We start from the raw sequence: 57,671 nt of genomic DNA on the forward strand, positions 1-57,671 counted from the left end.
AAGAGGTGGTGTCATTTGATGTGCGCCCATGGTTTGAACAACTGGATATGGCACGTCAACTCACACCTTCGCGAACGCAAGGGCTGGAAGCTATGATACGCACAGTCAGAATAAAAGCCGGGCTGTTAATGTAACTGCACATCAACTGCGTTTACCTGCCTTAATAAAAATTTAAATACAGAACAATCTTAATTCAAAGAAATTGTCCTGATATCTGATTCTTTATTCCTAAAAAATTGGCGTGCCCCCAATATTAAAACTTTTTCAAATAACCAACCGCCCTGAGGAACAACAAAAGAAGTGGGGATATTAATGCAAAAGTTTTATGTATAAATAACAGCTGTAAATATTGACAGTGAAAAAGTCTGAGATGAGGAGAATGTGTTGTGTGCGGAGTTTTGCCAGTTGACTGGTTTTGGGGGGGGCGGGTAGTGCGTTGTTGCTGAAGCGCCATGGTGGCATGAAAACGAGAAAAACAGTAGAAATCGGTTTATGTGGCACTGGGGAAGAGTAAAGAAGGAAAAATAACAAAAGAGAGATGTGGCTGAAAGATAACGAACTGGCTTACAAATAAAAATGCCGCACAGAGTGCGGCACTTTTATTACACGGACTCTTACTTACGGTAAGAGTGAGCCATGTTGTCCAGACGCTGGTTAGCGCGAGCTGCGTCATCTTTAGCAGCCTGAACGTCGGAACGCATTGCGTTCACGTCGTTGCTCAGTTGGTCAACTTTAGCGTTCAGAGTCTGAACGTCAGAAGACAGCTGATCGATTTTAGCATTGCTGGAGCAACCAGCCAGCAGAGTAGAACCCAGGATTACCGCGCCCAGTACCAGTTTAGTACGATTCATTATAAATACCCTCTAGATTGAGTTAATCTCCATGTAGCGCTACAAGTATTACACAAACTTTTTTAGTATGAGAATATTTTTTTGATGGGAATACACCTATTTTTGATCGTTCGCTCAAAGAAGCATCGAATGTACACTTCCAGTTAAAATTTTACAGATTAATTCTGTTCTTTTCATCGGATTAAACTTCCATTAATGGAAATTAAATAGCGAAGACCTATTAGTGTTTTTTTATGTTTGCTGAAAAAAATAAAAAAGGCGCCAAAGGCGCCTTTAACAAAGCATCAACCACGTAAATAAATTTAAAGTACGTGTACAGAAGAGGTATTGGTGGTGCCACTCGGAACCAGAGCACCAGAAACCATAACCACTACGTCACCTTTACGTGCTAAACCACTTGCCAGTGCAGCTTCTTTCCCCTGACGGTAGAAATCGTCAGTAGAGGCGATTTCAGTCACCTGCTGAGCAATAACACCTTTGCTGAGAACTAACTGGCGAGCAGTTTGCGCGTTAGTTGTCAGAGCCAAAATGGTTGCGTTCGGGAAGTATTTACGAACGGATTTTGCTGATTTACCGCCCTGGGTTGCAACAACAACCAGAGGAGCATCCAACTTCTCTGCAGTTTCAACCGCGCCACGGCAAACTGCTTCGGTGATACGCAGTTTACGGCTGTCGTGGTTATCATCAAGACGGCTGCTCATCACACGGTCAGTACGTTCGCAAATAGTCGCCATGATAGATACCGCTTCCAGTGGATATTTCCCTTTAGCGGATTCGCCAGAAAGCATAACGGCATCAGTACCGTCGAGGATGGCGTTAGCCACGTCACCCGCTTCTGCACGAGTTGGACGCGGGTTTTTGATCATGGAATCCAGCATTTGCGTTGCAGTGATGACCACTTTACGCGAGCGGATACATTTTTCGATCATCATTTTCTGAGCGAAAATAACTTCTTCTACCGGAATTTCTACACCCAGATCGCCACGAGCAACCATGATGCCATCAGATGAATCAAGGATATCGTCAAAATTGTTCAGGCCTTCCTGGTTTTCAATTTTGGAGATGATTTGGATGTTGTCACCACCGTGAGCTTTCAGGTGAGCACGGATTTCTTCGACATCAGAGCGTTTGCGGATGAAGGAAGCGGCAACAAAGTCAACACCTTGTTCACAACCAAAGATAAGGTCTTGTTTGTCTTTTTCAGCAAGAGCTGGCAAGGCAATGGAAACGCCTGGCAGGTTAACCCCTTTATTTTCGCCAAGGTCACCATTATTCAGTACATTACAAACAACACGGTTACCTTCAATAGCGGTAACTTCCATACCAATCAGGCCGTCGTCCACCAGAACCGTATTACCTACGGACAGGTCAGTAGTAAAACCGTCATAGGTCACAGCAACAATTTCGCTGTTACCAATAACAGTTTTGTCGGTTGTAAAGGTGAAGGTCTGCCCGGCTTTCAGAGAAACATCATTACCGCCTTCCAGTTTCATGGTGCGGATTTCTGGGCCTTTGGTGTCCAGCAGAATAGCAGCCTGTTTACCCGTTTTGGCCACGACATTACGCATATTCTTGATACGCTGGCCGTGTTCTTCATAATCTCCGTGAGAGAAGTTTAAACGCATTACGTTCATGCCCGCTTCGAGCATTTTAGTCAGCATTTCTTCAGATTCGGTTTTTGGGCCGATAGTACAAACGATTTTGGTCTTTTTCATGACAATCTTATCTGTAAGTTGAGAAGGTTGAGGAATTGTTCTCCAGCCGCCGAGTGATGGTGGCCAGATCGGAAATCAGAATTACAGTGTTGCGATGCCACCCGACTTTTAAGGATAGGTGACGAAAGAAAAGCGTGCAGAATTAAGTATGCTTGAGTTTCAGGCTGTGGAGGCGAGTAAGGGCAATTTTGCAGAAAGAAACTGTCCAATTTGCTGAAACCATTCAAAACCAACGATAGGCGCTATTATAATCCTAAATCACAGAAGAATGAAAATAAAAACAGCGTTTCATAAGCAATTCAGGCACTGTCACAATGATTTGTTATCATATGGTTAGTTTTGTTTTATGGGCTATGAGAAGAAAAGGGAACACAGGCTGAAAGGTGCTCAGCAGAAGGGGGGAAGACTATTTTTTCAAGTCTCTGACAGAAAGAATATTCAAAATAGCTGTTTTATACATTTACTTACCCGAAATGGCTATTTCTTACTTTTTATAACAAAAAATGCCTGTAATTGGACCAGAAAAACACAGAACTATAGCGGATGTAGTTAAGCAGGGTGGATAAAACGGTTACGAGATGGAATGGGAATTAATGGGATTAAGTAGAGAGTAATACGAGAATGGTGCGTCCGAGTGGACTCGAACCACCGACCCCCACCATGTCAAGGTGGTGCTCTAACCAACTGAGCTACGGACGCACTAAAGTAAGAATGGTGCGTTCAATTGGACTCGAACCAACGACCCCCACCATGTCAAGGTGGTGCTCTAACCAACTGAGCTATGAACGCATCACAGTGCCTTACAGCGGGACGCATATTAACGGCAGTGCCGTTTGGTGACAAGAGAAAAATAACAATTTTCTTTTGTCATTCACGCAATTGCTGGACAAGTGTTCAGAACGATGCAAAAACAGCCACCATTATGCGGCGGCTGTTTGATTAGTGTGCAGCGCGGCGCAGGATACGTTCAGCCGGTTGTTTTTGCAGGAAACGCATCCTGATCATCATCAATATGGCTGCAGATGTTAACCCAAGGATAAAGCCTGTCCAGAAACCTGCTGGCCCCATTGGCTCAACAATCACGTCAGTCAGTGCCAGTAAGTAGCCAGAAGGCAACCCGATAACCCAGTATGCCGTAAACGTAATAAAGAAGATGGAGCGGGTATCTTTATAGCCCCTTAAAATGCCACTGCCGATGACCTGAATTGAGTCAGAAATCTGGTAAACCGCAGCTAACAGCATAAGGTGTGCGGCAAGTGTCACAACAGCTGGGTTTTCATTGTACAGCACGGCAATGTGAAACCGGAAAACGACAGTAAAGATAGCCGTAACCGTAGCCATACATACACCAAGAAGAAGCCCGGACAGTGCGGATATTTTTGCATCAGCCGTAGAGCGTTCCCCAAGACGAAAACCAACACGAATTGTGACTGCTGCGCCAAGAGACATAGGCAAAACAAACATCAGTGAACTGAAGTTTAAGGCAATCTGGTGCCCGGCAACGTCAACAATACCCAGTGGTGCCACCAGCAGAGCAACCACAGCAAATAAGGTTACCTCAAAGAACAAGGCCAGTGCGATAGGCAAACCAAGCTGTACAAGACGCCATATTACCTTCCAGTCCGGGCCGCTGGAAATATCAACTGCGTAAATATCGCGCAGACTGCGTGCGCGATGTGACCACCACAGCATACAACCAAACATGACCCAGAACACCATCGCAGAGGCAATGCCGCAACCTACACCACCCAGTTCAGGAAAACCAAAATGCCCATAAATGAACAGGTAATTCACGGGAATGTTGACCAGCAGGCCAATAAAACCCATCACCATGCCTGGTTTGGTTTTTGCCAGGCCTTCACATTGGTTACGGACAACCTGGAAAAAGAGGTAACCGGGCGCACCCCATAGCAATGCACGTAAATAACCCACGGATTTATCTGCCATCGCAGGGTCAATGTCTTTCATTGCATGAATGATATAGCCTGCGTTCCACAACACAGCCATAATTAACACGGAGACGATACCGGCAAGCCAGAACCCCTGGCGTACCTGAATGGCGACTTTTTCGCGGCGACCTGAGCCATTTAGTTGCGCAACGACTGGCGTCAGCGCCAGTAACAGACCATGACCAAACAGAATTGCGGGAAACCAGATTGATGTCCCTATCGCAACTGCTGCCATATCCGTGGCACTGTAACCACCGGCCATTACGGTATCCACAAAGCCCATCGCTGTTTGGGCGATTTGCGCAAGAATGACCGGAATAGCCAGAGCTAATAACTGACGCGCTTCTGTTAGATACTTCTGCACGAATACACCTATATCTTTTTGTTTTTGGGAAGAATTAAAAGCCACCTCTCATGGCAGCAGGGGGATAAGACCGAGGAAAACGCCAGACTATTGTAGCGGGAGTTTATTATTACGCCAGTGAAAAATATAGAGCAGTCAATGGTGGGCTGGCATGCACCAGGACCTCCTGTTATTGTGCTTCTTATTTTGTAAAATTCATGCGGGGTTAAACCGCTACGGGAGGGAATATGTTTACGGGTATTGTGCAGGGGACTGCCACTGTAGTGGCTATCGATGAAAAAGAAAATTTTCGTACACATGTTGTTGAACTACCTGAAACCATGCTGCCCGGGCTCACAGAAGGAGCCTCTGTTGCCCATAATGGCTGCTGCCTGACAGTAACACAGATAGATGCAAATCGCGTCAGCTTCGATTTAATGAAAGAAACACTGCGTATTACCAATCTCGGCGACGTAACAATTGGTTCGCATGTGAATGTTGAACGAGCGGCGAAGTTCAGTGATGAAATAGGCGGTCATTTAATGTCTGGCCATATTATGACTACCGCTGAAGTGGCAAAAATTATCACGTCTGAAAATAATCGCCAAATTTGGTTCAAAATTCAGGATGCATCCCTGATGAAGTACATTTTGCATAAAGGCTACATTGGTATCGATGGTATCAGTTTGACAGTGGGTGAGGTCACGGCCACTAAGTTTTGTGTGCATTTAATTCCAGAAACACTACAACGCACTACTCTTGGAACACGTAAACTGGGGCAACGCGTTAATATTGAAATCGACCCACAAACCCAGGCCATTGTTGATACTGTAGAACGAGTTCTGGCGAGCCGGGAAGCGAGTGTTGCAACTCTTAACCAGGCCTGACAGAAAAACAGGGCTGAAAATAACACTACGCTCGCGTACTACTGTCTTGTGAGACTGAAATATAGCTGAGCAGTGTTGAATGCCTATAAAAAAACCACCAATTGGTGGTTTTTTTATGGCAGTGAATGAATCATCGCGGCACACGCAGGCCATTTTCAATACCGCGGCTGAAGACAACCTGCCACAACTGAATGTCTCGTGCGCGAAATGCGCCTGCACAGGCATTCAGATAATAGGTAAACATCCGTTTAAACCGATCCGAATAGTTATCGGCTATTTCAGGCCAGTATTCCAGAAAACGCTGATACCAGGCCATCAGTGTTTTATCGTAATCTGAACCGAAATTATGCCAGTCTTCCATAACGAAATAGGGCTCACTGGCCTGAGCAATATGTTTTACTGAAGGCAGGCAACCATTGGGGAAAATGTACTTATCTATCCATGGATCAACATTATTGTCTGTTCTGTTGGAGCCAATGGTATGTAAGAGAAAGATCCCTTCAGGTTTAAGACAACGATTGGCAACGGAGAAATAGGTTGAATAATTCTTGGGCCCGACATGCTCAAACATGCCAACAGATACAATACGATCAAACTGCATCGTCAGGTCACGGTAATCCTGCAGCAGAATAGTGACATCCAGCCCTTCACAACGAGCCTGTGCCAGTTTTTGCTGCTCAGCAGAAATAGTAACGCCGTAAACAGATACACCGTAATTTTTTGCTGCAAAGGCTGCAAGCCCGCCCCAGCCACAGCCAATATCCAACAAAGTCATGCCCGGCTTTAGCTGTAATTTCTCGCAAATCATGTGCAACTTATCCTGTTGTGCAGTTTCCAGGTCAGTGGCTTTTTTCCAATAGCCACAGGAATACTGCATAAAAGGATCGAGCATTCTGGTAAAAAGGTCATTACCCAGATCGTAATGTTCTTTACCAACAATCCAGGCACGTTTGCGGTTTTGCAGATTAAATAAGCGGGCGGACAGAATGCGTAGCGTATCTTTAAAATGATGTGGAACCTGGTTTTCCAGGCCATTCCTGAGAACTTTAGTGAAGAACAAATCCAGACGGTCGCAATCCCACCAACCATCCATATAGCTTTCACCTAAGCCTAAAGAACCTTGTTGCAACACTCGCTTAAAAAAATCAGGGTTTTTTACATGGATGTCCGCAGGACTATTTCCATTAATCGCGACGTCCGCGCGTGAGAGCAACTCACTGACAATACGGAACCATTCACTATCTTTTATCGCGGCTTCTTCTATACACGATGTACTCATAGTTTCTCCATCACCTGACTGTGAGCAGACACTAAAAAAGCGTAGTCGCTAATTTGACATTGTGAGTTGTCTCACAGCAAAAAAACATAAGCCCGGAACCGGACAAGTTATAAAAGCAGGTGGTCGCCTGACGACAGGCCATCTGAAAAGCGGAAGTCAGAACTCCCGAAAAAAGATTACAGACCCAGGAGCCTGGGCCTGCGAAACAGTATATGCCGCGAAAAAATGTGATTCAATAAAAAATTCTTAGCAAGCTAATTACAAAAAAATGACATTATCGCTAACGTGAGGAGTGGGCGGTCTTAAGGGATTGAGCCACTGCTGAAGCCTGCATTTGATAGCCTACCCATACCGGGAGCAGTGTGCTGAGCATAATACTTGTTGTTGCTATTAATGGTGTATCGACCATCATTGAAACTAACAAACTTGCCAGGAAACATAGCCCCAACTGCAGAGCATTTTGTAACGCTGCGGCACGCCCGGCCGCCCATGGAAAGGGCTGTAAGGCTTGAGCTACCACGATGGGGTAAATCGCACCATTTGCCAATGCCATCAGGCAGAAAGGGGCTAACAGGCTAAACAGCGAAGGCGATGTTGTGAGCGAAACGCCAAAAACAGTAGCAATGCTGACGGCAAAAATTACCAATAACCAAGGCAACATCTGCTGCCCTTGCCACTTTTTCAATGCACTACGGCAACCGAACCCACCGAGTAAAAAAGCCAGTGTTTGCGGCACGTAGCTCATACCAATAGCTTCTGGCCCATACCCCATTTGGTGAAGAATAAAAGGTGAGCCTGTGAGCCAGGCAAAAAAGCTGGCAGAGCAGGCCGCATAAATAATGACATTACCGCAATACCCTTTATGGCGCAGCAAAGATGCGTAACGGGTCACTTTCGGTTGTTCTTTACGCATTGGTTGCTGCGTGGAGGTGAAATGCCAAATGGGTAAAATCAGTAACAGCGTGATGATTAATAGACAAGCGAAGATCGCTTGCCAGTCAAAATGACGCAGCACCCAGCTACCGGCAAGGGGAGCCAGTGCGGGAGAGAGGGCAACAAGCGGCATAATGGTGGCAAAAACACGGTTAGCATGTTGGCCAGTAAAACGGTCGGTAACCAGCGCCTGCCAGCTGACTGTTGCGCAACATACCCCTACGGCCTGGATAAATCGCAATACCAGAAATACGGTGGGTGAAGCGACAAAAAACATCCCGGCACAACTCAGTGCAAATATTACCAATCCGCAGAGCAGAACAGGGCGACGGCCAAAATGGTCAGAAAGCGGGCCCCAAATTAATTGGGCCAGTGCGAAGCCTGCCAGAAATACGCTCAAACTGGCGCTGATAGCTGACGGGCTTGTCTGCAGTGATGACTGAATGGCACTAAAGGCTGGCAGGTACATATCGGTAGCTAAAAAACCCAGCATGCTGAGCCCGGCAAGCCAGATAATAAAAAGTCGCGAAACGCTCATGGTCAATCCTGATAAAACAAAATTCGTGGCGTGAGTGTAAAAAGTGCATCGAGCGTTGTGAAACGCTAAAATTTGGCCAGTCCTTTCAAAAATTTTGCAGGCAAGTTATGTGGTCAGAATATGCGCTTGAAGTGGTGGATGCCGTAGCACGTAATGGCAGCTTTACAGGTGCGGCACATGAGTTACATCGCGTGCCTTCGGCAATCAGTTATACAGTGCGTCAACTGGAGTCCTGGCTGGCTGTTGAACTTTTTGAACGTCGCCATAAAGATGTTGAGTTAACGCCCGCCGGTCGCTGGTTTTTACATGAAGGGCGCAGTGTTATCAAAAAAATGCTTGAGACACGCCTTCAGTGCCAGCAAATAGCAAATGGCTGGCGTGGCTCATTGGCGATTGCCGTTGATGCCATTGTGCGCCCTGCCAGAACCCGGCAACTGGTACGGGATTTCTACCATCACTTTCAGGATGTGGAGTTGCATGTACACCAGGAGGTATTTAATGGTGTGTGGGATGCACTGGCTGATGGGCGGGTTGAGCTGGCGATTGGCGCGACACAGGCTGTGCCTGTTGGCGGGCGGTACGGTTTTCGTGATATGGGCCGTCTGGCGTGGCATTGTGTGGTCGCAGCATCACATCCGTTGGCTCAGATGGCTTGCGCAGTGGACGACGACATTTTACGCCAGTGGCCATCTCTGGTATTAGAAGACACATCGCGTGAACTACCAAAAAGAATAACCTGGCAATTAAGTAATCAGCGTCGGATTGTGGTACCAGACTGGTTGTGTGGTTTTGACTGCCTGAGTGAAGGTATGTGTATTGGCATGGTACCGGCACATATGGCACAACCTTTTATTGAACGTGGTGAATGGGTGGCATTGCAATTGGAAAATGCTTACCCGGATTCGGCGTGTTGCCTTACATGGCAACAAAGTGATACATCACCTGCATTACAGTGGGTGTTGGAGTACTTGGGTGACAGCAGCACACTGAACAGTGAGTGGTTGCGGGAGCCAGGCCAGCTCCCGAAAGGTGATTAACGGCGATAATCTCTGAACGGGCCATCGGCCACTGAACGGCGTTCAATCAGGCGGGGATGAACTTCAATGGTTTGCGACTCTTCGCGTTTATTGATGATTCTGTCGAGCAGCATATTAAAAGCCGTTTCCCCCAGAGAATCTTTCGGTTGGTGAACAGTGGTCAGTGCCGGGGTAAAGTAACGCGCGTTGCGCACGTTATCGTACCCAATAATCGAAACATCCTGTGGCACTCGTAGCCCCATTTCGTCTGCCGCGCAAATAGCACCCATCGCCATAATATCTCCGCCACAAAACACAGCTGTAGGCCGTTGCGGGCAGGTAAGAATTTGCTGCATGGCGTTGTAGCCGGATTCAGGTTCGAAATCGCCGTGAACAATCCATGACTCAGGGACATTGATACCCGCTTCGTTCATGGCTTTCATGAAACCAGAAAGGCGGCCGGAACCGGTGTTGCGTTCAAGCTGGCCCGATATTACACCAATTTCCCGGTGCCCGCGTTCGACTAAATACCTGCCAGCCATATAACCGCCTTCGAAGGCGTTATCAATGACTGAATCGGTAAAATCTGCCCGCGCTTCTCCCCAGTCCATGACTACCATAGGAATATGGCGGTATTCTTCCAGCATCGACAGTAGTTCCTGCGGGTATTCTGAACACATAACCAACAGGCCATCAACACGCTTTTGCGCCATCATGGACAGATAGGCACGCTGCTTTTCAAAGTTATTGTGCGCATTGCCGAGAATCAGAGTGTAGCCTTTGGCGAAACAGCTGTTCTCCACCGCTTCAATAATTTCAGCGAAATAGGGAGCTTCACTGCTGGTAGAAAGCAGGCCAATTGATTTTGTGTGGTTCACCTTCAGGCTGCGGGCTACCGCGCTGGGTGAATAATGCAGCTCTTTGATTGCTGCCCACACCGCATTACGGGTGTCTTCCGCAACAAAACGCGTTTTGTTAATAACGTGTGATACGGTTGTGGTGGAAACGTTTGCGCGTTTCGCGACGTCTTTTATAGTTGCCATTTGATGTCACTCCAGACCATATCCTAAACTCCTGAAAACTAATTGGTTAAACGTTTGCCTGGGCTTACCCCTGTAAGCAACGAATTGGGTTGCCAGCATGCCGGGATTGCGACATAAAACGAAAAGGAGGGGATAGTGGCCGGTACGTAATAAGTCAGCGTGCGATTTTGTCTTATATTGAGTAAAAGTGGAAGTGCTAAAGCACATATCAAACTAAATCTTTAAGGATTTTATGGCTGAACTGTGTAAAAATGATCTACACCCACTTTTTACAGGGAATAAGGAATTAAGCATGCCAACTGAATTGAGATATTCACTGACTACGACTGTTATTACCTTAGGTCTGATTGTTGCAACCGCGCTGGTTGCCATTCTGCACTAAGTTCTGCACAGTTTTAACGTAGTTTGCCATTCAGGCGACGGGGTTGTTAGTTTTGTACCTACTTAACAGGAACAGGCTAACGCACTGTCGCCTCGTTGTTTAAGGTGTTCCCTCCAGCCTGCACGGCTCTTTTTCCTGCTTCAGGCCTTCTGCTGTGGCTATTCTTTACCATTTTGCAAAACTCTATTATCACTATTGCCACTTTTCAAAATGAAATGTGACTGACATCATGTTTCTATCTTGTTTGTCATTGTCGGTGCAGGTTTTGACCGGCTCAAAATTGAGGTAGTGATGAAAGTCAATTTTCCATTACTGGCCCTGGCTGTAGGGGCTTTTGGGATTGGTACCACTGAATTTTCACCTATGGGGCTGCTGCCTGTTATTGCTGAGGGTGTGCATGTATCCATTCCGGCCGCGGGGATGCTGATAAGCGCTTATGCTGTTGGAGTCATGATTGGTGCGCCACTGATGACCTTGCTGTTATCCCGGTATTCGCGGCGTAATGCTCTGGTTTTTTTGATGAGCATTTTTACGTTGGGTAATATGCTTTCTGCAGTTGCACCAGATTATGGCATGTTAATGTTCGCCCGCGTGGTAACCAGCCTGAACCATGGAGCATTTTTCGGATTGGGAGCTGTTGTTGCCGCAAGCGTTGTTCCTGCAAATAAACAAGCCAGTGCAGTTGCCACAATGTTTATGGGATTAACAATTGCTAATATCGGGGGAGTGCCAGCAGCAACCTGGCTTGGGCAATATATTGGCTGGCGTATGGCTTTTCTGGGAATAGGTGCATTAGGCCTGGTAGCCATGTTGAGCTTGTTCATGACAATTCCGGCAAATATCAAGGGCCACCGGCCTGATGTGGCAAAAGAGTTGAAAGTTCTTGTAAGGCCTCAGGTGCTGGCTGCACTGCTCACAACGGTATTGGGTGCTGGTGCGATGTTCACCCTCTACACTTACATTGCCCCTGTACTGGAAACTATCACGGGAGCCACTCCGGGATTTGTCACAGCAATGCTGGTTCTGGTAGGCATTGGTTTTTCTATTGGGAATTACTGGGGCGGTCGGTTAGCGGATAAATCGGTTACTGGCACACTTATTGGTTTCCTTGTGCTGCTGATTGTCAGTATGGCACTGGTACCCTGGGTGGGTAAAAGTCATGCCGGAGCCGCGTTAATGATGATGGTTTGGGGGGCTGCAACATTTGGTGTGGTTCCGCCTTTACAGATGCGAGTAATGCGTGTTGCCAGTGAAGCTCCGGGCCTTGCTTCATCGGTGAATATTGGGGCGTTTAACTTGGGAAATGCGTTGGGTGCAGCAGCTGGTGGTGGTGTGATAATGTCAGGGTTGGGCTACCAGGTAGTACCTGTTATGGGGGCTATAGTTGCTGCAGTCGGCTTATTGCTGGTGTTAATTAACCGCCAGGCTGATAACCGTGTTTGTGAAACAGCCGACTGATTTTTTCTTTTTTGCTGTAAAAAAAGCGAAGCCTCGGCTTCGCTTTTTGTTTTTACATTACTGCACTTATGCTGCGAGGTTTTTCGCAACAAATTCCCAGTTCACCAGAGCCCAGAAATGTTCCAGGTAGTTAGGGCGGGAGTTACGGTAGTCAATGTAATAGGCGTGTTCCCACACATCAACAGTCAGTAATGGAGTTGCACCAGCAGTCAGCGGTGTACCTGCATTAGAGGTAGAAACGATAGCCAGACTACCATCTGCTTGTTTAACCAGCCAGGTCCAGCCAGAGCCAAAGTTCTTAGCCGCTGCATCGTTAAATTTTGCTTTAAAATCAGCAAAGCTGCCAAAAGCGGCATTGATAGCATCAGCGATTGCACCGGTCGGTTCACCACCTGCATTTGGTGCCAGGCAGTTCCAGTAGAAAGTGTGGTTCCATACTTGAGCCGCGTTATTGAATACACCGCCTTCAGCAGAGCAGATGATCTCTTCAAGAGATTTGCCTTCGAACGGGGTACCTTTAACCAGGTTGTTCAGGTTGGTCACATAGGTTTGATGATGTTTACCGTAATGGTATTCCAGTGTTTCCACAGAAATGTGCGGTTCAAGCGCATCTTTTGCATACGGTAATGCAGGTAATTCAAATGACATTGCTTCACTCCTTGTTATTGTGTACTTAACAAAAATAACACATTTTATAAGGTTTTATATTACCAATATAAAACTAGAATAAAAAGAATGCGTTGCCCGCCAATACAGAAGCAGGCAAGATTTTATCGCAGGGTTTTGGATGTCATTACTCGGCGGGCACCTACATAGTGGCGCTGCCAGTAATCTTCACTCAGGGAGGTTATCTGGATGTCCTGCCCACTACGCGGAGACTGAATAAATTTTCCACCACCGATATAAACACCTACATGGTCGGCTGTTCCCCGGCCTTCAGTACGGAAGAACACTAAATCGCCACTTTGTAATTCGCCACGTTCAACCGGAGCCGCATCCCTCAGGTGGTACATTTCATTTGCGGTGCGCGGAATGTGGAATTTAACCAAGTCTTTGTAGGCATAATAGACCAAACCGCTGCAGTCAAACCCGGTGCGCGGGGAACTTCCCCCCCAATGGTAGGGCTTGCCAATCTGATTCATCAGGGTGGATATTGCCGCAGTTTTAGCACGTAACACTTTTTTGTGTGCGGCGGTTGCTAACGGACGTGTTGTTTTTACCTTTACACAATGTTTTTTATGGCCTTTGCGTGCCCGTGAACATTGCTCTGTCCACACCGTTTCCATTTGAACTTCATTGCGCACCAGGCGAGAAGACTTGCCTTGACGTACCGTGGCCTTAGTATGATTTTTAGCGGTGCGCGTAGTGTGTTTAGTGGTTTTTGTAACAGGCTTTTTGGCAGAAGCTGAAACACTGTGGGTTTTGCGGTTGGTAGATTTGGTGCTGTGGGTACTGGCTTTTTTGCTGGTGTGTTTGGGAATAACGTTGCTGTGTTGCGCCTTCTGCAAAGCTGAATGGCGGGTGTGTTCCGACGCCTGAGTTAAAGGCGTCCATGGCAAGGTTATTAGCAGTGCACAGAACGAAATAGAGAGTTTGCTTATCCGCGCCACTCGTCTGAGTCCCCTGAAAAAGCAGGCTGCATTGCCTGCCAGAAAATGATTAAACCAAAGGATTCTAATATAGATAACACAATAATGTTAATAATCTTTTTATATTGCCTTACGCTTTTGTGTTCGTACGCGAAAAAAATAACCAATGTGACGTTTATCTGACCAGTGTTTGACCTGGCGCAGGGTATTCTCTGTTTGATAAAACTGTTATCCTTAAGGCATGTTTAACGGTTTCGGTGTTGCGGGCCAGGTGAAACTACAGGCTAAGATTTTTCTGCCTGTTGGTTGCCACCAGCAATGCCTTTCTGCCGCTTTGAGGAAGTAAGACAATGAGCTCTACAATTGAAAAAATTCAGCGCCAGATAGCTGAAAACCCAATCCTGCTTTATATGAAAGGCTCCCCTAAATTACCGAGCTGTGGCTTTTCAGCACAGGCGGTACAGGCGTTATCTGCTTGTGGCGAGCGGTTTGCTTATGTCGATATTTTGCAAAACCCGGATATCCGTGCTGAGCTACCAAAATATGCTAACTGGCCGACTTTCCCGCAATTGTGGGTAGAAGGTGAACTGGTTGGCGGTTGCGATATCGTGATTGAAATGTACCAACGTGGTGAGCTGCAGTCGCTGATTAAAGAGGCGGCAGACCGCCATCGTGACGAAAGCCAGGGTGAGTAATTAATTACCCGCAAAGTAAAAAGGCGCCATGAGGCGCCTTTTTACTGCCCATAGCCAGAGAAATCTGGCCCGGGCCCGGGGAAAGTTATGCCTGTTCGCTCTCTGCTGTATCTTGCGGCAGCGCCACAGGCCAACCACCGAGTCGTTTCCAGCGGTTAACAATTTCACAAAACAGCAGTGCTGTTTGTTCAGTATCATATAAGGCGGAGTGGGCCTGAGCGTTATCAAACGCGATACCCGCAGTCTGACAGGCTTTAGCCAGCACTGTCTGGCCGAGCGCCAGGCCGCTCAGTGCGGCGGTATCAAAAGTACCAAATGGGTGAAACGGGTTGCGTTTGAGTGAGCTACGCTCTGCCGCAGCCATTAAAAAACTGTGATCAAAATTAGCATTGTGCGCCACGATAATAGCCCGTGAGCACCCCTGGTCTTTAATTCCCTTGCGTACCATTTTAAAAATGGCGTGCAGCGCTTCGTACTCTGTAACCGCACCGCGCAATGGGTTGTGAGGATCGATACCCGTGAATGCCAGTGCTTCCGGGTTAAGAATGGCACCTTCAAACGGTTCGACATGAAAATGCAGAGTCTGGTCAGTGGAAAGCCAGCCTTCTTCATCCATTTTTAACGTGACAGCGGCAATTTCCAGCAGTGCGTCGGTCTGTGCGTTAAAGCCAGCCGTTTCGACATCAATCACAACAGGATAAAAACCACGAAAGCGGTCATTCAGACCGTTTAGTTGAACATTTTCCGACATCAGCGTCTCATTATTGCGGTAAAAGCTGCGCGCATTATGGCAAATTTCAGGTGGGGATGCAGCAGGCGGGCATAAAAAGCCCGCCAGAGAGTGATTATGCGTTGCCCAGGCCTTTGCCTGCATCTTTGGCTTCAATCAACTCGATTTTGTAGCCATCAGGATCTTCGACAAAAGCGATAACCGTTGTGCCGCCTTTAACTGGACCCGCTTCACGGGTTACTTTCCCGCCATTCTGGCGAATGCGCTCACATGCCTGAGCTGCATCCTCTACGCTAATAGCGATATGGCCAAAAGCCGTACCCATTTCATAGCTGTCAACGCCCCAGTTCCAGGTCAGTTCGATAACAGCTTCATCGCTTTCCTGACCGTAGCCAACAAAAGCCAGGGAGTATTTATATTCAGGGTTCTCACTGGTACGCAGGAGCTTCATACCCAAAACTTCAGTATAAAACGCAATAGAGCGCTGGAGATCCCCGACGCGGAGCATAGTGTGGAGTAAGCGCATAATTTTCCTCATCCGTTAGTGTTTAATCAGTTAATGCTCAGGGAAACCAAGTATAGCGGCGAATCTGCGCCGCTATCAATGTAATGGATCAGAGAGTGGGATAATCGGTATACCCCTGAGCATCGCCACCGTAAAAAGTTTCAGGGTGTGGGGAATTGAGTGGGGCGTTATGCTTCAGGCGCGCCACCAGGTCTGGATTGGAAATATAACTGCGTCCAAAGGCGACAGCATCAATCAGGCCGCGTTCAATAAGCGCTTGTGCTTTCTCCAGAGTGTAAGCACCGGCACCAATGATAACGCCGCTGAAACGGTCACGTACCGCCTGACGGAACGTATCGCTGTAAGGTTCGCCACCTGCCCAGTCTGGTTCGGAGATGTGCAGGTAAGCCAGCCCGCGTTTATCCAGTTCTTCGATAAAATACAGTGCGGCTTCTTCCTGATCCTCACCATTATCCAGCCCATTAAACGGGCCCAGAGGTGAAATGCGGATACCAATACGGTCGGCTGACCAGGCTTCACAGGCTGCATCAACCACTTCAAGCGCCAGACGGGTACGGTTTTCGATACTGCCACCATACTGGTCTGTTCGCTGGTTAGATGCCGGAGACAGGAACTGATGCAGTAAATAACCATGGGCACTATGCAGCTCGATAAGATCAAACCCGGCTGTTTTGGCATTAACAACCGCCTGGCGAAAATCTGCCACTATTCCCGGAATCTCCTCTGTCGTTAGCGCGCGTGGTACAGAGGTGTCCACCCTTACTGCATGGCCGTTTTCATCCCGAAGCGAAGTACGTGTTTCGGCCCTGATAGCCGATGGTGCTACCGGCGCTTGACCATCAGGTTGCAGGGATGAATGGGAAATACGCCCTGTGTGCCACAGTTGAACAGCAATATGGCCGTTTTCCTGATGAACACTGTCAGTAATTTTATGCCAGGCTTCGATTTGTGCTTCGCTGTGAATACCTGGTGCACCTTCATAACCCCGGGCTTGTGGGGAAATGTTTGTCGCTTCTGAAATAATTAAGCCTGAAGACGCACGCTGGCGGTAATATTCAGCCATCAGCGCTGTAGGCACCTGGCCTGGTTCAATGCTGCGCAGGCGAGTAAGAGGGGCCATCAACACACGGTTAGGTAGGGTTACAGCACCTACTTGTAGTGGGGTAAACAATTTCTGTGTAGACATAAAACCTCTTTAGTAGACCGGTCGTCTTGTTAGGAAATAAAAAATCAGGCTGGAATATTAGCGAAGATCCGTTTTACATGGGCCAGAGCATTTTCCAGTGGGGCGGCAGACCTGCTGGTCTTCGCCTGCAAGTTTGCACCAAGCCAGAGTGAATAAATAACCTGTGCCAGACTATGACTCTCAGTATCAGGCATAAGGAAGCCTGACTGCTTAGCCTGTTCAATTGCTTTGGCAAGATGTTCGACTACCTTTCGGGAGCCCGCCTCCATGCTGGTACGCATTGATTCTGATAAATCGCACACTTCAGCAGAAAGTTTGACAGCCAGGCAGCCTGTAACATTTGTTTGTAACTGAAACTGTTCAACTGCATTCTCAAACCACCGTATTACCCGCATGTGTGGTGCATCGCCGCAGTCACAGCCAAAAAGCGTGGCAAGGCGGTCATCATATTGCGTGTAATAACGCTCCAGCATCGATACTCCGAATGCTTCTTTGGAGGGGAAATAGTGGTAGAAGGACCCTTTGGGCACGCCTGCAGTTTTCAGCAGTTCACTGAGCCCCATACCGGTGAAACCTTTTTGCAGGCACAATTGTTCACCTGTTATGAGGATATGTTCACGGGTATCGCGTTCAGGATTTTTCATCATAGGCGAAATGTAATAGACCGATTGGTCGCACGCAAGAGGCAGACCTTATCCTTGCGTGCGGTTTTTGCATTACTGGCGGCAGGAGGCGAGTAAATCCATGTTTTGCTGATAGACGTGGGTATGAATATCCATCATGCCAAGCAGTGTGGAGAAAAGATTATCCTGAGACACGTCATCATTTTTGCCCTTTTGCTGCAGGCAGCCGCGGTTAATATGGAATCCGCGAGTGTAGTTATCCGAAAGCCAGAATAACAATGGGATATGGGTTTGCTGAGCTGGTGCAATTAGCCATGGAGTGCCATGCAGGTAGATACCATTTTCACCCAGTGATTCACCGTGGTCAGATAAGTACATCAGTGCAGTATTCATGTTGGTGTGTTGCTTCAGCATGTCTATTGTGCGGCTGACAATACTGTCAGTATATAAAATCGAATTGTCATAAGTATTGATTAACGCTTCACGTGTACAGTCTTGTATCTGGTTGGTATCACAGGTTGGAGTAAAACGGCGCATATTTTGCGGATAGCGCTCATAATAGGCAGGCCCATGGCTTCCCATTAAATGCAAAACAATTACTGTATCATGCTGAATCCCATCAAGAATATTTGGCAGGCGATATAAGTCGGCATCATCCAGGCAAACATCATTGTGGCAAACCTCTTTCAAATTCCATTTCGTCATGTCGGTATGAGGTATACGATTACAGGCACCTTTGCAGCCACCGTCGTTTTCCCGCCATAACACATTAACCCCCGCGTGAGCCAGCACATCCATTAGCCCTTCTTTGTGATGTGCAAGGTCTGCATCGTACTGGCTTCGTGTCATTCCAGAAAACATACAAGGAACAGATACCGCTGTTTCCGTACCACATGATGTTGCATGATTGAACCAGATAATATCTCGCTTAGCAAGTTCCGGGTTGGTTTCGCGTTGATACCCACCCAGAGAATAATTTTGTGCGCGGGAGGCTTCGCCAAGAACCAAAATAACGACAGTTTTTTTACTCTGACTGCGAATCAAGTCGCCTTTAGTGGCATCTTCGCCTTGAGTAATCAACTGGCTGGTATCGCCCGCAAGTTGTTTATGGGCAAACTGAATAAAACCAGTGACATAGTTTGGCGGGGTCACCATTTTTACCACTTCTTTGTTGTTACGAAACAGTGACGCATAATCTTTGTACAACGTGCTGGCAGACAAAAGAATAACCATAATGGCGCTGATAACCATTAACCCGCGTAGTAAGAGCACGCCCCACCAACGTTCTTTGCGCACTTTAATGACAAAAAGCAAAGCAGCGGGAACAACTCCAGACAGAATCAGCCACACAAAGAGTTGTGGCGTTAACAGTGCCGTGACTTCCTGTGTATTGGTGTCAAAAATGTTTAACATCATGTCGCGGTCAATAACCGCACCAAATGTGAACATAAAATAATTGCTTGCTGCGCTGCCAATAAGCAGTAGCGCAATCAGCGGTTTTCGTATCCAGGGCAAGGCACAGAGGCTAAAAATAATTATCCAGGCTGCGAACAGAACCAAAGGAATACTCAGTGCAAACAGCACAGTATGGATGTTATTGGGGTGAATTATCTCCCAGCAACGAGCAATAAACAGGCTATTAATCAAAGTGAAAATGAGTGCGCTGAAAAGTGTAAACTGTGAATCGTTACACTGTAACTTTTTAAACATTATTTTATTCGAAGTCAGGGAATTGAACAGGTTGCTAATTTATCCCGCGAAGATTAGTAAAACCTTAATCCCCTGATTAATGGCCAATCAATTCATATAATACGCTGCCGTTACTCAGAATATGATATGAGTGTTTAACTTTACCCTTTATGCCCAGAGCCTGGATTACTGGAGCACTAAACTTGCACCACTCACGGATAACGTCTTCAATAACTGAATAGGGTCGATGAGGTTGAATTGTGGCTGAGCAGTTAGAGTTTTTTCCGGTTCCAAGCCCGTGCAGGGGAATTTGCCAGACCGACGATAAAGGTTATTGCCGCGGTTGCATGCGTAGCCGCGAGGAACGCTTTAACTGGCAAAAAATGACTGATGCGCAAAAGCAGGATGTTATCAGGCTTTGTCGGCAGCGCATGTTGCGTAAATTGCGTGCAGGAAAGCCGGCCCCCGATGATACAGACCAACAACCATCACTGTTTTAACCTTTCGGGCAAGCTATACTCGCCTGAATAATTTGTTAAAACAGGAACAGACTATGCAACGTTTAGCCATTGCTCCCCAGGGGCCGGAATTTTCACGTTTTATCATGGGGTACTGGCGGTTGATGAACTGGGGGATGTCGCCTCAGTCTCTGGTTACATTTATTGAGCAACACATTGAACTGGGTATTACCACAGTTGACCACGCAGATATATATGGTGATTATCAGTGTGAAGAGGCATTTGGTAAGGCTTTAAAAGTAGCGCCCTCGTTGCGCGAAAAACTGGAAATCGTCACCAAATGTGGTATTGCAACCCTGGCTCGGCCGGGTAATACGATTGGTCATTATATTACCGATAAACAGCATATTATCAGCAGCGCGGAAACTTCACTGCGCCACTTTGCTACAGACTACCTTGATTTACTCCTGATACACCGCCCGGACCCACTGATGGATGCAGATGAGGTCGCACAGGCTTTTCTTGATTTGCACCAGAGTGGAAAAGTGCGCCATTTTGGTGTTTCGAATTTTACCCCGGCCCAATTTGCATTGCTTCAGTCAAGGTTACCTTTTGCTCTTGCCACTAACCAGGTTGAAATTTCACCAGTACACCAACCTTTGTTACTTGATGGCACGCTTGATCAACTTCAACAGCTGCGTGTCCGGCCAATGGCGTGGTCGTGTTTGGGGGGCGGGCGGCTCTTTTCTTCACCCGAGAATGCAGCACTACGGGATATGCTGGGTAACGTTGCTGAGCAAACCGGGGCTCAGAGCCTTGAGCAGGTCGTTTATGCATGGATACTGGCGCTGCCATGCCAGGCATTACCGATTATAGGTTCAGGTAAAATTAACCGGGTGCGTGACGCAGTTGGCGCGCAGAACATTCAATTAACCCGCACACAATGGTTCAGTATCCGTAAAGCCGCTTTGGGTTACGATGTGCCTTGAATGAAAAATGGTTCAGAGTATTCGTGGGTAAAAAAAAGCCCGTCCTGAGGACGGGCAAACAATACTGGAAGCAATGTGAGCAATGTCGTACGGCACGATTGAGGTCGTTACTCGTCATGCCGTGGAAAATAAGTTAACAGTAATGATAATCATTATCAACCATGAATTGTGTAAGGTTGCGGCTTATGGTTGGGGATTTTGCTCAATAGCAGGAAGAACGGGCGCTAACTGTAACTGAGATAACGAGCAATACAACATCCAAATATGTGATGCCAGGTTGCGTGCATCTTCCCGGTGATGGCGTTCAAGCGTTGTGGTTAGCCTTATTAACGTTGCGAGTGCGTTGTCCAGGCTGCGGTGGTGAACCCCCCGGTCAGTCATTACGCCTTGTACTAAGTTAAGTGCAACGTCACGCACTTGTATCAGAGGATCTCCGGGTGTGCCCCAGGAACGCAGTTGCCACACGACGTGAGAACAATTAAGCAGTACCACCCCCCAACGTAGCAACCAGCGGCGGCTGGTTTCGTCTTTACTGTTATTCAACTGACTCACCAGGTGATACACCAACGACTCAAACATTGACTGTGTACGCGCAGGCCTGCGACTTAACTGGTCAATAAAAGCCCGGCGTAATGCACGAATATGACGACGGCTTTTCCGGTTATCAGAACCCGGCCTTAAGACAGAAAAAGCGACCCATGCCAGACCCACTCCCAGTATCTTAGCCAGATTCTGATTGAGAAATTCAGCAAAGTCATAAACAGGGGGGTTAGTGACGGCAATGAATGACCCCATAAAAACAATCAATTGCCCCCATAATCCGGCAAATTTGGGCTGCTGTTGCTTTACTAATTGCATTGTTAGTAATAAAGGGAACAGAAATAGCAAAAATTGCCATAACTGGGTTATCTGTACCATCAGGCCAAATTTCACCGCAAAACTGAATAAGGACAGGAGTAAAAGTGTGCGTAATAACAGGGTGAGGGAAAATAATGCTGTGGGGACGGTGGCATAAAGAACGCAACAAATAGCCGCCAGAGTTAGCGCTGAACCACCTTCATCCCACTGGCTGCCAATGCACCAGGCACTGGTGATGCTAATCACACTGAAAGTGCGCAGGGCAGCCCAGATAGATTCAAGCCAGTCAGTGTGGCGGGCGAGTGCCGGTGTCCTTGGTGCCGGACTTACCTTGTGGTCTTCAGGTAAAGTTAACTGCAGTAGTTCGTGGTGGCAGCGCTGCCACAATTGGCAATAATGAAACAGCCGTAACCAGACAGCACGGTGATGGTAATCAGCCTGTTCCGGAGGCCTCAGGTGGGCAAGGCTTCTGGCTATATCCAGTGCATTTGCTTGCGGTTTGCTTAACTGCGCCAGTAACTGTTCAATAGCGGGCCAGATATAGGCTGGCGCATCGGGCCAGTTGATCAGTAAACGACGAATGCCAGAAGTGACACTAATTGCCCGTAAATATTGGTGCAACAAATGATTAATTCGTGGGTTCTGATGACGGAAGCGGTAATGGCTCCAGAAGGCCTGTACCCGTAGCAGGTTAGTGGTGAGAATCTGGCTGATCATACGTTCGTGAGCAGTACGGATCTCATCAGTTGTTTCCTGGCGCCAGAGTAATTTTGCGTGCTCAAGTAACCGCTGGTGAAGGTTAGTGAGTGTATTAAGCAGAGTTGTGCCATCAGCTGTGCCCGGTAGCACCATCATCATAAACCCGCCGCATAAAATACCGACAATAACTTCACACACGCGTGATTGAGCTACATCCCAAAGTTCTGTGGTTGATACCGTGTTAAGTAGCGGAAACGCGATAATAGCGGCGGTATACCCTGCCAGTGAAAAGCTGTATGCGACATTGTATTGAAACTGGCTGGCAATCAGAGTGCATACTGCCAGCCACCCGGCCATTGCCCAGGTAAATAACCAGGGGTCATCAAGGGTATGCCCGGCAATATACAGTGCGGCAAATGCGCCCAGAAGGCTGCCCGCAATACGCCCCAAACTTTTGCTGATAACCCCACCCTGAGTGGGAAAACTGACAACCGCTGCTGATGTCATGGCCCAGTAGGGTTCATCCAGTTGCAACCCATAAGCTATTGAAAGCGCCAGACACATGGCAATGGCATTACGTAATGCATAACGCCATTGCCCTGGTGTGCCTTTAAGCCAGGGCAGGGAAGTGAACCAATGGCTGTTCAGTGTCATCGTTTTTTCGGCTCAATGGCAACAGTACAGGTGGTGCCGGACACCAGTGTTACCCCCTGAGGAATGGCGTTTAATACTATTCTGACGGGAATGCGTTGTGCCAAACGTACCCATGGCACGTTGGGTTTGATATCTGCAATCAGCCCTGAATCTGTTTCAACACTTTGGTCATAAATAGCTCGCCCGATACTGGCGACAGTTCCCTGAAGCGGGGTATCGTCGCTGTACAGAAGGATTCTGGCTGAGTCACCAGGTTTTATGTGACGGAGTTTAGTCTCTTCAAAGTAACCAACAACATAAAATGAGTGGCTTTCAACCAGCGCGAATATGGCAGTACCCGCAGTGGCGTAATCCCCGACACGGGTTGACAGGTTCGTTACCCAACCATCCTCAGGCGCACTGACAGTTGTCTGATTGATTTCCCAGTTTGCTTTGTCCAGCGCTGCCTGTGCCGCGTCAACCCCTGCCTGCGCAGTCTTAACGTTGATATTGGCATTATCCATTTCTTCGCCTGCAAGCAGGTTTGCAGGGAGACTATGGCGGCGCGCGGCTTCCCGTGTCGCTCTGGCCAGCGCAGCCTGCGCACTGGCCAGCCTGGCTGTGGCATCAAGTTTTGCAATCTGCCAGGGGGTATCGTCAAGCTTCAAGAGAACAGTACCAGCCTGAACAAACTGGTTGTCTTTAACATTCAGAGTGAGAATACGGCCTGAAACCTGGGGGGTGATGCCGATTTGTTCGGCCCTGATTTTGCCATCACGAGTCCAGGGTGATTGCATGTAGTAATTCCATACCATCCATCCGGCAACCAGAGCACAGGCAAAAATCATCAAACCGGAAAAATATTTAAGGGTCTTCAGGTTCATGTGATGTTATCCCAGTGCCAGCATTAACATACCGCTGCTAACACACAGGGCAAAAAGTGAAAGGTCCATAAGCGTGGGGTGCCAGATGTCGCCGGAATACATCCAGTCTCGCAATAATCTGTGAAGAATCAACCAAATAAAGAAACCGATAACAACGGCTTTAAACAGCGGTGGAAAATAGACCGACGAGCCGGCAATCAGGTCTCGGGAAGCGAGGCCAGATGAAAAGACAAAAAAATTCACAGGAATATCCCTTTAAACCATGCTGATGACTGCCATTCATTCCACAACTATGTAGAATAAAGTAACGATACTTGTTTAACTTCACTAAAACTAAGGGTTTGTATTGAATTATGGGCGTCTGCAAACTAGTCTGTAACAAGTATAATAACTTAGCAAGCTAATTATAAGGAGATGAAATTGGAATCACCACTCGGATCTGATCTTGCTCGTTTAGTGCGCGTCTGGCGTGCGCTGATTGATTTGCGCTTGAAGCCGCTTGAATTGACTCAAACCCACTGGGTTACGCTGCATAATATTCATCAGCTTCCACCAGAGCAGTCACAAATACAGTTGGCCAAAGCCATTGGCATAGAACAACCTTCACTGGTTCGTACTCTTGACCAGCTTGAGCAAAAGGGACTTATCTCTCGCCATACCTGTGCTAATGATCGCCGTGCCAAGCGTATTAAGCTCACGGATAAAGCACAACCGATTATTGAGCAAATGGAACTGGTAATTAGCCGTACTCGCGGTGAAATTTTAGGCGGAGTCAGCCAGCAGGAAATAGACATTTTGATTAGCCTTATTGGGCGGCTGGAGCGAAATATCCTTGATTTGCAAGCAAAAGAATAAATGATTGAACGGGGTAATAGCCAGAAGAGCGAAAAATAACCAAAATAAAACAGAATGATGATAAAGGCCATTAGCTGCAGAGATGTAATGTGCTGCAATTTGCTGTGGCCCAATAGTGTGATAGCACCCGAACGTTCGCTGATGATGTATATGCGTAAAGATAAGGAAAAGGGAAGTGTTTTCCTGCTATGGCAAAAGGCCGATACTGCGTTCGTTATTCCTCCTGCATTTATGCAATGATCTGTATCATACTCAATTGTAAATGAGAAAAGTGATACAGATCATTAGTTTGCGGTGGCCTTAACAGACCACCTTTTAGCATATTAGTTTGGCGAAACGGTAATTTGGCGGCCATTGGTAGCCATTTTCACACGCTGACCTGCAGAGAAACGGGTATCACCTTGTTTCTGAACAACCTGGATGGTATTCCCGTCATCCTTACGAATAACCAGTTCTACCCCCTGAGTTTTGTTCATGGCACCTTGAACGCTTTGGCCTGCTACGCCACCAGCAACGGCACCTGCGGCTGTAGCCAGAGAACGACCTGTACCACCGCCAACTGTATTACCCAAAAATCCGCCTAACACAGCGCCGCCAATTGCACCAATAACGTTGCTGTCGTCACCGCCCTGAATCTGAACCGGACGAACGGACACCAGGGTACCATAGGTCACGCTTTGTACTTGCTTAGCTTCAGACGCGCTGTATACATCCCCTGACAAGGTATCGTTGTTAACACAGCCCGCCAGCGTAAGCCCGACGAAAGAAATAACCAGCACACGTGAAATCATCTATGACTCTCCTTTTTCCTGGTAATGCCCAGAAAAGGCATCATCCTGGATAAATTATACGGTAATAAAGGCATGAATTTAATGCCGTCGCCAGGAAACATGCTCAAAATAATAAAAGTCCATATTTGAACCACACATCAACGTACTTCACCGAGGCAGAAAACCACGGAGATGAGTTGTTAGAAAATATTACGCATTCATGGCAATGCCCGGGGATATATGGTGCAATTGTTACAATAAAATAATGGCAAAGGATGGTATATGAGATCGGGGCGATACATTGGTGTAATGTCCGGTACCAGTCTGGATGGTGTGGATGTGGTGCTGGTGGCAATAGATCAGCATATGGTGGCACAGCAAGCCAGCATCACCCGGCCTATTCCTCTGGAACTGAAACAAGCCGTGTTAAATATTTGCCAGGGGCAGGCGTTAACGCTCTCTGCGTTGGGCCAGCTTGATTCACATCTTGGGCAGTTGTTCGCTGATGCAGTGCTCGAGCTAATGCACAATGAGGGTGTTCAGGCAAAAGACATTGTGGCGATTGGTTGCCACGGACAAACCGTGTGGCATGAGCCACTGGGCGATACCCCGCACACTCTTCAAATTGGTGACAATAATATTATTGCCGCCAGAACAGGTATTACTGTCGTTGGGGATTTCCGTCGCCGTGATATTGCTGTTGGCGGGCAAGGAGCACCGCTGGTACCTGCATTTCATGCCGCTTTGCTCTCCCATCCTGTTGAACGCCGCGTAGTGTTGAATGTGGGGGGGATTGCCAATATGACTATCCTGACGCCGGGTTCACCCGTTCGCGGCTATGATACAGGGCCGGGAAACATGTTAATGGATGCGTGGATTTGGCGTAACAAAGGTAAGCCTTTCGATAAAGATGCCGTATGGGCACGTAAAGGCCAGGTTGTAGTACCACTGCTACAACAAATGCAAAGTGACCCTTACTTTAGCCTGCCAGCGCCCAAAAGTACCGGGCGGGAATATTTTAACCTTGGCTGGCTGGAACGGCATTTAGCGGCTTTCCCTGTGTTGCCCGCGGAAGATATTCAGGCAACGTTACTTGAACTAACGGCCGCGTCTGTTGCTGAACAAATTCAGTTAAGCGGCGGTTGCGAGCGGCTGTTAGTTTGTGGTGGAGGTAGCCGCAACCCGCTATTGATGGCCCGGTTAGCGGTGCTATTGCCAGGGACTGAAGTGGGAACGACAGATAATGCAGGGATAAGTGGTGATGATATGGAGGCACTGGCGTTCGCCTGGCTTGCTGCACAAACCATGGCCGGGTTGCCAGGCAATATGCCTTCAGTGACTGGCGCACGGGAGGAAACTATCCTTGGTGCCATTTATCCGGCTAATAACAGGATAAATCAGAGTTAACTGACACGGATAGCTTGCTTACCAGGCTAGACTCAAACAAACGGAGTGATAGTGGCTCCGCTTGTTTGAGAATGGATAGCCTTATGAAAAAAAGCCTGCTGCTTCTCCCGCTCCTGCTGAGCGGCTGTACTACCTACCAGCATTTTATGGATGAAATTCACACCGATACACTTAACTACCAGTGTGACGAAAAACCCCTCACCGTTGACATAAACCAGGAAAATCAGTCTGCCAGTTTTGTGCTGGACAACACGGTGTTGCACTTGCAACAAGGTTTGTCCGCTTCGGGTGCTCGTTATACCGATGGCATTTATGTGTTCTGGTCTAAAGGTGATAAAGCAACAGTATACCGGCGGGATACCGTGGTTCTGCACAACTGCCAGTTAGTCAGTAACAAGGATTGAGATTTAGCGGTGTGGGGCGCAGAATAGACCAACCTGTTGATTTCTGAATACCTGCTATGTCTGATAATGAATCCTTACAGCAGATTGCCAGTCTGCGCCGTGAATACACTCGAGGCGGGTTACGTCGTAAAGACCTGACGGAAGACCCTTTAACCTTATTTGAACGCTGGCTTGGGCAGGCGTGTGATGCTCGCCTGGCAGACCCAACGGCAATGGTCGTCGCCACTGTAGATGAGAACCAGCAACCGTGGCAACGCATTGTTCTGCTCAAGCACTTCGATTCCCGAGGAATGGTGTTTTACACCAATTTGGGTAGCCGTAAAGCTGCTCAGTTGGAAAAAAATCCTCGCATCAGCTTACTATTCCCCTGGCATATGCTTGACCGCCAGGTTGCCGTTACTGGCAAAGCAGAGCGCCTGTCCACAGTGGATGTCATGAAGTATTTTCACAGCCGCCCGCGCGACAGCCAGATTGGTGCCTGGGTGTCACGGCAGTCTTCACGCATCAGTGCCCGCAATATCCTGGAAAGTAAATTTCTGGAGATAAAACAGAAGTTCCAGGCTGGAGAGATTCCGCTACCCAGTTTTTGGGGGGGATTCCGGGTGAGTATTGAGCAAATGGAATTCTGGCAAGGGGGCGAACACCGCCTGCATGACCGTTTTTTATACCAGCGCGATGCGGATACCTGGAAAATTGACCGCCTGGCACCTTAATCACCGGAAATAGTCACGTTAGCGCTGGCGCAATGCAGGCCGGCGCTTTATTCTATTGCCTCCCTGACTTTTAATAATGTCTTCGCCAACGCGCGAACAGACTTGTGTACCGGTTAAGGTGCAATCGTATAAAACATGGAGAATTTGATGGCAAGCAGCAACTTGATTAAACAATTGCAAGAGCGTGGGCTTATTGCTCAGGTGACGGATGCAGACGCGCTGGTGGAACGACTGGCGCAGGGGCCAATCGCACTCTATTGCGGCTTTGATCCGACCGCCGACAGCTTGCATTTGGGCCATCTGGTTCCATTGTTGTGCCTGAAACGTTTTCAGGAAGCGGGCCACAAACCTGTTGCACTGGTTGGTGGTGCGACCGGGCTTATCGGTGACCCAAGTTTTAAAGCAACTGAACGTAAGCTCAACACGACTGAAACCGTTCAGGAGTGGGTGGATAAAATTCGCCGCCAGGTAGCGCCATTCCTTGATTTCGATTGTGGCGATAACGCAGCGATTGCCGCAAATAACTACGACTGGTTTGGCAGCATGAATGTGCTGACCTTCTTGCGTGACATCGGCAAACACTTCTCTGTTAACCAAATGATCAACAAAGAAGCGGTAAAACAGCGCCTTAACCGTGACGATGTTGGTATTTCATTTACTGAATTCTCCTATAATCTGCTGCAAGGCTATGATTTTGCCTGCCTGAATGATTTGCATGGTGTTGAACTGCAGATTGGTGGTTCTGACCAGTGGGGGAACATTACATCAGGTATTGATTTAACCCGTCGCCTTCACCAGAAACAAGTGTTTGGCCTGACTGTACCGCTGATTACTAAAGCCGACGGTACCAAGTTTGGTAAAACAGAAGGTGGTGCAGTATGGCTTGATCCGAAGAAAACCAGCCCTTATAAGTTCTACCAATTCTGGATCAATACCGCCGATGCCGATGTTTACCGTTTCCTGAAATTCTTCACCTTCATGAGCCTTGAAGAAATCAACGCGTTGGAAGAAGAAGACAAAAACAGTGGTACTGCACCGCGTGCACAGTATGTCCTGGCAGAGCAGGTGACTCGTCTGGTACATGGCGAAGAAGGGTTAGCTGCTGCAAAACGTATTACTGAAAGCCTGTTTAATGGCCACCTGGAAGACCTCACCGAAAATGATTTCGCGCAGTTGGCGCAAGATGGTGTGCCTATGGTTGAACTGGATAAAGGCGCAGATCTCCAGCAAGCTCTGGTAGACAGTGAGCTGCAGCCTTCCCGCGGCCAGGCGCGTAAAACTATTGCCTCCAATGCAGTTTCTGTTAATGGGCAAAAACAGAGCGATGCTGAATACAGTTTCTCTGATGCAGACTACCTGTTTGGCCGTTACACACTGTTACGCCGTGGTAAGAAAAACTACTGCCTCGTTTGCTGGAAATAATTAATAATCGAAAGGCGTGGAAAACCACGCCTTTATTTTTTTGTTTGAACAACACTCACAACACTCATCACCAGGTTAGTCATGAAAAATATCCTCGCTATACAATCGCACGTGGTTTTCGGCCACGCGGGGAACAGTGCGGCTGAATTTCCGATGCGGCGTCTTGGCGCCAACGTCTGGCCGCTTAATACCGTTCAGTTTTCCAATCATACGCAATATGGCAAATGGACTGGCATTGTTATGACGCCGTCTCATTTGACTGATATTGTGCAAGGCATTGCGGATATTGGCGAATTAACGCGTTGTGATGCTGTATTGAGCGGCTACCTGGGTTCCGCAGAGCAAGGCCAACACATTTTACGTATTGTTGAACAGGTTAAGCAGGCCAACCCCTCAGCTCGTTACTTTTGCGACCCAGTTATGGGCCACCCGGAAAAAGGCTGCATTGTGGCACCGGGGGTGGCTGAATTTCATGCCCGTTGTGCATTACCTGCAGCAGATATCATTGCCCCGAATCTGCTTGAACTGGAAATTCTCAGCGGGCACCCAGTGAATAGTGTGGCAGAAGCTGTCGAGACTGCACGTGAACTGATTGCTAAAGGGCCGGAGATTGTTCTGGTCAAACACCTGGCTCGTGCTGGGTATAACCACGATAGCTTTGAAATGTTGCTGGTAACCCGTGATGCTGCATGGCATATCAGCCGTCCGTTGGTTGATTTTGGTGCGCGCCAGCCTGTGGGCGTGGGCGATGTAACCAGTGGTTTACTGTTGGTGAAATTGCTGCAGGGTGCCACCGTTCAGGAAGCGTTGGAGCATGTGACTGCCGCGGTGTATGCCATTATGCAAACCACCAAGAAGATGGGTGAGTATGAACTGCAAGTTGTTGCTGCTCAGGACGAAATAGCCCGCCCTGAACAGTGGTTTGACAGTAAGCCGCTTTAATAATTGCCTGCCACTAACGTGCTTCTGCGTTGGTACGGCTCCAGGGATGGAGCTGTTATTTGAGACCTTCCGCTTTCAGTGCCGCCATAACCGCAGGGCGGGCATGCATCCTTTCCATAAACGCATTGATATGTTCGAATTGGCTCATATCGAGTGACAACGCGTATCCCCAGTTGAGCACCGTAAATAAATAAGCATCGGCCACACTAAAACGTTGCCCCATTAACCAGTGCTTATTACTGAGCGCATCATTGACCAGACTCATTTTTTTCAGCAGTTTGCTTGTACAACTCGCTTTCCAGGACTCTGGTGTTTCAGCAGAGAACAGGGGAGTGAAGCCTTTGTGCAACTCAGTGGCAATAAAATTCAGCCAGGAAAGCGCCTGATAACGGGACAGCGTGCCAACGGGGGGGAGGAGCTGGCGGTCTGGTACCTGGTCGGCAATATATTGGACAATCACCGCACCTTCTGTCAGCAATGTTTCGTTATCCAACAACAGAGCGGGAACTTGTCCGGTTGGGTTGATAGACCAGAAATCTTCACCACTTTCTGTGGTTTTATCCTGTAAATCCACCCGTGACAGAGTGAAATCAAGGCCGCTCTCACGCAAAACAATATGTGGTGACAAAGAACATGCGCCTGCTTTATAAAACAATTTCATCGGTAAGGCTCCTTGTGTAACAGCCAGGTATGGGATTGCTTAGAAGGATGGTAGTTGGCAAGGAAGAGAAAGAAAAGCAGAATGAAAGGCGCTAAGCAAAAGTACAGGTTGGTAATACATAGCCACTGTACTCAGGTACAGTGACTATTATGCTGTTTCCCCAGAATAATCAGGCAGTCACTGTCTGTGGCTCGCTGGCTTTCTTGTCGTCGTCCTGCGTCATGCGGTGCAGTTTTGGCGCTGTCAGCAGCATTAACAGAGCAATAATGCCAGTGGTAATCCCAATTTGCAGGAAGACATGGCCATAAACCTGCAGAGACTCTACTGGGTTAGTGACATTCTCTGGTACAGCCATCAGGTTTGCGACTTTACCCGCAATAATTGCAGCACCAGCTGTAGTCAGGAACCAGCTCCCCATGATGAAGCCCATCAGGCGCTGTGGAACTAATTGTGCCACCATCGCAAGGCCAAGGCCGGAAATCATCAGCTCACCAATACTTTGCAATGCGTAGCTGGCAATTAACCAGTTAACCGACACAATACCTGCATCTGTGGCAAAACGAGCCCCTACGGGCAGGATCAGGAACGCACCGGAACACAACACCATACCAATCGCAAATTTGACAGGCATTGGCAGGCGGTCGCCCATTTTGTTGTAAATGGCTGCAAGGATTGGGCTGCCAATCATAATCCAAAACGGGTTCAGTGCCTGGTATTGTTCAGGTTCGAAAGCAATACCCAGAATACTGTGCTCAACATTGCGGATAGCAAAAAAGTTCAGTGAGGTAGGCATTTGGCTGTAAAGAACAAAGAACACCACTGCTTCCAGCATCAGCAAAAACGCAACAACCATTTTACGGCGTGCAGCGCCTTGCAAGGCAGCAGCTTCTTTAGCAAAAATCGCGACAATACCCAAAGCGATGACACCCAGTGCGAAACGGGCGATTTGCTGGTTATGCAGTAACCAGGTGGCTATGGCAATCAGAACAAGAACACCAACCAGAGTGGCAAACAGTTTACGTAGGTCAACTGGTGCAAAATCTGGTTTGGAACCGTAGTCTTTTACCCATTTTTTACAGAATGCAAAGTTCACCACGGTAATCAGCATCCCCACAACACTCAGGGAAAACGCGATGCTCCAGCCAAACTTTGCTGCCAGCCAGGGGGTGGCAAGCATAGAAAAGAATGAACCAATGTTGATGGACATATAGTACATCGTGAATGCACCATCGAGACGTGGGTCATCTTTCGGGTAACAGGTAGACAGCAGCGCTGACGGGTTCGCTTTGAACAGGCCATTACCAACAGCAATTGTTGCCATGCCTGCATAAACAATGGCTGCATTGTGCCCGGACCAGGCAACTAATGCGTATCCAACAACCAGAACAAGCGCACCCAGTAGAATGACGCGTTTGGTACCCAGAACTTTATCGCCTAACCAGCCACCGATAGCGACCAGCCCATAGACAAGAGCGCTGAAGGAAGAGAAAAGGGTAATTGAATCCGCTTCAGACATACCCAGTTGTTTAACCAGGTAAACAGCCATAATCCCTTGCAGGCCGTAGTAACCAAAGCGCTCCCATAATTCAATTGAAAAAATGAGATAAAACGATTTCGGTTGTTTGAAAGCATTAAGACTAATGTTTTCTGCTGGTTTATTGTTTGCGGTCGACACATATACCTCTTATTTTACATCCCGTACTAATGGGGCGTTTTTAATCAGATGGCGCTTAAGACGACTCTGATTTTGTTATGGGAGGGGAAAACGGCGGGTACTTTTCCTTAATATGGGGCGTCTGGCAAGCAATTTGTCATATTCTTTTACATATGCAACTGACAGAGCATTGCCAGGTTAAAACAATTGTTATGCAGTTATAAATTTTGTTTGATTAAAAAATATAAGATTTTTCTTTCATTGAATTGCGTTTTTTCTTATTTATAGTGATATATATAGAAATGTTGATATAATTTGGTTTTTATATCTATTTTTATAAATAAATCTAATATTTTATTCCGTATTTGAGTTTTTCCCCTTATAAAACAGATAATTGGTTAGGTTTCGTTACGCATTTTTTAACATTTCGCCAGTGGTGAGGTTGGAAATAAGAAATCTATAGAAATTTTGGATTCTAAAAAAACAATTAACCAAAATAGGTGTTTTTTGGCATTTTTTAATCAGAGTATTTGGCGATGTAGTGTGTGTTTGTATCGTGAAATGCCAATGCGGCAGGATGAGAGGTAAACGTTTGCGCCAGTGCTGGCGCAAACCAGTATCAGTACAGTTTATCTAGATTTCAGTTTTTTCTTTGTACTCACAGAGATCTTCAATCAGGCAAGAACCACAGCGAGGTTTGCGTGCTACGCAAGTGTAACGCCCATGCAGGATCAACCAGTGGTGGCAATCTACTTTAAATTCTGCAGGAACCGTTTTTAATAGTTTTTCCTCTACTTGCTCTACCGTCTTCCCTGGGGCAAACCCGGTACGGTTACATACCCTGAAAATGTGTGTGTCTACGGCGATGGTTGGCCAGCCAAACGCTGTGTTCAATACAACATTCGCTGTTTTTCTACCAACGCCAGGTAAAGCCTCCAGTGCGGCTCTGTCTTCCGGCACTTCTCCGCCATGTTGCTCCAGCAGAATTTTGCAGGTTTTAATCACATTTTCCGCTTTGCTGTTAAACAGGCCAATGGTTTTGATATAGGACTTAACGCCTTCGACTCCCAGCGCGAGAATGGCAGCAGGCGTGTTAGCTACCGGGTACAGCTTTGCGGTAGCTTTATTCACACTTACATCGGTTGCCTGCGCAGAAAGCAAGACAGAAATAAGCAATTCAAAAGGCGAGGAGAAGTGCAGCTCTGTGGTAGGGTGCGGATTCTGGTCCCTCAGGCGTGACAAAATAGTAATACGTTTCTCTTTGTTCATCAGGCTTTTTCTGCTCCTTGTACGCTGTTCTCCTGCGCATGAGTTAAGGCTCTGCGTTTGGTACGCTCATCAATGACGTACTTGGCTGCCAGCATTAACCCCAGGCCAAAGAAAGCGCCCGGTGGCAGCATGGCGAGTAAAAAGGGCGTATCAGTGTGATAGATTTGGATGCGTAAAACTTTCGCCCAGCTTCCCAGCAGAACATCTGCACCGTCAAATAGCGTCCCATTACCCAAAATTTCACGCATGGCGCCCAGGACAAACATGGCAAACGTTGCCCCCATTCCAATGGCAAGTCCATCAATTGCGGCAAGCCCTGGTGGGTTTCTGGAGGCGAAGGCTTCAGCGCGTCCAATCACAATACAGTTAGTGACAATCAACGGAATAAAGATCCCAAGGGACTGATAAAGCCCAAAAGCAAAGGCATTGATTAACAGCTGAACTGAAGTCACTACAGAAGCAATGATAAGTACATAAATCGGGATACGTATTTCACTGGGTACAAAACGCCGTAGCAGAGAAACAGCGGTATTAGTCAGCACCAGTACCAGCGTGGTTGCCAGACCAAGCCCCAGAGCATTAGTTGCTGTTGAAGTGACGGCAAGCAGAGGGCATAAACCAAGTAATTGCACCAATGCTGAGTTGTTCTTCCACAAGCCTTGTACAAAAATCGTTTTTACATCACTCATGATGACGCTCCACAAGAGGGTAAAGTCGCCAGTTCTGGCGGCAATGTTTTGGCAAACAATGCAGCGCGTTTAACCGCGTTAACCACAGCACGAGGAGTAATGGTCGCACCAGTGAACTGATCAAACTGCCCGCCATCTTTTTTCACGGCCCATGAAGCATCGTCAGGCCCCGTTACACGTTTGCCAGCAAACGCCAGAATCCAGTTTGATACCCGCACATCAATTTTATCGCCAAGACCCGGTGTTTCATGCTGTTCAGTAACCCGCGTACCCAGTACGGTGCCAGAGAAATCAGTAGCAACTAATAACTGGATAGCGCCACCGTAGCCATCAGGCGCAGTAGTCTGCATCACTACTGCAACGGGTTTCCCTTGTTTGCGGGCAATATAGATATCATGTGCACCAACCCCGAGAGGCGTATCCTTCGCGACCACACAATCATGCTGGATAGCATTATCATAGCTGTCCGGAGTAATAACCTGGTCGAACAATTTTTTTTGTTGCACCATAGCCTGATGAGCAATGACTGGTTGTGTCAATGAGTTCACTACGGCAACCAGCCCAGTGAAACCTGCGGCGAATAGCGCCAGGGTGACACCGTGTTTACGCATTGTTTTTAGCATCACGTGTCTCCTTAGCGGTGCCCATAAGTTTGCGGGCGCGTAAAGTAATCAATCAATGGCACTGTGATATTCGCCAGCAACGTGGCAAAAGCGACAGCGTCCGGGTAACCACCGAATGACCGAATCAACCAAACCAGTAAACCAGCCAGCGCGCCGAAGATCAGGCGCCCTTTGGGTGTGGTTGACGCGGTCACCGGGTCGGTCAAAATAAAGAAGGCACCCATCATGGTCGCCCCGGAAAACAGATGAATGATGGGGGAGGCACAGGTGTTCGGTAGTAACCACCATCCTAACGCAGAACACAGCAGCAATGTCAGCAGGAAGCTTACCGGGATATGCCAGCGTATTGCCCCTTTGAGTAACAGGAAAACACCACCTGCAAGCCATGCGACGTTAACCCACTGCCAGCCAATACCAGCCAGTATGCCGCCATAAATAGACGCCTGTTTTAGTTCGGCCACTGAATGCCCGGCACGCAGACCGGTTTTAAACGTGTCCAGAGGGGTTGCCTGGCTGATGCCATCAATGCCCATTTTAAGCTGTGTAACGGTATCACCTGCCAGAGTATGGCCGGTGAAAATAGTATGCAGAACGTCACTTACTCCTGGCACTGTGGCAGCCAGTGTTTCGGGGGGTAACCAGGATGTCATGGGCACAGGAAATGCGATAAGTAACACCACATAACCGGTCATTGCCGGGTTAAAGGGGTTATGGCCCAGACCACCATACAGTTGTTTGGCAAAAATAATGGCAAAAAGGGTACCAACAATCACCATCCACCATGGAGCAAGTGGGGGGATACTGACGCCCAGCAGCAGGCCGGTGAGAAGTGCTGAATTATCACTCAGTACGGTCATTGATTTATTGCGCAACTTGAGTATTGCGCTTTCCCCTGCAAGTGCAGTGAGGCACCCAAGGATGACCTGAACCAGGCTACCGGGCCCGAACCACAGGGTTTGAACAATAATGGCAGGGACTGACGCCAGCGTAACCAGCAGCATGATACGGCTGGTTTGGCGTTGGTTATGAGTATAGGGAGAACTGGCAATCCGAAAAACCATTTATTCCTCACTGACGGCAGACTGTGCCGCACGTTTTGCTTTGGCGCGGGCAATGGCGGCTTCAACGGCCGCTTTGCGCGGGTCAGCGGCAACCGGTTCATTTACTGTTGCCGGGGTGGTGCCGGTTTCTGGCGCAGCGTTTTCAGCAGCCTGAGCCTTGCGTGCTTTGGCGCGGGCAATGGCAGCTTCAACGGCCGCTTTGCGCGGGTCAGCGGCCACCGGTTCATCTACAGTTGCCGGGGTGGTGCCGGTTTCTGGCGCAGCGTTTTCAGCAGCCTGCGCCTTGCGTGCTTTGGCGCGGGCAATGGCGGCTTCAACGGCTGCTTTGCGCGGGTCAGCGGCAACCGGTTCATCCACAGTTTCCGGGGTGGTGCCGGTTTCTGGGGCAGCGTTTTCAGCAGCCTGAGCTTTGCGTGCTTTGGCGCGGGCAATGGCGGCTTCAACGGCGGCTTTGCGCGGGTCAGCGGCAACCGTTTCATTTACTGTTGCCGGGGTGGTGCTGGTTTCTGGTGCCGCGTTTTCAGCAGCCTGAGCCTTGCGTGCTTTGGCGCGAGCCAGCGCAGCGGCCACAGCTGCCTTGCGCGGGTCTTCTGAAGCAGTATTAGCCCCGCTGGTCATTGGTTCTGATGCCTGCAGCGTAGCTTTTTCTTGTTGGCGGGCACGAGCTTCAGCTTTGCGCGCCGCCCGGGCTGCGATCACGGCCTGGTTATCAGGCTGAGCACCCGCCTTAACGACAACGGTGTCGGTCGCCGCAGCGTGTTTTTCTTTGACTCGCGCAAGCGCCGCCGCAATAGCAGATTTATCCTGCGATGAGCCAGGTTGCACAACTGCCTGCTGGTGGCGAACCAGCCTGGCTTGTTTTTCTCGCTCAAGGCGTGCCTGGCGTGCTTCAAAGCGGGTTTTCGCTTCCGCCGCACGGCGATTTTCTTCGGCAATAGCCCGAATCTCTGCTTTTTCCTGACGGAAATATTGCACCAGTGGGATCTGGCTTGGGCAAACCCAGGCGCAGGCACCACATTCAATGCAATCATTCAGGTGGTGTGCTGTGGCTTTATCGTGCTGCTGACCTTTGCTGAACCAGTATAACTGTTGTGGCAACAGGTCAGCAGGGCATGCTTCAGCACATGCACTGCAGCGAATGCAATGTTGCTCTTCTTGTGGAGGCTCCATTTCTTGTGCTGATGGGGCCAGCAAGCAGTTAGTAATTTTTACCGCAGGCACATCGAGCGAGGGCAGGGTGAATCCCATTAAAGGGCCACCCATAATAACCATTGGCTGAGTGCTACTACGGAAATCTGCAAAATTAAGTAAGTGGCGTACAGGTGTGCCTATGCGTGCCCATACGTTGCCTGGCTTGCCTACTGATTCCCCGGTCAGCGTTACAACTCGCTCGGTTAAAGGTTCGCCATCTATAATTGCGCGTTTTATAGCATATGCTGTACCGACGTTTTGCATCAAAACGCCGATATCAGAAGAGCGCCCACCATGGGGAACCTGCTTCCCTGTCAGTATTTGGGTTAATTGTTTGGCGCCACCTGATGGATATTTGGTGGGAATAATGCGTAACTGCACTTTATGCTCATCACACAATACCGCTTTCAGCATGGAAATTGCCTGGGGCTTATTGTCTTCAATACCAATCAAAATCACGCGCGGACTGAGGATATAGTCGAGGATTTTTATCCCTTCGAGTATTTGTGCTGCGCATTCCTGCATTAAACGGTCGTCAGCAGTAATGTATGGCTCACATTCAGCCGCATTAATAATTAGTGTCTCTATGCGGCCTGTTCCGCCGCGCAATTTCACACCAGTGGGAAAGCCTGCGCCGCCAAGGCCCGCGACACCGAACTGGTGAATTCGCTCAATCAGGCTTGCTTTATCATGCTGCGTGTAATCACTCCAGCCTTCCCGCGGGATCCATTCGTCTTTACCATCAGCCGCGAGAAAAACACAAGGCTCCATCAAACCTGAAGGGTGAGCTGTAATATGGGGAGCTATTGCTGTGACCGTGCCGGAAGTCGGTGCATGTACGGGCAACATTTTTCCCCAGCCTCGGGTAAGAGGCTGGCCACGTAACACAACGTCACCGGGTTTTACGCACAGTTCACCTTCATCGCCAATATGTTGTTTTATTGGAATGATATAATCCGCAGCCAGCGGGAGATGCCGCAGCGGGGCACCGCTAGACTGGTGCTTCATTTCTGGAGGGTGAATCCCGCCATGAAAGTCCCAGATTTTGTCTTTTTTAAACGCTGAAAAAAGCTTAAGCATGGTTTTCCACAGGGATAATTTTCACGGGGATAGTTTGCAAGTCCCATTTCCAGGTAGCCGGAGTTGGGTTTACTGGCACCAGCGTAATACATTGTGTTGGGCAAGGTGCTACACATAAGTTGCAACCAGTACACTGGTCGCTGATTACCGTATGCATGGCTCGGGTAGCACCGACAATCGCATCAACAGGGCAGGCTTGAATACACTTCGTGCAGCCAATACAGTTATCTTCATCAATCACTGCCAGCATTCGCTCTGGTTCAGCGGCATCAGATCCTTCTATTGGTTGTGGATCCACACCCATCAACCCGGCAATTTTCACCATTACAGCCTCGCCGCCAGGTGCACAACGGTTTATTTGCTCACCATTTTTACCCACAGCTTCTGCATAGGGGCGACAACCTGGGTAACCACATTGGCCGCACTGGCTTTGTGGTAATATTTCATCGATTTTGTCGACTATCGGGTCATCTTCCACTTTAAAGCGCCGTGAGGCATAGCCGAGAATCAACCCAAAAAACAGGCCGAGTAACGCTAGTGGGATGATGGCTATCCAAATCATACTCATTAAAACTTCACCAGCCCGCTAAAGCCCATAAAGGCCAGGGACATTAATCCTGCCGTAATTAACGCGATGGCATTACCACGAAAAGGGGCAGGGACATCAGCAACCGCCAGTCGCTCACGCACTGCGGCAAATAACACCAGAACAAGGGAAAACCCTACCGCCGCGGAAAAACCATATAAGGCAGCCTGGAAAAAATTCTGTTTGAGGTTCACGCTCAACAACGGTACGGCAAGCACTGCACAGTTAGTGGTGATAAGCGGCAAAAAAATACCCAACAACCGGTACAGTGCCGGGCTGGTTTTTCTTACGACCATTTCAGTAAACTGAACCACAACTGCTATTACCAAAATAAAACTCATGGTGCGCAGCCAGGTTAAATCCAGCGGAATCAGAATTAAATTATCGATTAACCACGAACTGATGGACGCCAGCGTCATGACGAATGTTGTCGCGAGCCCCATGCCAATGGCGGACTCCAGTTTTTTGGATACCCCCATGAAAGGGCACAGGCCAAGAAATTTTACCAGCACATAGTTATTAACCAGTACCGTGCCAATAAAGAGCAACAAATAATCAGTCATAATCAGGTCTGAAACTAACGCCATTAGTCACCCGGCGCACCCGGGCGTGAAAAAAGTAAATTACCGTCTGCAATCAGGTATTAACAAAAGTATGTTTAACCCGCTGCGATTTCCTGAAGTAAGGCGCAAACACGGCTGCTGCCAGCAACGGGAATAATAACTGACGAACTGCAATTGCATCGGTTACCGGAGAGAATGCAAAAGCTTTAACCGCCAGAAGAACGCAAACCAGTAACCATAAAATATAGTGCCGTGGTACTTTGCTCCGGCGTTTGAAAAACGCGATAACAAGCCACAGGCTGTAAAACCACATCGCCACAGTAAAAACCAGTGAGAGGTACCACATCGCCGCTGTTTGTGGGAGTTGTGCCGCCAGCGCCGTGTGTGTCTCTGGTATACTGAGCGCCATTATATACATCACAATACCAAGTGATGTGCTCAATAGTGTCATCAAAAGCCAGGCCAATGGCAGAAGTAACCACCCGCCAATCCGTAACGCACCTGCGTTATTCATTGTTACTCCAAATCAAGTTAGCCAGCGAACAGCCTGCCTGTAAGAATCCGAATTAGCGCGGAATTATAAGGATTTTGCCTGGGAATGCCAGATTCAACACGTTACATAACGTACTGCTACAGCACTCTGATGCTGTGCCTGGCGGTTTTGTCCGCATACAGATGTGTTGGTCTGGCTTTAATTACGCCTTCCACTATTACACTGAACGCCCTGGATTGAGTGCAAGGTAATTCAGAGCATTCTTTACCCACCTATAGCCGTGGGCAGTGAAATGCCGTCACAGGATACTCTCAAGCGCAGGGCTATCGGTTTTCAAATGGTTAAAAAAATGCGGGGAATCCGAGCAAATCAGCCCCAATGGTTTAATCTGATGGCAAGCTGTGTTAACTATGGCAGCACTCAATATTAATGGGAATGGCAGGATAATTCACCTGCTGTTGTCTGATATTCCGCTGCACTGCAATAGCAGTTATCAAGAATTAAGGAACGAGTGTAATGAAAGACGTTATTCGGGTGGGTATTTTAGGGTATGGCTATGCGACAAAAACGTTCCACGCTCCATTGGTCGCGGGCACACCAGGTATGGAGTTGGCTGTAATCTCCAGTAGCGATGCCAGTAAAGTTCACGCTGACTGGCCCAATGTGTCAGTCGCTGATACCCCGGAAGCTGTTATTAATGCAGCCGATATTGATTTGGTAATAATCCCCACCCCGAATGATACCCATTTCCCGCTGGCCAAAGCTGCGCTTCTGGCAGGTAAACATGTGGTGGTGGATAAACCCTTCACGGTGACGTTATCACAAGCCTGTGAACTGGATGCGTTGGCAAAACATACTGGTCTGTTACTTTCTGTCTTTCATAACCGCCGCTGGGACAGTGATTTTCTGACGCTTAAGTCGTTACTGGATGCAGGAAATCTGGGAGAGGTTGTGTATGTTGAATCCCATATGGATCGTTTCCGCCCACAGGTGCGTAACCGCTGGCGTGAACAAGCCGGTGCCGGTACAGGGATCTGGTACGATCTGGGGCCACATTTAATTGATCAAATGTTGGTGCTGTTTGGCATGCCAGTGAGCATCCAGGTTGACCTGGCTCAGTTGCGCCCAGGGGCACAAACCACTGATTATTTCCATGCTGTACTAACATGGCCACAGCATAAAGTGGTATTGCATAGCACAATGTTGGCAGCGGCAGAAACTGCGCGTTACACCGTTCATGGTACTCGTGGTAGTTATGTGAAATATGGTGTAGATCCCCAGGAAGACAGGTTAAAAGCAGGGGAGCGCCCACCCAAGGACGACTGGGGCTATGACATGCGTGATGGCGTTTTAACGGTTGCCCGTGGCGACACCATCGATGAAACGCCGGTGCTGACTGTACCCGGGAATTATCCTGCGTATTATGCTGCAATTCGCGATGCGCTCAATGGTAAGGGCGAAAACCCGGTTCCGGCAAGCCAGGCTATAAAAGTAATGGAACTGATTGAGATGGGTATTGAATCAGCACGTCACCGTACTACCCTCTGTCTGGTGTAACGTCTTGTTGGTAGTGCAATCCGGGCCTGGGTCATTTTGCGTGGTTTGCACAGCCTGTTACATTACCTGTGTTCGCACATTCCCGTTTTTACAAGTATTAACAAGCCTCGCTTTTAACGTTGAGTCTGTTAGTTTCTGCCAGGCGTGAATCTGGCTTATTTATCTGCAAGGAAAAAGAATGGATTGGTTCCAGCGCCTTAAAATTGACAAATTTTTGCTGGTAATGATTTGTGTTGTGGCTATCGCATCGGTATTACCTTGTGAAGGTTACATAAAAACAGGATTTGAGTACCTGACTACGGCCGCCATTGCATTGTTATTTTTTATGCACGGTGCGAAGTTATCCCGTGATGCAATACTTGCTGGCGCAGGGCACTGGCGTTTGCATTTGGTGGTGTTTCTCAGCACTTTTGTCCTGTTTCCCATTTTAGGATTGGGGATGTCGGTACTGGAACCAGGCATTCTTAACCAGCCGCTTTATATGGGTTTTTTGTACTTATGTGCATTACCTGCCACAGTTCAGTCTGCCATTGCCTTCACGTCGGTAGCGGGTGGAAATGTGGCTGCCGCGGTATGCAGTGCATCAGCCTCCAGTATTCTGGGGATTTTCCTTTCTCCTGTATTAGTGGGCATGTTGATGAACACCCAGGAAGGGGCAACAGATACCCTGCATGCTATTGGTAAAATTATTATGCAGTTGATGGTGCCATTTGTGCTCGGGCATTTATCGCGCCCACTTATTGGCCGTTGGGTTGATAAGCATAAGAAACTCATCAATATTACCGACCGGTCATCAATTTTGTTGGTTGTCTATGTGGCATTCAGCGAAGCCGTGGTGGGGGGAATTTGGCATCAAATCGATGCTCTGGCACTGTTATGGGTAGTTGTGTGCTCTATTGTGTTGCTGACTATTGTTCTGGTCATCAATACCTGGGCTGCTCGCCTGCTGGGCTTTAATACTGAAGATGAAATTACCATTGTCTTTTGTGGCTCGAAGAAAAGCCTGGCAAATGGTATCCCGATGGCAAATGTCCTGTTCCCGGTTAGCACTGTGGGCATTATGGTGCTGCCGCTTATGATCTTTCACCAAATCCAGCTAATGGTGTGTGCTGTATTGGCTCAACGTTACGCCAGAAGGCTGAAAAAACCGTCACCTAAGTGACGGGTTCAGATTGATGAAAAAGAAGGGAAAAGCGTGGTTTTCCTTTCTTTTTTGTTAGCAGCTGAAAATCAATGAATTGATTTTCCTGGTTTTTATTGGCTTATATCCTCTTTTTCTGTGCGGACATGAGGTTTGTCATCAGACACAACCCGTCACCTAAGTGGCGGGTTGGGCTGGGTTAACGGGCGCTGGCCTTGTGGCGTAGCACCTGTTTTTCTTCATTTGAAAGGAACGCAATTTCCAGCCCATTTTCCTGAGCCTTGCGAATCTGTTCGCGAGACAGGCCAGCAGCAGGGGCCGCATATTCGTATTCATGGCGAATATCAACGCCCTGTACTGCAGGGTCATCAGAATTAATCGTTGCCAACACTCCGTGGTTCAGGAATGTTTTTAGTGGGTGAGCCGCAATGGTGCTAACAGTGCTGGTCTGGATATTAGACGTAATACAGGATTCAATCCCAATACGATGCTCTGCCAGATAATCCATTAGTGCCGGGTCTTCAATAGCTTTAACGCCGTGTCCAATCCGCTCAGCACCCAGCTCTTGAATGGCCTGCCAAATACTTTCTGGCCCTGCGGCTTCCCCTGCATGGATAGTGATTCGCCAGCCCACATCACGGGCTTTACGGAAGTGTTCACGAAAGCGGTTTCCTGGAAAACCCAGCTCATCGCCAGCCAAATCCAGTGCAGTAATGCCATCCCGATGAGCCAGTAATCCGTCCAATTCTTTCTGGCAGGCATCTTCACCAAATGTCCGGCTCAGAATACCGGTGAGCCTGGCAATAACCCCAAAATCTTTTTGCCCCTGGCGTACACCATCGATAACGGCTTCAACAACGCCCGCAATAGGGAGATTATGCGCCATCGCCATATAACCTGGCGAAAAGCGTAATTCGACATAATCCAGCCCCTGCAAGGCGGCATCTTCCATATTTTCCCAAGCTATGCGACGGCAAGCTTCCAGTGAACCGAGCACTTTGACACCCCAGTCTAATTTTGACAAAAAACTGACAAGGTCTGGCTCAGTTGATGTTACCTGCACATGAGGGATCAGTGCATCGAGTGTTTGGGCGGGTAAGGCTATATTGAATTCACGTCCAAGACTCAGAATCGTGCCTGCGCGGATATTACCGTCAAGGTGGCGGTGCAAGTCTGTTAACGGGAGGGTGGTATCAATCATGGTCGCACTCATTTCAGGTAAAGTGCATAACATTATAAAGCCACAACCGGCAGTGTGCGCAAGTTACCTTACATGTTGCGCACACTGGCTGAGCAGGGAATAACCGATTAAATAAATTTTTCCATTAACCAGATAGCGAACTGCTGGCCACGTAATTCTGCCTGGATTGGGTGTACAACCTGGAAACCTTGCGCGAGGAAAAAAGGCCTGGCGGTTTCACTGGCTTCAACAAATACACGTCTCAGGGATTGCTGGTTTGCCAGCCACAGTAAGTGATTTAATAATAAACGGCCGATTCCCTGGCGCTGGTAGCGGTAATCACAAAAGAAACAGTGAATCAGCCCTGAAGGCTGTACATCACCCCAGGCAAGCAGGGTTTGTGTAGCCGTATCCTCCACGACCCATGGATTATGATCCCGGATGAGTTTTTCCCACCAATTAGGATCTGGCTCTGACGGGGCCCAGGCATCAAGCTGAGCGGGGGTGTAATCACGGCAATTAACCAAATGAACAGTATGCCATGTGAGCGACCATAACCGGTTAATGTCTTCATCACGCCACAGGCGAATAATCCGTTCTACCGCTGTGCAACTGTTGGGCATATGCATTCCTTATGCATCATGAAGGGCTGCGGCACACAGTAAGGCTATCTGGCGCATGCTGCAAGGGGAGCCCTAAGAGGATATGAAACAAACAAGGCACCGGTTGGTGCCTTCAGATTGATGAAAAAGAAGGAAAAAACGTGGTTTTTCCTTCTTTTTAGTTAGTAGCCGAAAATCAATTAATTGATTTTCCTGGTTTTTTATGGGGTGGCATCCCCTCGTCCTGTACGGACATGAGGTTTGTCATCAGACTCAAGGCACCGCCTGGTGCCTTGTTTTTGCTGGCGTGAGAAATGCCTTATTGAGCTGGGGTTGCTTCTGGTTGAGCAGGGACTGCGGGTACGGCTGGAGCGGTGCCGTTGTCGTCCTGCATCGGTGGCATAATGTCGCCACCCAAACCAAACATGCCGACAAAATCACTTAATGGCATTTTTTGCCCGTTAAGCGTGATTTCACCGTTTGCATAATCCAGGCTGGTGGTGATGTTATTGTCTTTTACCGTTGTGATCCGGAACATTTGCCCCATAGCTGCCAGGCCTTTGACCTGTTGTTCTGCAAGCTTCGTTGCCGCATCATCCTGATAACCTTCAATACGTGCCACCTGAGTCATCAGCTCAGTCGCCATATCCAGCGGGATAACCAGATTGCTGTCCAGATGCTTGATGTAACGGTCTGCAGCCTGGTTCAGGGTCTGTGGTTCAGCATTTTTGGCTGGGTCATTAAAGTTCAGATTTAGCGTAAAGCTGCTTTCGCCTTTGGCATTTTTCCAACTCAAAGGTGAGATATGAATAGCCGGCTCGCCTTTCAGTAATTCCGGCAGACCAGCAGCCAGAGTCTCAACCAGTTTTTGCTGATAACGATCTGAATTCTCAGCAACATCAGGCTGGGCCATTAATGCTTCTACTTGCTGATTATACTGTTCGCGGAACTTGTGCAATGCAGCGCCATCCAGATTGCTGACAGCCAAAGAGAGCTTCCCACTGCCCAGGTTCTGGTTTTGTACTTGCAGGTCATCCAGTGCGTAGTCAATCTGCCCGGCCAGATGTTTACCATCGGCAGTAGGTTCAGATTTAGCGGCGATACTCAGCTCACCCAACTGCGCCATTTCTTTGCCTTCCACATTCAGCTTGAGGCCTTTTGCTTTCAAGGATTGGCTACCAACACGCTCAGCAAACTGGCTGATGTGCGTTTCACCACTGGCGCTGATACCGCTAATAGCTACACCCACTTTCTGGTCAAATTCATTGACGCTGTCAATCTGCAGGCCGCCAAGGTCACCGCTGCTGGAAATTTTATCGCCTTGTTTATCAACGTTTACATCGAATTTCCCGCCAGCAAAAGCAACTTTATATGGAGCCTTGTCATAATTCAGTGGCTCAAGCGTAACGCCTGAATCGGTGTCACCGCTGTAACTGATTCGGGTATCGACTACCACGGGAGACTTGCCCTGAGTCAGCGCAAAAATTTGTTTAGTGGTGTCATTATTGACCAGTGTGGTTTTTACTGATGCCATAGATGGCACGATGCTTCCCGGGAAGGGCCCGTGGCGCAAGGTTTCATCCAGCACAATTTCTTTGCCTTCCGGCAGAAAAGAGGCGTTTGCACCGGCTTGTGATTTAATGACGAGTTGCACATGGCTTGAGAAAACACCACGTTGGTATTCACGCGGGCTGACAGTCAGCGCAGCAAGGGGGGCGATTTTTTTCAGTTGTGCATTCAACTGGGCGATGGCCTCGTCCGTATGGCTTTCAATCATTTTCCCCGTGTACCAGGATGCACCTGCCCACACCACACCCAGAGCGACAACAACGCCCACCGCAACCATCGATTTTTTCATTAAACCATCCCTATTAACAGTTAGCCGGGCAAAACGCCCGGCCAGATAAGCAATCTATGCAGCTTATCAATCCTGAGGTAAAAAATCAGTACCTTAGTTAAGTTTGTTATATACGCGTGCCAACCTTCCGCTGCCAGTCACCTCGACATTGGGCTCGTTGGCGGGAATAAACGCCGACTCACCAGGTTTCAGCACCAGTGATTCACTGCCAGATTGCAGGCGTGCTTCACCTTCAACACAAAATACAATTGCAGCACTGTCTTGCTGTAAAACTTGGGGTTGCATCGCCAGGCTATGTAATGAAAATGCGAAATCATCGACCGGGATAGGGAATTCCAATGTGTCAGCGTCCCGAACGGGTTGAGTCAACAGTGAACCGGCGGCGCGAGGCTCAAATTTTACATTGGCGACCAGTTCAGGAATATCAATGTATTTGGGTGTCAGCCCGGCGCGCAGGACGTTATCTGAGTTTGCCATGACCTCCAGAGCCACACCATCCAGATAAGCATGTGGTGTTTCGGCGAACAAGAACATCGCTTCCCCCGGCGCCAGTTCCACCACATTAAGCAGTAACGGGGAAAATAACCCGCTGTCGTCCGGGTATATGGTGGCAATTTTGCGAATGGTATCCCACGGTTGGCCTGTTTTCCCGTCAAGCACGGCGTTAAGGCAGGTAAGTGCGTGCTGTTTTTCCTGCTGTGGCATGCTCAGTAGTGCGGCGAATAGTGTTTGCATATGGCTGGCATCAGGGGTTGCCAAAAATGCCGCGATTGCCGGGTGTGCATCTGCCAGAGGGGCCAGCAGTGCCGCACTGTCGCTAAACTCCCGGAAGGCGTTCATGGCCAGAAATGGCGTTAACGCAAATACCAGTTCAGGTTTGTGATTCGGATCTTTGTAGTTACGTTCCGGGGCGTTGAGAGGAATACCTGCGGCGTTCTCGCGAGCGAAACCTTCTTCAGAAGCCTGTTTATTCGGGTGCACCTGGATGGAAAGTGGTTGTGCGGCGCAGAGCACTTTGAACAAATAGGGCAGTTCGCCAAAACGTTGTGAAACAGCCTGCCCCAGAAGGGCATCTGGTTGTTGGGCAATGACGTCACGCAGTGCGAGTTTTTCACCCTGGCGTGTTTCGATAAACGAACTGCTTTTCGGGTGCGCGCCCATCCACAATTCCGCCATCGGTTGCTGTTTTGCATTGGCGATACCATACAATTCGGTTAATGCCGTTTTACTGCCCCATGCGTAGTTTTGCACTGAATTGATGAGTTTTTGCATAATCAGGCCCTCTAATAAAAAGGGATTACCACAGCACCAGATAACCTCACCGGAGCACATAACTTATGCCCTGTAGAACTGCGAGATGGCTGAATGCGAATGTGCTAATCAATTGAGATAGAATAATTTCCCGCTATTAAAGCAGTTTCTGCCAGCCAGAGTAACTGTGGAGACAAAAAGTCGTATTAATCTCAGCTTTTGTTAAAAAAATGTGTACACTTGATTGGTTACTTGTGATTGCCGCGTGGATTCAGTGCGGAGCGCTGGAATGCAATATACCGGATTTAGTGAGTGAGATAACAATGTCGAGCAAACCCTTCTACTATCAGAATCCTTTTCCTGTAGCGAAAGACGATACCGAATACTATCTGTTAACCAAAGACTATGTCTCTGTCAGTGAGTTCGATGGCGAAAGCGTCCTGAAAGTGGACCCGAAAGCCCTGACCCTGCTGGCCCAGCACGCATTCCGCGATGCCGCTTTCCTGCTGCGCCCGTCGCACCAGAAACAGGTGGCCGCCATTCTCAGCGACCCGCAGGCCAGTGAAAACGACAAATATGTGGCGCTGCAGTTCCTGCGTAACTCAGAAATCGCTGCCCGTGGCGTGCTGCCCACCTGCCAGGATACCGGCACCGCCATCATCATGGGGAAAAAAGGCCAGCGCGTCTGGACTGGCGGCGGCGATGAAGCGGCCCTGGCTCAGGGGGTGTACAACACTTACACCGAAGAAAACCTGCGTTATTCCCAGAACGCCCCGCTGGATATGTACAAAGAAGTCAACACCGGCACCAACCTGCCAGCCCAGATTGACCTCTACAGCGTGGATGGCGACGAATACAAATTCCTGTGCATCGCCAAAGGCGGCGGTTCAGCCAACAAAACCTACCTGTACCAGGAAACCAAAGCGCTTATCACCCCGGCCAAACTGAAAAATTACCTGGTGGAAAAAATGCGTACCCTGGGTACCGCAGCCTGCCCGCCATACCATATCGCTTTTGTGATTGGCGGGACTTCTGCTGAAAGCACCCTGAAAACGGTGAAACTGGCATCCACCCGTTATTACGACGGCCTGCCCACCGAAGGCAACGAACACGGCCAGGCGTTCCGCGATGTACAACTGGAACAGGAACTGATGACCGAAGCACAGAACCTGGGCCTTGGAGCACAGTTTGGCGGTAAATACTTTGCTCACGATATCCGGGTTATTCGCCTGCCGCGCCACGGTGCATCCTGCCCGGTCGGGATGGGCGTGTCCTGCTCCGCTGACCGTAACGTGAAAGCGAAAATCAACCGCGAAGGTATCTGGATTGAGAAGCTGGAAGATAACCCCGGCCAGTACATCCCGGCAGCGCTGCGCGGCGAAAATGAAGGCGAAGTGGTGAAAGTGGACCTGAACCGCCCGATGAGCGAAATTCTGCAACAACTGTCTCAGTTCCCGGTTTCCACCCGGCTTTCCCTGAATGGCACCATTATTGTCGGGCGCGATATTGCCCACGCCAAACTGAAAGAGCTGCTGGACAGCGGTGAAGAACTGCCTCAGTACATCAAGGACCACCCGATTTATTACGCGGGCCCGGCCAAAACGCCGGAAGGTTATGCCTCAGGTTCTCTGGGCCCGACCACGGCCGGGCGTATGGATTCCTACGTGGATTTACTGCAGTCCCACGGTGGCAGCATGATTATGCTGGCGAAAGGTAACCGCAGCCAGCAGGTCACGGATGCCTGTAAGAAACATGGTGGTTTTTACCTGGGCAGCATAGGTGGCCCGGCTGCCGTACTGGCACAACAGAGTATCAAGAGCCTGGAGTGCGTGGCTTACCCGGAACTGGGTATGGAAGCTATCTGGAAAATCGAAGTGGAAGATTTCCCGGCGTTTATCCTGGTGGATGACAAAGGTAATGATTTCTTCCAGCAGATCACCAGCAAATGCGATAACTGTGGAATAACGAAGTAACCTCCAACGACAGACTGCGTCATGCAGTCTGTCATTCTGTACTGCCACCTGCGTTATAAGTGACACTGTCACAATTTTATTTCCCAATCTGTGCTTATCTTGCTGTTTATAACTCCAGCCGGTGTATGAATTGACTATCTTTGCAGAGAAGACTTTTTTCATACGGGAGGATATATGGCTGAAAGCAGGATGGAACATGATGCAATGGGCGACATCGCCGTAGATGCGCAACGCCTGTGGGGCGCACAGACCCAACGCTCACTGATGCACTTTCGGATATCGACAGAAAAAATGCCAGGCATCTTGATTCACGCCCTGGCATTAACCAAACGGGCGGCGGCCACCGTCAACATGGAATTGGGCATTCTGGATAAGGTAAAAGGCCACGCCATTATTGCCGCAGCAGATGAGGTACTCACGGGGAAGCACCAAACTGAGTTCCCGTTAGCCATCTGGCAGACCGGTTCGGGAACGCAAACCAATATGAACATGAATGAAGTGCTGGCTAACCGGGCCAGCGAGCTATTGGGCGGAGAGCGGGGTAATGACAGATTAATTCACCCCAACGATGATGTGAATAAAAGCCAAAGCTCGAATGATGTTTTTCCCGGAGCGATGCATGTGGCGGCGGCACTGGCGATACATCGGGATTTATTGCCAGCGCTGGCCCGGCTCACAGAGTGCCTTGAAGAAAAATCTGCGGCTTTTATGCAGGTGGTGAAAATCGGACGAACTCATTTGCAGGATGCCACACCGCTGACACTTGGCCAGGAGATCAGCGGCTGGTACAGCATGCTTGCAGACCAACAATTACATATCGAGGCAACATTACCGCAGCTGTATCCCCTGGCTCTTGGGGGAACGGCTGTGGGTACTGGGCTGAATTGCCCGCCGGGTTACGCGACTCGCGTCGCGGCTGTTTTAGCACAATTAACCGGAGTGCCATTCCAAAGTGCAGACAATAAATTTGCTGCATTGGCAACATGTGACCCACTGGTGAGGATACATGGTGCACTGAAAGCGCTGGCAGCTTCATTAATGAAAATTGCCAATGATGTCCGCTGGCTTGCTTCGGGCCCACGTTGTGGTATTGGCGAAATTACCATTCCAGAAAATGAACCCGGTAGCTCAATTATGCCTGGGAAAGTGAACCCCACACAGTGTGAAGCACTCACAATGTTGTGCTGCCAGGTAATGGGAAATGATGTTGCGGTGGGCATGGGCGGTGCTTCAGGTAACTTTGAACTGAACGTGTACCGGCCCATGATTATCCATAATGTTTTGCAGTCTGTTCGCTTGCTTGCTGATGGTATGACAAGTTTTACCGAACACTGTGCGGGTGGTATTGAACCCAATCAAGCGCGTATTACCCAGCAATTAAATGCTTCATTGATGCTTGTGACAGCCTTAAATACCCATATAGGCTATGACAAGGCATCCATAATTGCCAAGAAAGCTCACCATGAAGGTACAACGCTGAAAGAAGCTGCTCTGGCGAGCGGTTATGTCACGGAAGCGGAATTTGACCAGTGGGTTCGCCCTGAGGCGATGACTGGCCAGGCTACGGGCTGGCAGAAACAGTAACTGCGCGAATGCTAGTTGTCCATCAACCATAAATGCAGGCGGGGGATCAGTAAGTGCCCTCGCTGTGCTTCTGGTTTATGCCGCCAGGTAACACCTGAGGCCTCATAGTTGAGCAAGTCACCAAGATTAGGCACTGCAGTGTGCTCCTGGCACAACACTAATAAGGGCGAAGGGCAGGCGAACTGTTGCTGCCTTCGTTGCCCTGCAAACCATACTCTGGCTATGGGTTGTACTTTTACCGGGCGGCGTATTTTTAACTTAGCCTGCTCTGGTAAAGCTGCAACATCCTGGTACTCGCGCGAAACATGCTCGAACCATTGTTCTTGAGTCCAGGGTGGAACTGAGCGCTTCGCCTTCATGCTCTTTTCCAGCATCACCAGCACTTCATTACGGGTGAGATTTTTAATGATCTGTTTGTTTGCCCACCCAAAATTAATTGAAGAAGGGTTTTCTAACAGCGTGATTTGGCGCCAGGCATTGAGGGTTATAAGCCCTGGCAGGTGTTGGTGAACCCATTCGAAACGGGCGGTAGCGGGTAAGTTTACCGTTTGTGTAATGAGTTCTTTTAGTGCCTGTTTATGCTGGTTGATATCGTCAATCAGTGTACTTAGCTCGGCGTATTGAGTGCTGTTAACCGCAAGGCACAGTGCGCCGGGTAGCCGTACCGCTGCTTTGCTGCTTTGCCTGGCAGATTGTTGCTGGATAAAAAAATGGCGGAAATGCAATAGCGCGCGGGTTTTGGCTGCATGGCCCGCAAGTGCTGTCACTGTTATTTCATCAATATCGTCTTGTTCGGTGCCTTTCAGCCGTTCTGGGAGTGCAAAAGTCCGCGCCGCAACTGCCCGGCAACTTGACAATGCCTCGGTTAACACAGCAGTTTGGTGTTCAATATGACTAAACGTTTTTTTGAGTGCCTGAGAACATTCGGCAGTTGTCATGGACAGTTCCTGTCAGTGAGTGAGCTGAATAACACTATAGTTACAACATACTTGTATTGTGACACAAGAAATCACTATTAACCACCGAGCCAGGTTGGTTTAGCAGGAGCGCGTTCGGTGCGTATTATGCGCGTTGTAAAGGCCAGCTAAAGCTCAGCCTTGCGCCACCCAATGGGCTATTTTGTACGCTGGCTTCTCCATTCATAGCTGCAGCGATAGAATACACAATCGCCAGCCCTAAACCACAGCCGCCTGTGGCCCTGTCTCTGCTTGGATCTAAACGAACAAAAGGCTCGAATACCCGGCTACGTTCTTCTTCCGGTATACCCGGGCCATCGTCATCGACGGATAATGTTACTTTGTCATCGGTAATAGCCAGTGCGATGTGAAGCCGTTGTTCACTATAGCGCAGGGCATTATTTACCAGGTTATCCAGCACTCTTTCCATAAGGCGCAAGTCAACGCGGCAGGTGAGCGTTTGTTGGGGAATATCCAACGCTATCTCACGCTCTGGGTGAATGAAGCGCACATCATCAATGCGTTCTTCAAGCCAGAGCGGTAAATCTATTTCGGTCAAGTTAAGTACCGTTTGTGGACGGTCGAGCCGGGCGTAGGTCAACAGTTCTTCAATTAACCCTTCTAACTGGCTGACATCCCGGTTCAACGCTTGTGATTCTTCAGCAGATAGACGGTCACTCATTTCAAGCCGATAACGTAAGCGTACCAGCGGGGTGCGCAACTCATGAGCAATACCATCAATCAGTTGTTTTTTACTGGAGATTAGCGTGTTGACGTTACCGGCCATTTGGTTAAATGCAATCCCCAGCCGTTCAAAGCTGGAACCGTTATCAAAATGGATGCGCTCGTCAAGGTGACCATCGCCAAAACGTTGTGCGGCCGATTCCAGTTTCAGCATGTCTTTCCAGTGAGGACGCATCCAAATAAATACAGGAACGGCAAGTGATATCGCAATGAATGCCATAAGTGCGACATCCAACAAGCGCATTTGGTGCAGGAAAAACAGATAAGGAACCGGGCCGACGACAAGAGCATAGTGGCTACGGGGGATACGCTGTAAAAACGTATATTCCTGGTCTAATGCCACAATATCGCCTTCTTTAAGGCGTTGTTGCGTCGCATTATCCAGGTGGAAATTGTTAAGCGGTTCAATGTGGAGTTTGAAGGATAAATTAAAGTCCAGATCGTTGAGCGTCTTGTTCCAGTCTCGAGGTGGTATTTCACGTAATTCGCTACGCATCAGGTAAAGCGAGCTTTTCATCAGGTCGTCAAGTGATTGGCGGCCGGCACGTTCTGCAGTGAATTTATAGACCAGCCCAACCAACATTGCCATTAGCAGAAAGCAGACAAACAGCAGTAAATAGAACTGAATAAAAAGTTTCTTCATAGTCCACCGTTAAGGTACGCACTCAAGTTAAGCCGCAGGTACTGTAACAAACGGCTTATGGATGGCGATGCAAAGTATACTCTGAAATGTATTTTTGGCGTCCAATTCATGCAGCGTGAGGCTAATAAGGTGTCAACGCGAGGTGGCAAGAGGGGAACTCCATGCGCAGCAACTATCTGGTTGGACCATAGAAAAAAAAGAGAAATTTTCGTTAAGGAAACTTCACGGCCTGCCGATAACCTCAGTACGCAGGGGTGTAGCACTATCAGCTACTCTTCGCACCGAAGGTGTTGATAGTGATTCACCTTATGTTGATAACCATAGCGTAGTGATACTTCTGAGGGCCGTGTTGATGTCGCCGGCCCTCTTTTTTTATCTGAAACAGGCTCTAGCGTGAGGTTTCCCAGGCGTGGGGAGCAAATAAGTAACCTTTATTGCGGATGGTTTTTATCCGATATGGCTCCGTTGCGCTATCGTGTAATTTCTTGCGTAACCGGGAAATGGCAACATCGACACTTCTGTCCAGCCCATCGTAGCTGACCCCCCGTAAATTTTTCAGCAGCATATCCCTGTCCATAATTTGCCCCGCATGGCTGGCCAGTTCCCATAACAGGTCAAAGTCTGCTGTTGAGAGCAAAATGGTCTCTTTACCCAGTGTTACCTGGCGATTCAGGGGATCAATACAGAAGGTGCCAAAACGAATGGTCTGTTGTGGCCGGGGAACAAGCGTAGAGGCTGCCTGCGGCCCGGCATTTTGGCGTAAATGAAGGCGTAAACGAGCGAGTAAAACGGCTGGTGGTGTTGTTTTGAGAATATAATCACTGGCACCCATCTCAAGAGACAATATGTGGTTCATGTCGCTATCAAGTGATGTGAGTAAAACAATCGGACCATCCCATTTAGGGCGCAGATCACGGCATAAAGACATACCGTCTTTACCGGGTAACATAATGTCCAGAAGAACCAGGTCAGGTTTTTCCTTTGCAATAACGGCTTCAGCCTGATCCCCGCGGGTTTCAATAATGACATCTATGTCGTGTTTGCCTAACCAGGCCGCAATTAATGACCCAACCTCTGGGTCATCTTCAACAAAAACGATTTTAGTCATAATGTGGTGTTAATTGTCCTGCCGAATATCGCTAATGTCATTAGCGTAAATGTCGCCCACCATCAACAGCGAAGGTCCGCCCGGTAGCATACTGGCTACCTAGCAAGTAATCTACCAGCTGGATGATCTCTTGCTCGCCAGGCGCAACTTTCATTAATGATTTGTCCAGCGCTTTTTGGCGATAATGCTCGTCATCCTCAGGATTGAACATGATAAGGGAAGGCGCAATGGCATTGACTTTAATGCGTGGCGCTAATGCGCGGGCAAACGAGCGGGTTAAGTTATCAAGTGCGGCTTTACTTGCAGCGTAGGCAATATGTTTATCACTGCCACGTTCCACAACATAATCCGTAAAATGTACGATGTCGCCACTGGCAGTTTCTTCGGTACCTAACATACTCGCCAGCGCCTGGTTGAGTAAATAGGGTGTACGAACATGAATTTGCAGCATGGCTGTCATCACATCCGCATCACTGGTTGCTCCACCTTCAGCAATCCACTGGCTGGCATTATGAATAATTGCACGCAAACCACCAGGGTACTGCTCTTTAATCTGGTTGGCGAAATGAAGCACACCGTCATCGGTAGAGAAATCAGCGGCAATACAGCAAACCCCAGCTTGCTCCAGTTCAGTGATTACCGGGTAATGGGTGCGGTAACTGATGACAACAGGCTGCTGATGGGAAACAAAATGCTGCGCCAGTGCCAGGCCAATTCGGCGTGCGCCGCCCGTTATCAGGATGGGTTGAACCTGGCTCATTGCGTTACCTTTTCGTTATGGTTATGTCATGCAGTTAGCTTACCAACAACCATGTAGCAGGGAAGGCAGCTAACAGAATCAGGCTGATACCTACTTTTTCCAGCCATCGCAGTTGGGTATTATCCCTGTGTGTGCGGCGGGCGTAGATAAAGACCAGTATCCCGGGGGCGTACAATACCACGGAAAGTAATAAATGCATCAGCCCGGAAGCATACAGTAACCAAATGCCGTACACACAGGCACCATAACCAATAACATTGTGTATTGGTGAACGGGCCATCTTCACCAGAAAAGCACCCACCAGCAAATAAGGCACCAAAATCATTTCTGAAGCGATATTCAACAACGCGTTGTAATCAGCGCCAGTCAGCCAGATAAGCACCAGGCAAGCCTGAACACTAATATTGGTTAACCACAGTGAAGCAGCTGGAGCATTGTTTTTGTTTTGATGGGCAAAAATGCGCGGAAATGCTTTATGTGTGGCGGCAAGTAAAGGTACTTCTGCAGCCATAATAGTCCAGCTCAGGTAAGCACCACATACCGAAATAATCAGGCCTGCGGCAATAATCACTTCACCCCATGGCCCTATCATTTCGACCATAATACCAGCCATAGATGGGTTCCGTATGGCTGCCAGTTCAGGCCGACTGACAACACCTAATGAGAGTAAGGTGACCAATAAATAAACCACTAATGCTGCAACAACTGCCAGTAATGTGGCACGGCCAACGTCTTTTTTATGCCTGGCTCGGGCAGACACAACAACAGCGCCTTCTACACCAATAAACACCCACAAGGTGATTAGCATGGTGTTTTTGACTTGCTCCCATACCGGAACGCCCAGTGCGATACCGGTAAAATCTAGCTCAAAGCGAGAAAACTCAAAGGCGAGGGCGGCCAGAACAATAAATAAACCCAGTGGTAATAATTTTGCCAGCGTGGCGACCAGGTTGATTCCTGCCGCGGTTTGTACCCCACGCAGTACCAGTGCATGAACAATCCATAGCAGGCAGGACGCACCGATAATTGCCTGCCAGGTGTTACCATCACCCAAAATTGTATGGCCGGGACTGTCAGTGAAAAAACTCAGCGCGGAGAAGACAATAACCAGATAGGACACATTGGCAATAACAGCACACAGCCAGTAACCCCAGGCAGAACAGAAGCCAATTAATTCACCAAATCCTTCCCGTGCATAGGTAAAAATACCCCCATCCAGATCCGGACGAAGACGTGTCAGCAGCAACATGGCACCAGCCAGAAGCAGGATCCCTATTCCTGTTATCGCCCAGCCGATAAGTAACGCCGCGGGGCTGGCAACGGCCGCCATATTTTGCGGCAAGCTAAAAACGCCAGCACCCAACATAGAGCTTAAGACCAGCGCAGTCAGGGCCGCAAGGCCAAGTTTTTTTTCCATTAACAACCTGTCAGTAGCTGCATCAATCAGAATAATTATTTCGTCAGGACGCATAAAAATGGTGAGCCTTACTAAGGCGCGGGATTTTAATGGCTGTGAAAACTGCATGCAATGACTTAAGCCAGAAAAAACGCTGAATGGCAAAAAAACAGTCAGGGCAGTGTTATACAGGTCACGAGATTAGGGGTAACAGCGAAGACTCAGAAAGAAAAAGCAGCCAGTTTCCAGGCTGCTTTAGTGATAACTAAAAAGGTTACTTGTACAGATCGGCGCTAATAGTCATGTTGCCGCCACGTTCCTGCCACTGGCGGGTAATATGGTAATATTTTGCACCCGCTTTGGCTGCGCGTTTGGCAACATTGTAAGAGACATCAGTCATACTGGCGTAGTGGCCCGTGAATTTGATGCTATCAAAAGGAACCATTTGCGCAGCAGTGATTTTATTCAGCTCTTGAATTTTTGTGCCGTCTGGCAGTGTTACGGTGTAACGGCCACCCTGAGAGGACTGCGTCTCAAAGAACCGGCCTACATCACTGCTCAGCATTCCTGAAGAAGCTACGC

At 48.6% G+C, this 57,671-nt stretch carries 55 protein-coding genes and 2 tRNA genes (2 of these 57 running past the window's edge); 18 read left to right on the top strand and 39 right to left on the bottom strand.

Features of this window, described 5'->3' with window-relative positions; all coding sequences use genetic code 11:
• A protein-coding gene (gene sufE, locus LC084_RS05665; RefSeq protein ID WP_226570091.1) for a cysteine desulfuration protein SufE crosses the window boundary here: on the top strand, positions 1-134 show its 3' end. 283 nt of this gene lie to the left of the window's left edge; the window shows 134 of its 417 coding nt (coding positions 284-417); its start codon lies off the left edge, out of view; its stop codon occupies positions 132-134.
• Positions 135-614: 480 nt separating this feature from the next.
• Here sufE and lpp read toward each other — a convergent pair whose 3' ends face one another.
• From lpp to mdtK, 5 genes are all read right to left on the bottom strand, one after another.
• Complete coding sequence (gene lpp / locus LC084_RS05670; protein WP_036108615.1) at positions 615-851, bottom strand: murein lipoprotein Lpp; 237 nt, start codon at positions 849-851, stop codon at positions 615-617.
• Between the two features lie 302 nt (positions 852-1,153).
• Entirely contained in the window at positions 1,154-2,566 is a 1,413-nt protein-coding gene (pykF, locus tag LC084_RS05675; RefSeq protein WP_226570093.1) for a pyruvate kinase PykF, read from the bottom strand.
• 622 nt (positions 2,567-3,188) lie between these two features.
• Positions 3,189-3,265: transfer RNA gene (locus tag LC084_RS05680), tRNA-Val, on the bottom strand.
• Positions 3,266-3,278: 13 nt separating this feature from the next.
• A tRNA-Val gene (locus tag LC084_RS05685) sits at positions 3,279-3,355 on the bottom strand.
• Between the two features lie 150 nt (positions 3,356-3,505).
• On the bottom strand, positions 3,506-4,879 hold the full coding sequence (mdtK, locus tag LC084_RS05690; protein WP_226570095.1) for an MdtK family multidrug efflux MATE transporter: 1,374 nt from the start codon (positions 4,877-4,879) through the stop codon (positions 3,506-3,508).
• Positions 4,880-5,106: 227 nt separating this feature from the next.
• Here mdtK and LC084_RS05695 point away from each other — a divergent pair, with 227 nt between their 5' ends.
• The gene (locus LC084_RS05695; protein ID WP_226570097.1) at positions 5,107-5,745 is read left to right on the top strand and encodes a riboflavin synthase subunit alpha; all 639 of its coding nucleotides are present in this window, start codon (positions 5,107-5,109) and stop codon (positions 5,743-5,745) included.
• A 130-nt stretch (positions 5,746-5,875) separates the two neighbouring features.
• Here the strand turns inward: LC084_RS05695 and cfa are convergent, their stop codons facing one another.
• Positions 5,876-7,024, bottom strand: coding sequence for a cyclopropane fatty acyl phospholipid synthase (gene cfa / locus LC084_RS05700; protein WP_226570098.1), 1,149 nt, complete (start codon positions 7,022-7,024; stop codon positions 5,876-5,878).
• Positions 7,025-7,304: 280 nt separating this feature from the next.
• Positions 7,305-8,495, bottom strand: a complete 1,191-nt coding sequence (gene punC / locus LC084_RS05705) for a purine nucleoside transporter PunC (RefSeq protein WP_226570100.1) — start codon at positions 8,493-8,495, stop codon at positions 7,305-7,307.
• A 107-nt stretch (positions 8,496-8,602) separates the two neighbouring features.
• On the opposite strand from punC, the gene punR reads away from it, so the two are divergent.
• Positions 8,603-9,532: a DNA-binding transcriptional activator PunR gene (gene punR / locus LC084_RS05710; RefSeq protein WP_226570102.1), complete on the top strand. Its 930-nt coding sequence runs from the start codon at positions 8,603-8,605 to the stop codon at positions 9,530-9,532.
• On the opposite strand, the gene purR is transcribed toward punR, so the two are convergent.
• Entirely contained in the window at positions 9,529-10,554 is a 1,026-nt protein-coding gene (purR, locus tag LC084_RS05715) for an HTH-type transcriptional repressor PurR (protein ID WP_226570104.1), read from the bottom strand. The genes punR and purR overlap by 4 nt on opposite strands.
• 292 nt (positions 10,555-10,846) lie before the next feature.
• On the opposite strand from purR, the gene cydH reads away from it, so the two are divergent.
• Both cydH and LC084_RS05725 read left to right on the top strand, forming a co-directional pair.
• Positions 10,847-10,936: a cytochrome bd-I oxidase subunit CydH gene (gene cydH / locus LC084_RS05720; RefSeq protein WP_226570106.1), complete on the top strand. Its 90-nt coding sequence runs from the start codon at positions 10,847-10,849 to the stop codon at positions 10,934-10,936.
• Positions 10,937-11,227: 291 nt separating this feature from the next.
• Positions 11,228-12,394, top strand: coding sequence for an MFS transporter (locus LC084_RS05725; protein WP_226570108.1), 1,167 nt, complete (start codon positions 11,228-11,230; stop codon positions 12,392-12,394).
• Between the two features lie 66 nt (positions 12,395-12,460).
• On the opposite strand, the gene sodB is transcribed toward LC084_RS05725, so the two are convergent.
• Positions 12,461-13,042, bottom strand: a complete 582-nt coding sequence (gene sodB, locus LC084_RS05730; RefSeq protein WP_226570110.1) for a superoxide dismutase [Fe] — start codon at positions 13,040-13,042, stop codon at positions 12,461-12,463.
• 122 nt (positions 13,043-13,164) lie between these two features.
• On the bottom strand, positions 13,165-14,004 hold the full coding sequence (locus LC084_RS05735; RefSeq protein WP_226570112.1) for a C40 family peptidase: 840 nt from the start codon (positions 14,002-14,004) through the stop codon (positions 13,165-13,167).
• Between the two features lie 329 nt (positions 14,005-14,333).
• Here LC084_RS05735 and LC084_RS05740 point away from each other — a divergent pair, with 329 nt between their 5' ends.
• Entirely contained in the window at positions 14,334-14,678 is a 345-nt protein-coding gene (locus LC084_RS05740; protein WP_226570114.1) for a Grx4 family monothiol glutaredoxin, read from the top strand.
• An 85-nt stretch (positions 14,679-14,763) separates the two neighbouring features.
• Here LC084_RS05740 and rnt read toward each other — a convergent pair whose 3' ends face one another.
• The 5 genes from rnt to eptA form a co-directional block, all read right to left on the bottom strand.
• The gene (gene rnt, locus LC084_RS05745; protein WP_226570115.1) at positions 14,764-15,429 is read right to left on the bottom strand and encodes a ribonuclease T; all 666 of its coding nucleotides are present in this window, start codon (positions 15,427-15,429) and stop codon (positions 14,764-14,766) included.
• A 94-nt stretch (positions 15,430-15,523) separates the two neighbouring features.
• Positions 15,524-15,934 carry a lactoylglutathione lyase gene (gloA, locus tag LC084_RS05750; protein WP_226570117.1) on the bottom strand — a complete coding sequence of 137 codons (411 nt, stop codon included), beginning with the start codon at positions 15,932-15,934 and terminating at the stop codon, positions 15,524-15,526.
• A gap of 88 nt (positions 15,935-16,022) precedes the next feature.
• The gene (nemA, locus tag LC084_RS05755; protein WP_226570119.1) at positions 16,023-17,120 is read right to left on the bottom strand and encodes an alkene reductase; all 1,098 of its coding nucleotides are present in this window, start codon (positions 17,118-17,120) and stop codon (positions 16,023-16,025) included.
• A gap of 44 nt (positions 17,121-17,164) precedes the next feature.
• Positions 17,165-17,767 (bottom strand): TetR/AcrR family transcriptional regulator, encoded by a 603-nt coding sequence (locus LC084_RS05760; RefSeq protein WP_226570121.1) that lies wholly within the window; start codon positions 17,765-17,767, stop codon positions 17,165-17,167.
• Between the two features lie 69 nt (positions 17,768-17,836).
• On the bottom strand, positions 17,837-19,453 hold the full coding sequence (gene eptA, locus LC084_RS05765) for a phosphoethanolamine transferase EptA (RefSeq protein WP_226570123.1): 1,617 nt from the start codon (positions 19,451-19,453) through the stop codon (positions 17,837-17,839).
• A gap of 236 nt (positions 19,454-19,689) precedes the next feature.
• Here eptA and LC084_RS05770 point away from each other — a divergent pair, with 236 nt between their 5' ends.
• Together LC084_RS05770 and LC084_RS05775 are read left to right on the top strand one after the other, a co-directional pair.
• Positions 19,690-19,932, top strand: coding sequence for a DUF1289 domain-containing protein (locus LC084_RS05770; RefSeq protein ID WP_226571146.1), 243 nt, complete (start codon positions 19,690-19,692; stop codon positions 19,930-19,932).
• A gap of 53 nt (positions 19,933-19,985) precedes the next feature.
• Positions 19,986-20,879 (top strand): aldo/keto reductase, encoded by an 894-nt coding sequence (locus tag LC084_RS05775; protein ID WP_226570125.1) that lies wholly within the window; start codon positions 19,986-19,988, stop codon positions 20,877-20,879.
• Between the two features lie 183 nt (positions 20,880-21,062).
• Here the strand turns inward: LC084_RS05775 and LC084_RS05780 are convergent, their stop codons facing one another.
• The 3 genes from LC084_RS05780 to LC084_RS05790 are packed head-to-tail and all read right to left on the bottom strand — an operon-like array spanning position 21,063 to position 24,196.
• The gene (locus tag LC084_RS05780; RefSeq protein ID WP_226570127.1) at positions 21,063-23,090 is read right to left on the bottom strand and encodes an FUSC family protein; all 2,028 of its coding nucleotides are present in this window, start codon (positions 23,088-23,090) and stop codon (positions 21,063-21,065) included.
• Positions 23,087-23,953 carry an efflux RND transporter periplasmic adaptor subunit gene (locus LC084_RS05785; RefSeq protein WP_226570129.1) on the bottom strand — a complete coding sequence of 289 codons (867 nt, stop codon included), beginning with the start codon at positions 23,951-23,953 and terminating at the stop codon, positions 23,087-23,089. The genes LC084_RS05780 and LC084_RS05785 overlap by 4 nt, the downstream gene beginning before the upstream one ends.
• Positions 23,954-23,959: 6 nt before the next feature.
• Entirely contained in the window at positions 23,960-24,196 is a 237-nt protein-coding gene (locus tag LC084_RS05790) for a DUF1656 domain-containing protein (RefSeq protein ID WP_226570131.1), read from the bottom strand.
• Between the two features lie 177 nt (positions 24,197-24,373).
• On the opposite strand from LC084_RS05790, the gene slyA reads away from it, so the two are divergent.
• Positions 24,374-24,808 (top strand): transcriptional regulator SlyA, encoded by a 435-nt coding sequence (gene slyA, locus LC084_RS05795; protein ID WP_226570133.1) that lies wholly within the window; start codon positions 24,374-24,376, stop codon positions 24,806-24,808.
• Between the two features lie 323 nt (positions 24,809-25,131).
• Here slyA and slyB read toward each other — a convergent pair whose 3' ends face one another.
• Positions 25,132-25,599 carry an outer membrane lipoprotein SlyB gene (gene slyB, locus LC084_RS05800; protein WP_036108663.1) on the bottom strand — a complete coding sequence of 156 codons (468 nt, stop codon included), beginning with the start codon at positions 25,597-25,599 and terminating at the stop codon, positions 25,132-25,134.
• A gap of 261 nt (positions 25,600-25,860) precedes the next feature.
• On the opposite strand from slyB, the gene anmK reads away from it, so the two are divergent.
• From anmK to pdxY, 5 genes are all read left to right on the top strand, one after another.
• The gene (anmK, locus tag LC084_RS05805) at positions 25,861-26,985 is read left to right on the top strand and encodes an anhydro-N-acetylmuramic acid kinase (protein ID WP_226570135.1); all 1,125 of its coding nucleotides are present in this window, start codon (positions 25,861-25,863) and stop codon (positions 26,983-26,985) included.
• Between the two features lie 83 nt (positions 26,986-27,068).
• Positions 27,069-27,389: an MliC family protein gene (locus tag LC084_RS05810; RefSeq protein WP_226570137.1), complete on the top strand. Its 321-nt coding sequence runs from the start codon at positions 27,069-27,071 to the stop codon at positions 27,387-27,389.
• A gap of 56 nt (positions 27,390-27,445) precedes the next feature.
• Positions 27,446-28,102 (top strand): pyridoxamine 5'-phosphate oxidase, encoded by a 657-nt coding sequence (gene pdxH / locus LC084_RS05815; protein ID WP_226570148.1) that lies wholly within the window; start codon positions 27,446-27,448, stop codon positions 28,100-28,102.
• A gap of 147 nt (positions 28,103-28,249) precedes the next feature.
• Positions 28,250-29,524, top strand: a complete 1,275-nt coding sequence (gene tyrS / locus LC084_RS05820; protein WP_226570150.1) for a tyrosine--tRNA ligase — start codon at positions 28,250-28,252, stop codon at positions 29,522-29,524.
• 81 nt (positions 29,525-29,605) lie between these two features.
• Positions 29,606-30,466: a pyridoxal kinase PdxY gene (gene pdxY, locus LC084_RS05825; protein ID WP_226570152.1), complete on the top strand. Its 861-nt coding sequence runs from the start codon at positions 29,606-29,608 to the stop codon at positions 30,464-30,466.
• Positions 30,467-30,521: 55 nt separating this feature from the next.
• Here the strand turns inward: pdxY and gstA are convergent, their stop codons facing one another.
• From gstA to LC084_RS05875, 10 genes are all read right to left on the bottom strand, one after another.
• Complete coding sequence (gene gstA / locus LC084_RS05830) at positions 30,522-31,127, bottom strand: glutathione transferase GstA (protein ID WP_226570153.1); 606 nt, start codon at positions 31,125-31,127, stop codon at positions 30,522-30,524.
• A gap of 169 nt (positions 31,128-31,296) precedes the next feature.
• Positions 31,297-32,802, bottom strand: coding sequence for a dipeptide/tripeptide permease DtpA (gene dtpA / locus LC084_RS05835; protein WP_226570155.1), 1,506 nt, complete (start codon positions 32,800-32,802; stop codon positions 31,297-31,299).
• 612 nt (positions 32,803-33,414) lie between these two features.
• The gene (nth, locus tag LC084_RS05840) at positions 33,415-34,050 is read right to left on the bottom strand and encodes an endonuclease III (RefSeq protein WP_226570157.1); all 636 of its coding nucleotides are present in this window, start codon (positions 34,048-34,050) and stop codon (positions 33,415-33,417) included.
• Complete coding sequence (locus LC084_RS05845) at positions 34,050-34,739, bottom strand: electron transport complex subunit E (protein ID WP_226570159.1); 690 nt, start codon at positions 34,737-34,739, stop codon at positions 34,050-34,052. The genes nth and LC084_RS05845 overlap by 1 nt, the downstream gene beginning before the upstream one ends.
• Positions 34,736-35,362 (bottom strand): electron transport complex subunit RsxG, encoded by a 627-nt coding sequence (gene rsxG, locus LC084_RS05850; protein ID WP_226570160.1) that lies wholly within the window; start codon positions 35,360-35,362, stop codon positions 34,736-34,738. Before rsxG ends, LC084_RS05845 begins: the two co-directional genes overlap by 4 nt.
• Before the next feature lie 11 nt (positions 35,363-35,373).
• Positions 35,374-36,423: an electron transport complex subunit RsxD gene (rsxD, locus tag LC084_RS05855; RefSeq protein WP_226570162.1), complete on the bottom strand. Its 1,050-nt coding sequence runs from the start codon at positions 36,421-36,423 to the stop codon at positions 35,374-35,376.
• Complete coding sequence (rsxC, locus tag LC084_RS05860) at positions 36,424-38,694, bottom strand: electron transport complex subunit RsxC (RefSeq protein ID WP_226570164.1); 2,271 nt, start codon at positions 38,692-38,694, stop codon at positions 36,424-36,426.
• Positions 38,687-39,262, bottom strand: coding sequence for an electron transport complex subunit RsxB (gene rsxB / locus LC084_RS05865; protein ID WP_226570166.1), 576 nt, complete (start codon positions 39,260-39,262; stop codon positions 38,687-38,689). The genes rsxC and rsxB overlap by 8 nt, the downstream gene beginning before the upstream one ends.
• Entirely contained in the window at positions 39,262-39,843 is a 582-nt protein-coding gene (gene rsxA / locus LC084_RS05870) for an electron transport complex subunit RsxA (RefSeq protein ID WP_036108832.1), read from the bottom strand. The genes rsxB and rsxA overlap by 1 nt, the downstream gene beginning before the upstream one ends.
• Before the next feature lie 73 nt (positions 39,844-39,916).
• Positions 39,917-40,357: a DUF2569 domain-containing protein gene (locus tag LC084_RS05875; protein WP_226570168.1), complete on the bottom strand. Its 441-nt coding sequence runs from the start codon at positions 40,355-40,357 to the stop codon at positions 39,917-39,919.
• 495 nt (positions 40,358-40,852) lie between these two features.
• Here LC084_RS05875 and LC084_RS05880 point away from each other — a divergent pair, with 495 nt between their 5' ends.
• Together LC084_RS05880 and LC084_RS05885 are read left to right on the top strand one after the other, a co-directional pair.
• On the top strand, positions 40,853-41,893 hold the full coding sequence (locus LC084_RS05880) for an oxidoreductase (RefSeq protein ID WP_226570170.1): 1,041 nt from the start codon (positions 40,853-40,855) through the stop codon (positions 41,891-41,893).
• A gap of 178 nt (positions 41,894-42,071) precedes the next feature.
• Entirely contained in the window at positions 42,072-43,055 is a 984-nt protein-coding gene (locus LC084_RS05885; RefSeq protein WP_226570172.1) for a bile acid:sodium symporter family protein, read from the top strand.
• Between the two features lie 178 nt (positions 43,056-43,233).
• On the opposite strand, the gene add is transcribed toward LC084_RS05885, so the two are convergent.
• From add to manA, 4 genes are all read right to left on the bottom strand, one after another.
• Positions 43,234-44,235, bottom strand: a complete 1,002-nt coding sequence (gene add, locus LC084_RS05890) for an adenosine deaminase (protein ID WP_226570173.1) — start codon at positions 44,233-44,235, stop codon at positions 43,234-43,236.
• 107 nt (positions 44,236-44,342) lie between these two features.
• Complete coding sequence (locus LC084_RS05895; RefSeq protein WP_226570175.1) at positions 44,343-44,837, bottom strand: GNAT family N-acetyltransferase; 495 nt, start codon at positions 44,835-44,837, stop codon at positions 44,343-44,345.
• Positions 44,838-45,135: 298 nt separating this feature from the next.
• Positions 45,136-46,674 carry a YdgA family protein gene (locus LC084_RS05900; RefSeq protein WP_226570176.1) on the bottom strand — a complete coding sequence of 513 codons (1,539 nt, stop codon included), beginning with the start codon at positions 46,672-46,674 and terminating at the stop codon, positions 45,136-45,138.
• 93 nt (positions 46,675-46,767) lie between these two features.
• Positions 46,768-47,946: a mannose-6-phosphate isomerase gene (manA, locus tag LC084_RS05905; RefSeq protein ID WP_226570178.1), complete on the bottom strand. Its 1,179-nt coding sequence runs from the start codon at positions 47,944-47,946 to the stop codon at positions 46,768-46,770.
• A 302-nt stretch (positions 47,947-48,248) separates the two neighbouring features.
• On the opposite strand from manA, the gene fumA reads away from it, so the two are divergent.
• Positions 48,249-49,898 (top strand): class I fumarate hydratase FumA, encoded by a 1,650-nt coding sequence (fumA, locus tag LC084_RS05910; protein ID WP_226570180.1) that lies wholly within the window; start codon positions 48,249-48,251, stop codon positions 49,896-49,898.
• Between the two features lie 174 nt (positions 49,899-50,072).
• Positions 50,073-51,482 (top strand): class II fumarate hydratase, encoded by a 1,410-nt coding sequence (gene fumC, locus LC084_RS05915; protein ID WP_226570182.1) that lies wholly within the window; start codon positions 50,073-50,075, stop codon positions 51,480-51,482.
• An 11-nt stretch (positions 51,483-51,493) separates the two neighbouring features.
• Here the strand turns inward: fumC and tus are convergent, their stop codons facing one another.
• The 6 genes from tus to ydgH all read right to left on the bottom strand — a co-directional run.
• Positions 51,494-52,420 (bottom strand): DNA replication terminus site-binding protein, encoded by a 927-nt coding sequence (gene tus / locus LC084_RS05920; protein WP_226570184.1) that lies wholly within the window; start codon positions 52,418-52,420, stop codon positions 51,494-51,496.
• 124 nt (positions 52,421-52,544) lie between these two features.
• The gene (gene rstB / locus LC084_RS05925; RefSeq protein ID WP_226570186.1) at positions 52,545-53,825 is read right to left on the bottom strand and encodes a two-component system sensor histidine kinase RstB; all 1,281 of its coding nucleotides are present in this window, start codon (positions 53,823-53,825) and stop codon (positions 52,545-52,547) included.
• Positions 53,826-54,213: 388 nt separating this feature from the next.
• Complete coding sequence (gene rstA, locus LC084_RS05930) at positions 54,214-54,933, bottom strand: two-component system response regulator RstA (protein WP_226570188.1); 720 nt, start codon at positions 54,931-54,933, stop codon at positions 54,214-54,216.
• A gap of 40 nt (positions 54,934-54,973) precedes the next feature.
• On the bottom strand, positions 54,974-55,693 hold the full coding sequence (gene folM / locus LC084_RS05935) for a dihydromonapterin reductase (protein ID WP_226570190.1): 720 nt from the start codon (positions 55,691-55,693) through the stop codon (positions 54,974-54,976).
• A 34-nt stretch (positions 55,694-55,727) separates the two neighbouring features.
• Positions 55,728-57,110 (bottom strand): amino acid permease, encoded by a 1,383-nt coding sequence (locus LC084_RS05940; RefSeq protein WP_226571147.1) that lies wholly within the window; start codon positions 57,108-57,110, stop codon positions 55,728-55,730.
• A gap of 253 nt (positions 57,111-57,363) precedes the next feature.
• A protein-coding gene (gene ydgH / locus LC084_RS05945) for a DUF1471 family protein YdgH (RefSeq protein WP_226570191.1) crosses the window boundary here: on the bottom strand, positions 57,364-57,671 show its 3' end. It continues 637 nt past the right edge of the window; only the last 308 of its 945 coding nucleotides appear in the window; its start codon lies off the right edge, out of view — the gene reads right to left on this strand; its stop codon occupies positions 57,364-57,366.

Source organism: Mangrovibacter yixingensis, from assembly GCF_020523985.1.
GTDB lineage: Bacteria > Pseudomonadota > Gammaproteobacteria > Enterobacterales > Enterobacteriaceae > Mangrovibacter > Mangrovibacter yixingensis.

Excerpts from the sequence above, each read along its gene's own strand:
- lpp (WP_036108615.1), bottom strand. The coding sequence starts at position 851 with ATGAATCGTACTAAACTGGTACTGGGCGCGGTAATCCTGGGTTCTACT.
- pykF (WP_226570093.1), bottom strand. The coding sequence starts at position 2,566 with ATGAAAAAGACCAAAATCGTTTGTACTATCGGCCCAAAAACCGAATCT.
- LC084_RS05695 (WP_226570097.1), top strand. The coding sequence starts at position 5,107 with ATGTTTACGGGTATTGTGCAGGGGACTGCCACTGTAGTGGCTATCGAT.
- cfa (WP_226570098.1), bottom strand. The coding sequence starts at position 7,024 with ATGAGTACATCGTGTATAGAAGAAGCCGCGATAAAAGATAGTGAATGG.
- punC (WP_226570100.1), bottom strand. The coding sequence starts at position 8,495 with ATGAGCGTTTCGCGACTTTTTATTATCTGGCTTGCCGGGCTCAGCATG.
- punR (WP_226570102.1), top strand. The coding sequence starts at position 8,603 with ATGTGGTCAGAATATGCGCTTGAAGTGGTGGATGCCGTAGCACGTAAT.
- purR (WP_226570104.1), bottom strand. The coding sequence starts at position 10,554 with ATGGCAACTATAAAAGACGTCGCGAAACGCGCAAACGTTTCCACCACA.
- cydH (WP_226570106.1), top strand. The coding sequence starts at position 10,847 with ATGCCAACTGAATTGAGATATTCACTGACTACGACTGTTATTACCTTA.
- LC084_RS05725 (WP_226570108.1), top strand. The coding sequence starts at position 11,228 with ATGAAAGTCAATTTTCCATTACTGGCCCTGGCTGTAGGGGCTTTTGGG.
- sodB (WP_226570110.1), bottom strand. The coding sequence starts at position 13,042 with ATGTCATTTGAATTACCTGCATTACCGTATGCAAAAGATGCGCTTGAA.
- LC084_RS05740 (WP_226570114.1), top strand. The coding sequence starts at position 14,334 with ATGAGCTCTACAATTGAAAAAATTCAGCGCCAGATAGCTGAAAACCCA.
- rnt (WP_226570115.1), bottom strand. The coding sequence starts at position 15,429 with ATGTCGGAAAATGTTCAACTAAACGGTCTGAATGACCGCTTTCGTGGT.
- gloA (WP_226570117.1), bottom strand. The coding sequence starts at position 15,934 with ATGCGCTTACTCCACACTATGCTCCGCGTCGGGGATCTCCAGCGCTCT.
- nemA (WP_226570119.1), bottom strand. The coding sequence starts at position 17,120 with ATGTCTACACAGAAATTGTTTACCCCACTACAAGTAGGTGCTGTAACC.
- LC084_RS05760 (WP_226570121.1), bottom strand. The coding sequence starts at position 17,767 with ATGATGAAAAATCCTGAACGCGATACCCGTGAACATATCCTCATAACA.
- eptA (WP_226570123.1), bottom strand. The coding sequence starts at position 19,453 with ATGTTTAAAAAGTTACAGTGTAACGATTCACAGTTTACACTTTTCAGC.
- LC084_RS05775 (WP_226570125.1), top strand. The coding sequence starts at position 19,986 with ATGCAACGTTTAGCCATTGCTCCCCAGGGGCCGGAATTTTCACGTTTT.
- LC084_RS05780 (WP_226570127.1), bottom strand. The coding sequence starts at position 23,090 with ATGACACTGAACAGCCATTGGTTCACTTCCCTGCCCTGGCTTAAAGGC.
- LC084_RS05785 (WP_226570129.1), bottom strand. The coding sequence starts at position 23,953 with ATGAACCTGAAGACCCTTAAATATTTTTCCGGTTTGATGATTTTTGCC.
- slyB (WP_036108663.1), bottom strand. The coding sequence starts at position 25,599 with ATGATTTCACGTGTGCTGGTTATTTCTTTCGTCGGGCTTACGCTGGCG.
- anmK (WP_226570135.1), top strand. The coding sequence starts at position 25,861 with ATGAGATCGGGGCGATACATTGGTGTAATGTCCGGTACCAGTCTGGAT.
- LC084_RS05810 (WP_226570137.1), top strand. The coding sequence starts at position 27,069 with ATGAAAAAAAGCCTGCTGCTTCTCCCGCTCCTGCTGAGCGGCTGTACT.
- pdxH (WP_226570148.1), top strand. The coding sequence starts at position 27,446 with ATGTCTGATAATGAATCCTTACAGCAGATTGCCAGTCTGCGCCGTGAA.
- tyrS (WP_226570150.1), top strand. The coding sequence starts at position 28,250 with ATGGCAAGCAGCAACTTGATTAAACAATTGCAAGAGCGTGGGCTTATT.
- pdxY (WP_226570152.1), top strand. The coding sequence starts at position 29,606 with ATGAAAAATATCCTCGCTATACAATCGCACGTGGTTTTCGGCCACGCG.
- gstA (WP_226570153.1), bottom strand. The coding sequence starts at position 31,127 with ATGAAATTGTTTTATAAAGCAGGCGCATGTTCTTTGTCACCACATATT.
- nth (WP_226570157.1), bottom strand. The coding sequence starts at position 34,050 with ATGAACAAAGAGAAACGTATTACTATTTTGTCACGCCTGAGGGACCAG.
- LC084_RS05845 (WP_226570159.1), bottom strand. The coding sequence starts at position 34,739 with ATGAGTGATGTAAAAACGATTTTTGTACAAGGCTTGTGGAAGAACAAC.
- rsxG (WP_226570160.1), bottom strand. The coding sequence starts at position 35,362 with ATGCTAAAAACAATGCGTAAACACGGTGTCACCCTGGCGCTATTCGCC.
- rsxD (WP_226570162.1), bottom strand. The coding sequence starts at position 36,423 with ATGGTTTTTCGGATTGCCAGTTCTCCCTATACTCATAACCAACGCCAA.
- rsxC (WP_226570164.1), bottom strand. The coding sequence starts at position 38,694 with ATGCTTAAGCTTTTTTCAGCGTTTAAAAAAGACAAAATCTGGGACTTT.
- rsxB (WP_226570166.1), bottom strand. The coding sequence starts at position 39,262 with ATGAGTATGATTTGGATAGCCATCATCCCACTAGCGTTACTCGGCCTG.
- rsxA (WP_036108832.1), bottom strand. The coding sequence starts at position 39,843 with ATGACTGATTATTTGTTGCTCTTTATTGGCACGGTACTGGTTAATAAC.
- LC084_RS05875 (WP_226570168.1), bottom strand. The coding sequence starts at position 40,357 with ATGAATAACGCAGGTGCGTTACGGATTGGCGGGTGGTTACTTCTGCCA.
- LC084_RS05880 (WP_226570170.1), top strand. The coding sequence starts at position 40,853 with ATGAAAGACGTTATTCGGGTGGGTATTTTAGGGTATGGCTATGCGACA.
- LC084_RS05885 (WP_226570172.1), top strand. The coding sequence starts at position 42,072 with ATGGATTGGTTCCAGCGCCTTAAAATTGACAAATTTTTGCTGGTAATG.
- add (WP_226570173.1), bottom strand. The coding sequence starts at position 44,235 with ATGATTGATACCACCCTCCCGTTAACAGACTTGCACCGCCACCTTGAC.
- LC084_RS05895 (WP_226570175.1), bottom strand. The coding sequence starts at position 44,837 with ATGCCCAACAGTTGCACAGCGGTAGAACGGATTATTCGCCTGTGGCGT.
- LC084_RS05900 (WP_226570176.1), bottom strand. The coding sequence starts at position 46,674 with ATGAAAAAATCGATGGTTGCGGTGGGCGTTGTTGTCGCTCTGGGTGTG.
- manA (WP_226570178.1), bottom strand. The coding sequence starts at position 47,946 with ATGCAAAAACTCATCAATTCAGTGCAAAACTACGCATGGGGCAGTAAA.
- fumA (WP_226570180.1), top strand. The coding sequence starts at position 48,249 with ATGTCGAGCAAACCCTTCTACTATCAGAATCCTTTTCCTGTAGCGAAA.
- fumC (WP_226570182.1), top strand. The coding sequence starts at position 50,073 with ATGGCTGAAAGCAGGATGGAACATGATGCAATGGGCGACATCGCCGTA.
- tus (WP_226570184.1), bottom strand. The coding sequence starts at position 52,420 with ATGACAACTGCCGAATGTTCTCAGGCACTCAAAAAAACGTTTAGTCAT.
- rstB (WP_226570186.1), bottom strand. The coding sequence starts at position 53,825 with ATGAAGAAACTTTTTATTCAGTTCTATTTACTGCTGTTTGTCTGCTTT.
- rstA (WP_226570188.1), bottom strand. The coding sequence starts at position 54,933 with ATGACTAAAATCGTTTTTGTTGAAGATGACCCAGAGGTTGGGTCATTA.
- folM (WP_226570190.1), bottom strand. The coding sequence starts at position 55,693 with ATGAGCCAGGTTCAACCCATCCTGATAACGGGCGGCGCACGCCGAATT.
- LC084_RS05940 (WP_226571147.1), bottom strand. The coding sequence starts at position 57,110 with ATGGAAAAAAAACTTGGCCTTGCGGCCCTGACTGCGCTGGTCTTAAGC.